This window comes from Mycobacterium simiae (genome assembly GCF_008370645.1).
Classification (GTDB): Bacteria; Actinomycetota; Actinomycetes; order Mycobacteriales; family Mycobacteriaceae; genus Mycobacterium; species Mycobacterium simiae_A.
Window position 1 is genome coordinate 1 of the sequence record NZ_VTZN01000027.1, and the last position, 42,129, is coordinate 42,129.

The following is a 42,129-nucleotide window of genomic DNA, read 5'->3' on the forward strand; positions in this document are numbered from 1 at the left end:
ATGCCGCTCGAACATTTGACGCGGAAGGGGTTATTGATCACACGTGTGCGCGTTGATCCGTAACAGTTCGCCCGCGACCACTCAGGCGACCACCCCAAAATCCGGGCGGGCCCGCCGCTTGGCGGACAGGCTGATCCGGTGGCGCACCCTGTTTGTTGCCCTGGGAACTATTGTGGGTCTCATCGGCGTCGTGCTCGGCGCCTCGTTCGCCTACCCGCATCTGCACCCCATCAGATTCGTGAACCAGGGCCTTGCTCTGGATCGTCCCTTGGCCATTCCGCCGCTGTTGGAGCCGACGGTAGCCAACGGTGAGCGGGTGTTCTCGCTGACCGCGCACGGTGGCCGCACCGAGTTGGTGCGCGGCGCGCTAGCCGACACGGCCGGATTCAACGGAACCTACCTCGGCCCGACAATTCGTGCCCGCACCGGAGAACGGGTGCGCATCGAAGTCCGCAATGGGCTCGACGAATCCACCACGGTTCACTGGCATGGCATGAATGTGCCCGCCGTGATGGACGGCGGACCACATCAGCCGATCCCGCCGGGTAAGACATGGTCGCCATACTGGATTGTCACCAATCCGGCCGCGACGCTGTGGTATCACCCGCACACGTTGGGTAAGACCGCCGAGCAGGTTTATTCGGGTTTGGCCGGATTGTTTCTGATTGATGACGAGAACAGCGACGGGCTCGGGCTGCCGAAAACCTATGGCGTCGACGATATTCCGCTGATTGTTCAGGACCGCAGTTTCAGCAACGACGGGAAATTGACCTATGTTCGGGATCGGTCGCAGAAGAACTTTGGCGCGATGGGCGACACCATACTTGTCAACGGCACCCGCGGGCCGTATGTCGAGGTGCCTGCACAGCTGATCCGGTTGCGAATCCTCAACGCCTCCAATGCCAGACGCTACAACTTCGGGCTCTCAGATAGCCGCTCGTTCTGGCAGATCGCGACCGACGGCGGCCTGCTCAAGGCACCGGTCGAGCGCAGCCGGATGCTCCTTGGCCCGGGCGAGCGGGCCGAGATCGTCGTCGACCTGCGTTCAACGAATCAGCCGGTGACGCTGATGAGTTACGCGTTCCAGGGCGCGGCGCCGATGTACCACCTCATGAGGACGGTGACGGCTGGAACGAATGACGAGTATCAAAGCTTCAAGATCCTCCAACTGCGGCCTCGTGGCGGCTCGTCACCGCAGGCTGAGCTACCCGCGCGGCTCAACGCCAGCGCACCACCGCGTCCGCAGGATGCCGTGCGCACTCGCGTCTTTCGCATGACTGATCGGATGAGCATCAACGGAAAGCCCATGGACCACAACCGGATCGACGAGGTGGTGAAAAAGGGCGACCTCGAGATTTGGGAGATCGACAACCGCGAGGCGCTCTTCTATCACCCGTTCCACATTCACACCGCGCAATTTCAGATTCTCGACCGCAACGGTAAGCCACCCGCCGGCGAAGAGCAGGGCTGGAAGGACACTGTGCTCGTCAATCCACTCGAAAAGGTGCGCGTGATTGTCCGATTCGCCGACTACGCCGACCCCCATTGGCCCTACATGTACCACTGCCACATCCTCGACCACGAAGACATGGGCATGATGGGCCAATTCGTGGTCGTCGAGAACGCCTCCGAGGAGGTGCGCGTCATCTCGCCGCTCACTGGCGCCGACGCAACAGGTCACGACCACGACCCGTAGTACCGCCAAGGATCCGGTCGCCCGCGCCACCGGACCCGCGAGCAGACGGACTAATCCGGGGGGATGTCGACGCGGCGCACTCCGCAGTCGAAGGCGTCGGCGGCCTCAATCTCGCCGCGCGTGACCCCCAGCAGGAACAGGACCGTGTCGAGATACGGATGGCTCAACGAGGCGTCGGCCACCTCACGCAGCGCCGGCTTGGCGTTGAACGCGATTCCTAACCCGGCCGCGCCGAGCATGTCGATATCATTGGCGCCGTCGCCGACGGCAACGGTTTGCTCCATCGGCACCCCATATTGGTCCGCGAAGTCCCGCAGCGCTTTCGCCTTGCCCGGCCGATCGACGATGCGGCCAACCACCCGGCCGGTCAGTATGCCGTCGACGATCTCCAGCTCGTTGGCGGCCATGAAGTCCAAATTCAGCTCTTTCGCCAGTGGCTCGATGATGCGGCGGAAACCACCTGACACCACTCCGCAGCGAAAACCCAACCGCTGCAACGTGCGAAGCGTAGTCCGCGCGCCCGGCATCAGCTGCAGCTGCGCGGCGACGTCGTCGATTACCGAGGCCGGCAATCCGGCCAAGGTAGCCACCCGCTGGTGCAGCGATTGCGCGAAATCCAGTTCACCACGCATGGCGGCCTCGGTAATCGCCGCGACCGCACCTTCGGCACCGGCCCGGGCCGCCAGCATCTCGATGACCTCGCCCTGGACCAGCGTCGAATCGACGTCGAAGACGATGAGTCGCTTGGTGCGCCACGCCAAGCCGTAGTCCTCGACAGCCACATCAACACCCTCGTCGGCGGCCACCTTCGTCAAGGCGCTTTGCAACCGCGCATAGGCGCCATGCGGCACCGAGACCAGCAACTCCAGCCCGGTGACCGGATAGTCGGAGATGCCGCGGATGAAGTCGATGTTTACGCCCAGCGCGGCCACTTCCCGGGCCACCGCGCTGAAAGCCCCGGCGGTGACCGGGCGGCCGAGCACGAAAATCACGTGGGTCGACGGTTCCCGAATGATCGGCACGTCTTCGCTGCGCTCGACCGTCACGTCGAGGCCGACCTCGTGAATGGCTGCTTCGACATCGCCGCGCAGCGCGGGACCGTCGGCGACGTTCGGCAGGCAGGACACCAGCACACCCAGGGTGAGCCGGCCACGGATCACCACCTGTTCGACGTTGAGCAGTTCAACGCCATGCTTGGCAAGCACCTCGAAAAGCGCTGATGTGACACCTGGCTGGTCGATGCCGGTGACTGTGATCAGCACCGACACCTTGGGTGGAGTCGTCACCCGCGGCCGCCGCCGGATCTAAGCCATCAAGAGCGGACGCTGATATCGTCTGCTCTGGTGATGTCGCCGTCTGCTGGCCCATGGGCGCGACCGACATGGGCTTCGGCCCGCAGCCGTTCCACCATGTGCGGGTAGTGCAGCTCGAAGGCCGGACGCTCGGAGCGGATGCGAGGCAGCTCGGTGAAATTGTGCCGCGGCGGCGGGCAGCTGGTCGCCCACTCCAGTGAATTGCCGTAGCCCCACGGGTCATCCACCGTGACAACCTCGCCGTAACGCCAGCTCTTGAAGACGTTCCACACGAACGGGATCATCGCAACGCCCAGAATGAACGCTCCGATGGTCGAAACAATGTTCAGGCTGGTGAAGCCGTCGCTGGACAGGTAGTCGGCATAGCGCCGCGGCATCCCCTCGTCTCCCAGCCAGTGCTGCACCAAGAAGGTGGTGTGGAAACCGATGAAGGTCAACCAGAAGTGCAGCTTGCCCAGCCGCTCGTCGAGCAGCCGCCCGGTCATCTTGGGGAACCAGAAGTAGATGCCGGCGAACGTGGAGAAGACAATGGTGCCAAACAGGACATAGTGAAAGTGTGCGACCACGAAATAGCTGTCGGTCACATGGAAGTCCAGCGGCGGGCTGGCCAGCAGGATGCCGCTCAGTCCGCCGAGCAGGAACGTGACCGCAAAGCCGACCGAAAACAGCATCGGCGTCTCAAAGGTCAACTGGCCCTTCCACATGGTGCCAATCCAGTTGAAGAACTTGATCCCGGTGGGCACCGCGATCAGGAAGGTCATAAACGAGAAGAACGGAAGCAGCACTGCGCCGGTGGCGAACATGTGGTGTGCCCAGACCGCCACCGACAGCGCGGCGATGGACAACGTCGCGTAGACCAGCGTCGTGTAGCCGAAGATCGGTTTGCGCGAGAACACCGGGAAGATCTCGGAGACCACCCCGAAGAACGGCAGCGCAAGGATGTAGACCTCGGGGTGGCCAAAGAACCAGAACAAGTGCTGCCACAACAGGACTCCGCCGTTGGCCGGGTCGTAGATGTGGGCCCCCAGGTGGCGGTCGGCGGCCAGCCCGAACAGCGCCGCGGTCAATAGCGGGAAGGCGATCAGCACCAGGATGGACGTCACCAGGATATTCCAGGTGAAGATCGGCATCCGGAACATCGTCATCCCGGGCGCGCGCATACACACCACCGTGGTGATCATGTTGACCGCGCCCAGGATGGTTCCCAGACCGCCGACCGCGATAGCCAGGATCCAGAGGTCACCGCCGGGGCCGGGTGAGTGGATGGCGTCGGTCAGCGGCGTGTACGCAGTCCAGCCGAAGTCCGCGGCGCCGCCGGGTGTGATGAAGCCGGCCATGCCTATCGTGGCGCCGAACAGAAACAGCCAGAAAGATAGTGCGTTCAGCCGCGGGAAAGCCACGTCGGGTGCGCCGATCTGCAGCGGCAGCACCAAATTGGCGAAGCCGAAGACGATCGGAGTGGCATAGAACAGCAGCATGACCGTGCCATGCATGGTGAACAGCTGATTGAACTGTTCGTTGGACAAGAACTGCAGACCGGGTACCGCCAGCTCTGTGCGCATGAGCAGTGCCAACAGGCCGCCAACCAAAAAGAAGATGAAGCAGGCGACGCAATACATGATGCCGATCATCTTGTGATCGGTGGTCGTGAGCAGCCGGTAGACCAGGTTCCCTTTGGGACCCGTGCGGGCCGGATACGGACGGATGGCCTCGAGTTCTCCCAACGGGGGCGCTTCGGCTGTCAACAGCTCCTCCAAACATCCGGCCTGGATAGGGTCTTAATACCCTACTTTGACAGCATCTTAGCCGCCGATCGAGCAGCCGGCAGTGCCGGTCCTACATACTGTCGTAATTGCGCCGCGGGCGCGCGCAGGCCGCTTCGGCGGACCGCCGCCGATCGGTCGGATGTTACCGTCGAACGCGTGCAATTCGCCGGGATGCAACGGATTCTGGCCGCCGCATCTCTGGCAGCCGCGGTCGCGATGTGTACCGGTTGCGGCGCCGATCAACCAGCCACCACGCCGTCGCGGTCAGTGGTCACTCCTACCACCCAGATCGCGGGGGCCGGGGTACTGGGAAACGAACGCAAGCCGGACGAGTCGTGTGCGCGCGACGCGGCGGCGCCCGATCCGGGGCCGGCTACCCGGTCGGCGCGCAACGCTGCAGGCGTCAACCCGGATGTGGTGCAGGTTCCAGCCGAACCGCAGCGCATCGTGGTGCTGTCCGGGGATCAGCTCGACGCGCTATGCGCGCTGGGCCTGCAATCCCGGGTGGTCGGCGCAGCCTTGCCGGACGGCTCCACCAGCCAACCGTCCTACCTGGGCAAGACAGTGCATAATCTGCCTGAGATCGGCAGCCGCAACTCCCCCAACCTGGGCGCGATCGCGGCGGTCCATCCCGACCTGATCCTGGGCTCGGTGGCGTTCACGCCCAGGTTGTACCCACAGCTGGCGGCGATCGCCCCGACGGTGTACACCGCAGCGCCGGGCGCGGCCTGGGAGGACAACCTGCGCGGTGTCGGAGCCGCCACCGCGCGTAGCGCCGCAGTGGAGGCGCTGCTCAGTGGGTTCGCCCAGCGGGCCAGTCAGGTGGGGACTAAGCACGACGCGACCCACTTCCAGGCGTCGATCGTCCAATTGACCGCCAATACCCTGCGGATATACGGAACCAACAACTTCCCGGCCAGCGTGCTGCGGGCAGTCGGGGTGGACCGGCCGGCGTCGCAACGTTTCACCGATAGGGCCTACCTCGAGCTCGGTACCACCGACGCCGACCTGGACAAGGGCCCGGACTTCTCCGCCGCTGACGCCGACATCGTCTACGTCTCGTGCGCCTCGTCGAAGGCGGCCGACCGCGCGCCCGAGATCTTCGATAGCGACTCCTGGCGCCGGCTATCGGCCAATCGTGACAACCGGGTCTTCGTTGTCAATGACGAGATTTGGCAGACGGGCCAGGGCTTGGTCGCCGCTCGCGGCATCGTCGACGATCTGCGCTGGATCAGCGCGCCCATCAACTAAGCCCTCGGCTGCTCCCACCTGGCTCAAGAACATTAACTTAGCTAAGCTTTTCCACGGCGCAACCAACCTCAAGAGGATTCGTATGAGCACTGTTTCCGCATACGCGGCTTTTTCCGCGGCCGAACCGCTGACCAAGACCACGATCACCCGTCGTGACCCTGGCCCGCACGACGTGGCGATCGACATCAAATTCGCCGGTATCTGCCACTCCGATATCCACACCGTCAAAGCCGAGTGGGGCACACCGAAATACCCGGTGGTTCCAGGCCACGAGATCGCCGGTGTGGTAACCGACGTGGGCTCCGAGGTCACGAAATACCAAGTGGGCGACCATGTCGGCGTGGGCTGCATGGTGGACGCCTGCCGCGGCTGCGCCAGCTGCCTGGCCGGGCTCGAGCAGTACTGCAAACGCGGCGCGACCTTCACCTACAACTCGATCGGCAAAGATGGCCAGTCGACTCAGGGCGGCTACAGCGAGGCAATCGTTGTCGACGAGAACTTCATGGTGCGCATCCCGGACGCACTGCCGCTGGATGCTGCGGCGCCACTGCTGTGCGCCGGCATCACCCTCTATTCGCCACTACGGCATTGGCATGCCGAGCCCAACACCCGGCTGGCAATCATCGGTCTGGGCGGGCTGGGTCATATGGGCGTCAAGCTGGGCGCCGCCATGGGCGCGGAGGTGACGGTGTTATCGCAGTCGCTGAAGAAGATGGAAGACGGATTGCGGCTGGGCGCCAGCCATTATTACGCCACCTCTGACCCCGATACCTTCCGCAAGCTGCGCGGCAGCTTCGACCTGATTCTGAACACCGTCTCGGCGAACCTCGATCTGGGTCAGTACATGAATCTGCTGGACGTCGACGGCACCATGGTCGAGCTGGGCATTCCCGAACACCCTATGGAGGTTCCGGCGTTCGCGCTGGCATCGATGCGGCGCAGCCTGTCCGGTTCGAATATCGGCGGGATCGCCGAGACCCAGGAGATGCTGAACTTCTGCGCCGAACGCGATGTCACGCCCGAAATCGAAATCATCGAGCCGAGTTACGTCAACGACGCCTACGAGCGGGTGTTGGCCAGCGACGTGCGCTACCGCTTCGTCATCGACATCTCACGGCTGTGAGGCAACCTCGTCGGCTGCCGACGCGTCGTCATCGCCGGGAATGACCTCGCTGACGTCGATGCCGGCCAGCGGCCAGCCGGCGGCAGCGAGTATGCCGGCCACCCGTTGGATGTTCTCCGGCCCGGCGTCGTGGTGAGTGACGTTGGAGATGAATTCGGCTATCTCGTCCCGGTTGATCACACCATCGGCTATGGCCGGCGACCCCTCCGCGGTGAGGTTGCGCACCACTTCCTTGATCTGCTCCTCGGTCAACGGCGTGCTGCGCAGCAGCGCCAGCAGCGCTACCCGATCGGGCCCCGGTACACCGTTGGGGTAACCGACCTGCAGCCACCGAATGACCGACCGCAGAAAGTGGGGGTGAGCAGAAGAGGCTTTCGTCACCCCAACAGTGTCACGGTAGGTACCGCACCCGCGCCAGCGAGAGGTCTCAGCCGGCGGACAATTCACGCGCCGTTCACGGCCCGCACATGTGGGGCTAGAACTCCCAGTCCTCGTCTTCGGTGACCACGGCCTTGCCGATCACGTACGACGAACCCGACCCGGAGAAGAAGTCGTGGTTCTCGTCGGCGTTGGGGGACAACGCTGACAGGATCGCCGGGTTCACGTCGGTCTCGTCCCGCGGGAACAGCGCCTCGTAACCGAGGTTCATCAGCGCCTTGTTTGCGTTGTAGCGCAAGAACTTTTTGACGTCTTCGGTCAGTCCGACCTCGTCGTAAAGATCTTGGGTGTACTCCACCTCGTTGTCGTAGAGCTCGAATAGCAGCTCGTAAGTGTAGTCCTTGAGCTCGGCCCGCTTAGCGTCGTCGACCAACGTCAGGCCGCGCTGGAATTTGTAGCCGATGTAGTAGCCGTGGACGGCTTCATCGCGGATGATTAGCCGAATCATGTCCGCGGTGTTGGTCAGCTTCGCCCGGCTCGACCAGTACATCGGCAGGTAGAAGCCCGAGTAGAACAAGAAGCTTTCCAGCAGCGTGGAGGCCACCTTGCGCTTCAGCGGTTCGTCGCCGCGGTAGTACTGCAGCACGATCTCAGCTTTGCGCTGCAGGTTGGGGTTTTCCTCCGACCAGCGGAAGGCGTCGTCGATCTCCGCCGTGGAGCACAACGTGGAGAAGATCTGGCTATAGCTCTTGGCGTGTACCGACTCCATGAACGCGATGTTGGTCAGCACCGCCTCCTCGTGCGGAGTCAGGGCGTCAGGAATCAGGCTGACCGCACCCACGGTGCCCTGGATGGTGTCCAGCATGGTCAGACCGGTAAAGACCCGCATGGTGAGCTGCTTCTCGTGGGCGGTCAGGGTGCCCCACGACGGAATGTCGTTGGATACCGGCACCTTCTCGGGCAGCCAGAAGTTTCCGGTCAGCCGATCCCAGACCTCGGCGTCCTTTTCGTCTTGGAGCCGATTCCAGTTGATCGCTGAGACTCGGTCGATAACCTTCATTGTCGCCTCCCAGAAACGCCGTACCCAGGCCTCAAACACTACCCCTGGGGTCCGACAAGCCCGCGCAACACCATAAGTTGTGTTTGCGTGTCGCACCCAGGCGCCATTATGTCGCCGGCAGGATCAGCTCGACAGTACGCTGCGGCTGATCGGCGGACTCTCGCTGAATCCCGGCAAGTCCACCGCGATCACGTCGCGGTGCGCGACCAGCCTAGGCATGATGGATTGCCAATCATGCCGATCGGATCCGAGCCCAGGCGCCAACAACAACGGCTTGTCGGTCCCCCGCCGCACGAAATTCGTGGGTTGGTTGATCCAGCCTGCGTCGCGATTGTCGAAGTGCCGGTACGCATCTGAACTCGTGACGGCCGGGTACCCAGCGGCGTGGAATTCAACCCCCATCGATGACTTGTACGACACCATCGGAGACTCCGGCGACGAAAACGCGGCCGGTGTTCGAGTCGACACCCACGGTGTAGGGATTCTGTACGGTCGGAAACCGTTGCACTGGTCGAGGTTTGGCAGCGCTCATGTCGTAGCCGACTATCTCGTTGGTGCCCGACGACGCTACCCACAATCGGTCCCGCCTATCGTCGTAGGCAATTCCATAGGGACCGCCCGGCTGGATAACGCTGGCCACCTCGCGCGGCGTGGGCAGCGGGGTGAACACCCGAACAGCATTGCCGCGAGTGTCGGCGGCGATCATGCGCCCGTGCCGGTCGGCGACCAAATGGGTGGGACCGGCACCGGCCGGCGTGGAGCCGATAATGGTCAGCCGTTCGGCGTCGTACACGGTCAGGTCGTTCTTACGGACGTCCAGCAGGCCCACTGAGGTTCCGACCGCCGCCATCCCGGCCGGTTGCACGCTGTCGGTGAAGACTTTGACGATCTGCTCGCCGCGGATTACCGCCACGGTTCCGCCGAGCTCGTTGGCGACGAAGACGGTGCCGTTGGATGCCGCGGCGGCATCGTGCGGCTCAGTGCCGGTACGGATGGGCGACTGCGCCGGTCCCTGCGGCAAGTCAACACGCACCAGGGAATCGGCCGACTCGACCGGAACCAGCACCGGACCACCCGGAGCCGCCAGCTGAAGATGACGAACCCTGCCCGGCAGCGGGATTCGTCCGGTGATGTCACCGGAGTCGGCGTTGATCAGCACCAACTCGTTCGGGTCACGGGTGGCGGCCACGACAGTACGCGTCAGCGCGTCGACGACGATGCCTTCGGGGGCGTTGCCGACCGGGATCACCCGTCCGATGGGGTTACCACCAGGCCGCGGCGCCCGCTGGGGTTCAGCTGCTGACGGCAGTCCACGGGCCGGCGGGCGGCTGCCCTCGGTGGGCACCCCCGACGGCAGCATGCCGGTAGTCGTCGCACTGCCCGGCACACCGGCGTCATGGCTGCAGGCAGCCACGACGAAAGCGATAACACCGGCCGCGAACCGGGCACACAACTTTGCGATCACGAACGGGTGGTACCCGTTGTTACCGCCGCCGATTGCTGCCAACTCCCAGGAACTCGTACTCCTCGGGTTTGACCGAGCGAGTAGCCATCCAGTACTGCCAGGTGTAGCCGCCCCACAGCACCGTGTTCTTGCCGTGCTCGTCCAGATACCAGCTGCGGCAGCCGCCGCTGTTCCACACCGAGCCGGCCAGCTTGTGTTGTAGCTCGTCGTTGAACCGATCCTGCGCGGCGCGGGTGGGGGCCAGCGCTTGCGCGCCCCGCTGGTCGCACTTGGCGATCGCGTCGGCGACGTAGTGGATCTGGGACTCGATCATGAAGACCACCGAATTGTGTCCCAGCCCGGTATTGGGACCCAGCAGGAAGAATAGGTTCGGCATCTGCGCCACGGTGATGCCGCGGTGTGCCGCGATGCCCTCGCGGTTCCACCGGTCAACCAGGTCCTCGCCGTGTTGTCCCTTGATCTGGACGTAGGTGTAGGAGTCGGTGACGTGGAAGCCGGTGGCGTACACGATCACGTCGGCGTGGCGCTCGGTGCCGTCGGCGGTGACGATCCCGTCGCGTGTGATTCGGGTGATGCGGTCGGTGATCAGCTTGGTCTTGGGATTCGCGACGGCCGGGTAGTACGTGGTGGAGTTCAGGATCCGCTTGCAGCCGATGCGGTAGTGCGGGGTCAGCTTGCGGCGCAGCTCGCGATCCTTCACCGAGCGGCGAATGTTGTACTTGGCGTAGGCCTCAATAACCCTCAGCGCGTTCGGCCGCTTGGTCATCCCGTACCCCAGCGCCTCCTGGGCCCAGTAGATACCCAGACGCACCAACGCACGTAACCCGGGAACGTTTTCCAGCGCCCGACGCAGCGCCGACGGGATCTCGGGGTTGGAACGCGGCACTACCCACGGCGGGGTGCGTTGGTAGAGCTGAAGTTCGGCAACCTGCTCGACGATCTCCGGGACGATTTGGATCGCACTGGCGCCGGTGCCGATGATGGCCACCTGCTTACCGGTCAGATCGACGCTGTGGTCCCACTGCGCGGAATGGAAAGCCGGACCGGCAAATTGGTCGCGCCCATCGATGTCGGGGAAGGACGGGATATGTAATGCGCCAGCCCCGGAGATGAGGAACTGGGCGACATATTCGCGCCCGTCGGTCGTGAACACGTGCCACCGGTACTCGTCGTCGTCCCAATAACCGCGATCGACCAAAGAATTGAACTCGATGTAGCGCTTGAGCCCGTATTTCTCGGTGACGCCCTTGAGGTAATCCAGGATTTCGTCCCAGTAGGAGAACGGATTCTTCCAGTCTGGCTTGGGCTCGAACGAGAACGAGTACAGGTGCGACGGGATGTCACAGGCGCAGCCTGGGTAGCTGTTGTCGCGCCACGTCCCACCGACTTCGTCGGCCTTCTCCAAAATGACGAAGTCTTGGCCGGAGAAGCCTTGCTTCTGCAGCGCGATGGCCATGCCCAGGCCGGAAAATCCGGTCCCAATGATGACTGCGCGGGCGTGCACCGGCGGTTGGGGTGACTGGGGTTGCTCGGCTTTTTCGGTAGTCTCGGTAGTCGGAGTCACGACATCAGTCATGGCATGTAGGTCTTTCTTGTTGTATGAGCGGCGCAGCTGTGCCGACAGGCGCCTGACTTGGAACGCGAGTACCGCGAATACCCAGTACTCTGGGTATCGGATACTACGAGTCTTGTCGATCGCTGCAGCGATGTCAACGGCAGCAGCCTTCAGCTGACGTCGCGGTGGCGTGGTACCGCGTCGTGGATGGGCTTTTCGGGGTCCATCGCGATGCCGAGCGCTTCGGCGGTGCCGACGATGACGCCCATCAAAATCGTTGTCAGGTGCGCGACGAACTGCTCACGCGGCATCCGCCGCGGACTGTCTGGCTCCGGGCCCAACCACCATTCGGTTGCCGAGGCCGCCGAACCGAAGGCGGCGAATGCCGCCAGCTCGAGCGCCGCCCGGTTCAGCTCTATCTCCCGCAGCTCGTTGTTGAACATCTCGGCGAAGGTCAAGGTGATTTCTCGGCCCTCGTTGAGCGTTCGCACGGTCGCCTCGGACTGCGTTGCCGAGCGACCCTGAATAAAGACCCGCAGCACGTTGGGATGCTGGTCGACCAGGGTGACGTACTCGTCGACGCTGCGGTGAATGACCTCGCGAGCCGTGTCGGTGGCCAAATTGATCGACGGAAAGATCGCCGCCCACAACATGTCGCGCAGCCGTTCGCCGATCGCCACGAATAGATCGGACTTATCGGCGAAATGGCGGTAGATCTTGGGCTTGGCGGTGCCGGCTTCTTCGGCGATCTCACGCACGCTCAGCTCGGGCCCCAAGCGGTCGATGGCACGGAAGGCCGCTTCGACAATCTCGTTGCGCACCTTCTTGCGATGTTCTCGCCAACGTTCGCTGCGCGCGTCGACTTTCACCACCGGCTTCGCGCTGGGATGGGGTCGAGCGATTCTCGCCACGTCAAGCACCTTACCGCGTTTGTCGCTGCTGACCTGGGCAGACCCACGGATTCTGCGGCCACGCGAGTGTGAACCGCATGACCCGACACGCTTGAGCGTCGGAAAGTCGACAGTCAGCGCAAAGGACTTTCACTCCCGTTGCGATTTGCGAAGAACCGGGCCGACCGCGTCGCGGCCGCGGCCCGCTCATCTTGCAACGCGCAAGTTCTTTTAGAGATTCGCTTGCGCCTGCTCACAACATGCAGGACACGCAGCCCTCGACCTCGGTGCCTTCCAGCGCCATCTGCCGCAACCGGATGTAGTACAGGGTCTTGATCCCCTTGCGCCAGGCGTAGATCTGGGCCTTGTTCACGTCGCGAGTGGTGGCGGTGTCCATGAAGAACAATGTCAGCGAAAGCCCTTGATCCACATGCTGCGTGGCCGCGGCATAGGTGTCGATGATCTTCTCGTAACCGATCTCATAGGCATCCTGGTAGTACTCCAGGTTGTCGTTGGTCATATACGGCGCCGGGTAGTAGACCCGCCCTATTTTTCCTTCCTTGCGGATCTCGACCTTCGACACAATCGGGTGGATCGACGACGTCGAATGGTTGATGTAAGAGATCGACCCGGTCGGCGGCACCGCCTGCAGATTCTGGTTGTAGATGCCGTGCGCCTGCACCGACTCCTTGAGCCGCTTCCAGTCATCCTGGTTCGGGATGCGGATGCCGGCTTGAGAGAACAGTTGCCGAACAGCTTCCGTTTCCGGCTCCCACACCTGCTCGGTGTACTTGTCGAAGAACTCCCCCGAGGCGTACTTGGACCGTTCGAAGCCTTTGAAGCGCGCGCCTCGTTCGATCGCGATGCGGTTGGACGCCCACAGCGCGTGATACAGCACCGTATAGAAGTAGATGTTGGTGAAATCGACACCTTCTTCGGAACCGTAGAAGATGCGCTCGCGGGCCAGGTAGCCGTGCAGGTTCATCTGCCCCAACCCGATCGCATGGGAGTCGTTGTTGCCCTGCTCAATTGAGGGCACCGAGGTGATGTGGGTGTGGTCGCTGACCGCGGTCAGCGCACGGATCGCCACCTCGATGGTTTGGGCGAAGTCCGGCGAGTCCATTGTCTTGGCGATGTTCAGCGACCCCAGGTTACACGAAATGTCTTTGCCCACTCTGGCATACGATAAGTCATCGTTGAACAGCGACGGTGTGGACACCTGCAGGATCTCCGAGCACAGGTTCGAGTGCGTGATCTTGCCCTCGATGGGGTTGGCTCGGTTGACCGTGTCTTCGAACATGATGTAGGGATAGCCGGACTCGAACTGCAACTCGGCCAGCGTCTGGAAGAACTCCCGCGCCTTGATCTTGGTCTTGCGGATGCGCGCGTCGTCGACCATCTCGTAGTACTTCTCGGTCACCGAGACGTCGGCAAACGCCACGCCATAGACGCGTTCGACGTCGTAGGGCGAGAACAGGTACATATCGTCGTTGCGCCTGGCTAACTCGAAGGTGATATCGGGAATCACGACGCCCAGGCTTAGCGTCTTGATCCGGATCTTCTCGTCGGCGTTCTCCCGCTTGGTATCGAGGAAGCGGTAGATGTCGGGGTGATGCGCGTGCAGATACACCGCGCCGGCACCTTGGCGCGCCCCAAGTTGGTTGGCGTAGGAGAACGAGTCCTCGAGCAGCTTCATGATCGGGATGACACCCGAGGACTGGTTCTCGATGTTTTTAATCGGCGCCCCGTGCTCGCGAATGTTGGTCAACAGCAACGCAACTCCCCCGCCCCGCTTGGACAGCTGCAGCGCGGAGTTGATCGATCGCCCGATCGACTCCATGTTGTCCTCGATGCGAAGCAGAAAACAGTTGTGCACGACAGTGCCACGAATCGTGTAAGTATGCGTGTTTTCGACGTGGAGGTTGTAGACCTTGGTGGGAACGTCCTGCGTGCTGCTCAATTCTCGGATTCCATACACGTGCCGCCCGTGCACGACCTGATAAGTGGTGCGCGACGACCCTTTCTGGCCGACATAGTTGTGCAGGTTCTTGCCAACGTCGAAGATGAACTCTTCGTTGGCGCCGGGCAGTCCAGGCACGAATACCTGTCCAGTCACATTGCCTGCTCGGTTGATGTACTGGCGGACCCTCGACACGATTCCGATTCGGCGCAGAAGAAGCTGCACCTGATCAATGAGCACCGGATTCACCAGGTCGAGCACCATGCCGCCGGCGGTACTGCACCCGTCCCCCCGGTACAACCCTGCCAGCAATCCACGCTGAAACTCTTCATCGGCAGTTAAGACATCGTGGGACAACCGCTTCGAGTCGTATCCGGTGCCGACCAGCGACAGCAACAGTGACAACACGACTTTGCTGTTGCAAATCATGCGCACCGACTGGTCAGAAGTACTTTGGTGTACGCAGAGGTCCGTGGCAAACACTCGCTTGAATGCCGCCGCCAATTCCCGCTGGTACTCGAGTTCGTGAGTGCCAATGGTGAAGTGAATCGCGTTGGGGTTTCGGCCCGCAGGTCCAGATCGCTTGGAGATGCGCCCCTCGGCGACGTACCAGCCGAGGATAAGGCCAAGCTCGTACGACTCTTCAATATAGCGATTCACTGAGCTAGAGCGCGCGTGGTGGCGCTGCTTGTTGCGGTGCTTGCGATTGGTGTTGACCTTGCGTATGAGCCCGTCAACTTCTTCGTACTCAACCGCGCCGGCGTACTCCAACAAGTCATAGACCCGGCGCGGCCGTACCTCCTGTGGCGCTGCTGTCACGATGAAGTCTGTGGGCTGAATGTCCCTGGCCGCCAACCATACAAATCCATTGAAGGGGTCAGCACCGTCACCGTCGATCAATGTCGGCACGTCGCGCGTGGTCCACACCAAGATGGGATGCTCGGGAGTGCACAGGATTGGTTGCCTATGACCAAAGTGTGAAATGGAGATGAGGGCTTGGTTGTTAGGGTTCTCGATGACCCGCTCGACGACGGAGTATGACCCGTCGTGCGAGAGCACCCGATCACCTGTCCGCAGAGTCTCGATCGCCTGCGGCCCATCGGGGGTATCCACGGGTGTTCCTGCGGGAAAACAGCTCACTGGCTCGCCGCGCTGCTTCTTGCCCGAATTCAAAAACGTCGGGGTGGCGGGCTGGAACCGCCCGTCGATGATCTCGTCGACCAGCTTCTCGGCCAACGCGGTGTCGCCGGCGGCCAGGGTCAGCGCCACCATGACCACCCGATCCTCAAAGCGCTCCAAGTACCGCTTCCCGTCAAACGTCTTCAGCGTGTAGGACGTGTAGTACTTGAATGCGCCCAAAAACGTTGGAAATCGGAACTTCTTGGCGTAGGCGCGGTCCAGCAGGGTCTTGACGAAGTTGCGCGAGTACTGGTCGAGGACCTCTCGCTCGTAGTAGTTCTCGCGAATCAGGTAGTCAAGCTTCTCGTCCTGATTGTGGAAGAACACCGTGTTCTGGTTGACGTGCTCGAGGAAGTACTGGCGCGCGGCCAGCACGTCCTTGTCGAACTGAATCTTGCCGTCTGCGTCGTACAAGTTCAGCATCGCGTTGAGCGCGTGGTAATCCGCTTCGCCAGGGCCCCCGGAGAAATGCGCGTGCGCGCCGGTGGTTACAGGCTCTGCAGTGACGGTTGGTGACACGTCTGTTCCTTCCAGAATTCGGCAAGCCCCGCACGGACGGCGGCGACGTCGTCCTCGGTACCCATGAGTTCAAAGCGGTAGAGGTAGGGAACGCCGCACTTGCGGGCCACGACGTCGCCGGCATAGCCGAACTCCGCGCCGAAGTTGGTGTTGCCGGCGGCGATGACCCCGCGCAGCAGCGCTCGATTGTGCTCGTTGTTCAAAAAGGTGATGACCTGTTTAGGGACGTAGCCGGCTTGATGATCCAAGAGGCTCGGCGTGGCCCGGCCGCCCCCGTAGGTCGGGAGAATCAGCACATACGGCGCGTCGACCTCAATGCGGCCGTGCAGCGGTATCCGCGTAGCGGGTAGGCCCAGCTTCTGCACGAAGCGATGGGTGTTCTCCGACACGCTGGAGAAATAGACCAAGTTGCGCCGCATGATCTCCATGGCACCGCAATCTCCTTACCCCTCGTCGACGGCCCGCGCTAGGCGCTCAGTGCCGTACCGGCGAGCGCCTTGATGCGATCGGGCCGGAAGCCGGACCAGTGATTGTCTCCGGCCACCACCACCGGCGCCTGCAGATAGCCCAATGCCATCACGTAGTCCCGCGCGTCGGAGTCCAGGCTGATATCGACCTTCTGGTAGGCGATCCCGTTCTTGTCCAGCGCCTTGTAGGTGGCGACGCACTGCACACATGCGGGCTTGGTGTAGACGGTGATGGTCACGGTGATACCGCTCCTTTGCGGAAGTCGGGGAACAGGAACTGGCAACGATTCAGCTGGTGCAACTTCGCTCTGCCCAGCGGCCCGGCAAGCCTCCAGATTCCCGTCCTACGGCCACCAGGTTGATCGGACCTGGCGATGCCGAAACTCGGAAAGCTCAGCCGCGCCCCGTGAACCTGCTGGGACCCGGTGAACTGGGATCTACCGGTGCTCAAAACACTACACCTAGGGGGTGACAACGAGAAGAGATACAAGATGTTCGAAACGACATTCTTGAAATTCGCAGGTCGTAAGCGTGACACGCGTGTGTCTTCGGCGTGTCGCAGATCACACAACGCCGCTGTGATAGTCATGCCGCGAGGTATACCACCGACTACCGACACGCTTAGCGCCAATGCGGCGACCGGCACCGACCAGCAAAGCCCGAGCGTTTTGGCGCAGGCTCAGCGCACCTCAGCCGCCAGCTTGCCGAGCACGTCGCGGACGTGCGACGAGAGTTCGGCGTTGGCTGCGGGAGGCTTGCCGTCCAACGTTTGGAACGGCACTGACAGCTTGATCGCGTCAAGCACGCGAGCGCCCGCAATTCGGAAGGACTTGCGGGTCTCATCGTGAGCCCATACGCCGCCGTATCGCCCCATCGATCCCCCGATAACGGCCAGCGGCTTGTCTTTCAAAGCTCCGTCGCCGAACGGACGGGACAGCCAGTCGATCGCATTCTTGATGACGGCCGGGATGCTGCCGTTGTATTCCGGCGTGACCACCAGGGCCGCATCCGCGTTGTCGGCAGCCTCGCGCAATGCCATGACCGACCCCGGTACGGCGGCGGGCGTATCGATGTCGTCGTTGTAGAACGGCAAATCCCCCAACCCGTGGTATACGAAGACGCTGATTCCATCGGATGCCACCGCGGCCGCAAGTTCGGCGATCTGGCGATTGATCGACGCCGCGCGCAGGCTTCCCACCAACCCCAGAACTTTGACTTCAGACTTCGTCTCGGGCATGTCTCGTTCCCTTCACGTTGCAATACATCGTTGCACGATCGAATCGGACTACGGTCCGATTTATTCCCGCCGGGTTACAGTGCAGCGATGAGCGGTATCCACCGGTCGGAGGATCTGCATGCTATTGCCCAGCCGGAACGTGGCGACGCGGCCCGCAATCGCGCGCTGTTGCTCGACGCAGCGCGCCGCCTAGTCGCCAAGCGCGGTGCCGATGGGTTCACCATGGACGACGTCGCCACCGCGGCTGGCGTCGGAAAAGGCACGCTATTTCGCCGGTTCGGCAGTCGGGCCGGCCTGATGATGGTGCTACTCGACGAGGACGAACGCGCCTGTCAGCAGGCATTTCTTTGCGGCCCGCCACCGCTGGGCCCGGATGCAGCACCGCTGGATCGGCTCATCGCGTTCGGTCGGGAGCGGATCTGCTTTGTCCACGCTCATCGCGAGTTGTTGACACAAGCCAACCGCGACCCACGGACCCGCTATGGCGGGGCGGCTTCGGCGCATCGCGCACACGTACGGATGCTGCTTCAGGCAGCGCACACGACGGGCGATCTGGATGTGCAAACCGACGCGCTCTTGGCTCTGCTTGACGTCGACTACGTCGAGCGTCAGCTCAACGATTGCGGCCATACTCGGCAAACCTTGGGCGACGCGTGGGAAAGCCTGGCTCGCAAGCTGTGCGGGGAATGAGACCAGGGCGGGCCGTCACCTTCCTACCTGTCTTTCGTCAACGTACTAGCCCTCAAAACTCCGCGATCAGGCCAGGCGGCGTCGACGGACGGCTGGGGTGCGCCGCGCCCACGCCGGTCACGCCGCGGCAACATGCGCTCCGACCTGCACATTTCACAGTTAGTGAACGCTTGCTGAATCGCCGCCCGCCACAGTGAGACAGCAACGGACTGCTCACCGGAACAGACCATGCCACCAACCGGCGATCACCAAGGAGTGTCCGTCGTGGGACGGAGGCGCCGGCCGCAGCAGCGGGCCGGCAAGAACCGGCCGGCAGACACAGCTGCTGAGTGAAGACAGCCGGGAGAGGACGAGTGCGATGAATTTTTCGCTAGCACCGCCGGGGATCATTTCGGCGCGAGTATTCGCCGGGGCCGGTACCGGCCCGATGCTACGGGCCGCGACAGCCTGGGATGGTCTGGCAGCCGAACTACGCTCGGCCGCGGCGTCGTTCGGGTCCATGGCGTCGGGCCTGGCGTCGAGCGCATGGCGGGGCCCGTCGGCGGCGGCCATGATGGCCGCGGCGCCGCCTTATGTGGGCTGGTTACAGTCGGCGGCCACCCAAGCCGAACAAGCCGCGGGCCAAGCCACCGTGGCGGCGGGCCTCTACGAGGCCGTTCGCGCCGCCACGGTACCTCCTGCTTTTGTGGCAGCGAACCGTTCGCACCTGGTGGGCCTGGTGTTGACGAACCTCTTCGGTCAAAATGCTCCGGCAATCGCTGCCGCCGAGGCCCAATACGAGCAGATGTGGGCGCAGGACGTCTCCGCTATGTTCGGCTACCATTCCACGGCTTCGGCGGTCGCCTCCGCGCTGACGCCATTCACCCGTCCGTTGCAGGGCCGAGCCGCCCAGGTGAGCCAGGTGGGCAGCGCCATAGTTAACGTCGCCAGTCCCGTCGGCGCACCGGCAAGCGGCAGCGCCGCGATCGCCGCCGCCACCGCCCCCCCCGGGAATTCTTCCACCGGGCCTGTCCAGCATTTTCAACGTGGGCTTCGCCAACCTGGGTGGGCTGAACTTTGGCAGCGCCAACTTGGGCGACTTCAACTTTGGCAGCGGGAACGTCGGGAACCTCAACTTCGGCAATGGGAACCTCGGCAGCTTCAACTTCGGGGAGGGAAACCTGGGAAAAAGCAATTTTGGCTTCGGCAATCTCGGCGCCAGCAACTTTGGCTTCGGCAACAGCGGCAGGTTCAACATCGGCTTCGGTAACACCGGCGACCACAACATCGGCATCGGCAACGGCGGGCTCGGGGGCAACGGCAATATCGGGATCGGGCTCAACGGTAGCAACCAATGGGGCTTCGGCGGCCTGAACTCGGGAGCCGCAAATACCGGGCTGTTCAACTCCGGCACTGGAAACAGCGGCTTCTTCAACTCCGGTACCGGCAACTTCGGCATCGGCAATACAGGCACCTACAACACCGGTATTGGCAATACCGCCAGCACCAACACCGGCATAGGAAACACCGGCGGTTTCAACACCGGCCTATTCAATGCCGGCAACCTCAATACCGGCTCGTTCAACGCCGGATCGCTCAACACGGGTGATTTCAATTCTGGCAGCCTAAATACTGGATCCTACAACATTGGCAGCAGCAACACCGGATGGTATAAGAGCGGCAATCTCAACACTGGCGCGTTCAACACCGGCAACGGTAACAACGGCTCCTTTTGGCGCGCCAACGACCGGGGTCAATTTGGCTTCAACTATGGTCTCACCATTTCAGGAATACCGTTGGATCTGGCAGCGAGCGTCGATCTGAAAATACCAGTTACAGGGACGGTCTCAGGCCTCCGAGTAGACAATTTCGATATAAAGGTCCCGCTCGATCTGGTGCTTAGAATTCCAATTGATGACCTTGATACGGTCATCAGAGTCCCCATCGGCGGCGGTGACATCACGGTGAAGATTCCAGAGATTTTTATTGCCGCCTTCGACTCGAAATTCGATGTTGGCCCCAACTCTTTGCATGTTCCGATCCGCAACACGGTCGGACCCATTTCTATTCCGGTCATCAACATTCCGGCAGCGCCGGGCTTCGGCAATTCCACTACAAACCCATCGTCGGGATTCTTCAACAGCGGTACCGGCGGTGGCTCGGGCTTCTTCAACTCTGGCAGTTTGGTTTCCGGATTTGCAAACGAGGCCAGGAAATTTGTCTCGGGATTCGAAAATATCGGCCAGCTGACATCGGGTTTGGGAAACGTCGGCAGTATTGTCACGGGCTTGTACAACACCAGCACGGCTGGTCTAGCTGCCGCGTTCGTCTCCGGCATCGGCAATGTCGGCAGCAAACTCGCCGGGTTGTTCCTCAGCGGCACCGGGCAGTAATCAGGTCACCGGGGCATCGAGCTGGGCCGAAGCGCCCGCGTGAAGAGCACGTTGACCCGGCTCATCGCCTGGCTGTAGGGCCACCATGCGAATCGCTTGAACGCGTACAGTGCCCAGATATCCGGCGACGTGTAGATCAAGTACCGGTTCTTGGCCACCCCGGCCAAAATTTTTTCGGCCGCCTTCTCCGGCGCCACGGCGTGCCTGGCAAAGCGATCCACCCAACCACTGACATGGGGATGATCGCGGTCAACGCCGGCAATCTGAATGGTCTCGACCAAAGGCGTTTTCACCGCGCCCGGCACCACCACCGACACGCCGATGCGGTGCCGCGCCAAGTCGAAACGGAGCACCTCAGAAAGCCCACGCAAGCCGTACTTGCTTGCGCTGTAGGCCGCATGCCACGGCAACGCAACCAGCCCGGCCGCCGACGACACGTTGACCAGATGCCCGCCCCGACCGGCCGCCATCATCGGCGGAATGAATGTCTCGATGACGTGGATCGGACCCATCAAGTTGACTGCGACAACATTGCTCCAGTGCTCGTGGGTGAGCTGATCGACGGTGCCCCAGGCCGAGATACCCGCGATGTTCATTACCACGTCCATGCTGGGCTGCTGAGTGTGGATATCAGCCGCAAACACGGCCACGTCGTGGTGGTCGGCGACATCGAGCGCGCGATGCGCGGGCACTCGGGCACCTAACGCTCTGGCATCAGCCACGGTGAGTTCCAGACCGTCCGCGTTGCGGTCAGTCAGATACAACTCGGCACCCTGTGCGGCCAGCCGCAACGCGGTGGCGCGGCCAATGCCGCTGGCTGCGCCGGTGAGGAAGCACCGCTTTCCCGCGAAGTACCGTCCGGATGCCAAGTCTGTCATGGCCGTGACGATACCGACGGAGCTAGATCGCTCGCTGCCACCAGGGGCTCAGGCGTTCAGTGAGCAGCCGCCCCATAGCGCACTGAGCCACATCCGCTCCAGCACACTTATCCGACGCTCCAGGTCGCCGTCATTGCCGACGAGCAACGGGTCCCCGGTCAGTGCCAGCGCGGTGGCGCCCGCCAAGGTGCGGATCAACGTCGGAATGTCCTCGCTGATCGGGTGCGCGGTCCCGGCTCGCACTTCCGCCTCGACCACCCCCACGATCTGCCGCAGTACCCCTTCGAATTGCTGGTCAAGAATATTGCGGATCTCGATATCGGTGTGGCGTGCCGCATTACAGGCCGTCATCACCGGATCGTTGTGGGAGTAGACAGCGGCGGCGCTGCCGACCATCCGCTTGGCGAACTCCTGCGGCGACTCGCCCTGTTGACGCGGGGCGAAGTATTGAGTGAGTTCCTCGAGTTCCTCGGCTGCCTCCGCCAGCATGTGGGCCAGCACTGCGTATTTGGAATCGAAGTAGAAATAAAAGCCGGAGCGGGCTACCCCGGCTCGATTGCTGATCGCGCTAACCGACAGCTCCGCGAACGGTCTCTCCAGCAGCAGTTCGCGCACCGCCTGCAGGATCGCTTGTCGGTGCTTGTCACCACGCCGCCGCAATGCCGGCGCACCTTGCTCCTGGTGGGGGGCGTGGCTGTTCACCTCTTGACCTTGCATCAACCCGCGCAAAAAGGAAACTTGACAGCCGTCAAATACGGGCTGAGGATGGTTTCTAGTGACGGCCGCCACAACCCGTTAAGGAGCGTTATGTCCACGAGCAGGGCGACCATTAGCACCCCGACCTACCTACTCGACCAAGCCCAACGCCGGTTGACCCCGTCGTTCAACAACTTCCCTGGCATGGGACTGGTCGAGCGTTGGCTACTAAACGCGCAATTTCCGCAGAAGACGCTCGCCGAACCACCACCGGGTAGTGGACTCAAGCCGGTCGTTGGTGACGCGGGGCTGCCGATCGTGGGCCACATGATCGAGATGCTGCGCGGCGGCCCGGACTACCTGATGTTCCTCTATCACACCAAGGGTCCGATTATCTTCGGGGACTCGCCATTCCTGCCGTTCGTCGTCGCGCTGGGCCCGGACGCCGCACAATCCCTCTACTCCAACCGCAACAAGGACTACTCGCAGCAGGGCTGGGTCCCGGTCATCGGGCCGTTCTTCCGCCGCGGACTCATGCTGCTGGACTTTGAGGAGCACATGTTTCACCGGCGGATCATGCAGGAGGCGTTCGTCCGGTCCCGGTTGGCCGGCTACGTCGAGCACATGGACCAGGTGGTGTCCCAAGTAATTGCCGACGATTGGGTAACCAACGACGCGCGGTTCCTGCTCTACCCAGCGATGAAGGAACTCACTCTCAACATCGCCTCGATGGTGTTCATGGGCCACGAGCCCGGCACCGACCATGAGCTGGTCACCAAGGTCAACAGAGCGTTCGCGACCACCACCCGCGCCGGCAACGCGATCATCCGCACCAGCGTGCCGCCGTTCACCTGGTGGCGCGGGCTCAAGGCGCGCGAGCTACTGGAGCAATATTTCGCGGAGCGGGTCGAGGAACAGCGCGGCAAGGACGGCAACGACCTGTTGACGGTGTTGTGCCAGACCGAAGACGAGGACGGTAACCGGTTCTCCGACCAGGACATCGTCAACCACATGATCTTCTTGATGATGGCCGCCCATGACACGTCGACGTCGACGGCCACGACGATGGCCTACCATCTGGCTGCCCACCCGGAGTGGCAGCAGCGCTGTCGCGACGAATCCGACCGCCTCGGTGACGGACCGCTGGACATCGAATCGTTGGAGAAACTGGAGTCGCTCGAGCTGGTGATGAACGAGTCGATCCGGTTGGTGACACCCGTGCAGTGGGCGATGCGGCAGACGGTGCGCGACACCGAACTGTTGGGCTACTACCTGCCCAAGGGCACCAACGTCACCGCATTTCCCGGGCTGAATCACCGGCTGCCCGAAATCTGGACCGACCCAAAGACCTTCGACCCGGAGCGGTTCACCGAGCCGCGCAACGAACACAAGCGGCACCGCTACGGGTTCACGCCCTTCGGCGGTGGCGCCCACAAGTGCCTCGGGATGGTGTTCGGTCAATTGGAGATTAAGACGATCCTGCACCGGCTGCTGCGCCGGTACCGCCTGGAACTGCCGCGGCCGGATTACCATGCGCGCTGGGATTACGGTGGCATGCCGGTGCCCAAGGACGGCATGCCGATCATGCTGCGCCCCCTCTGATTCGCCCCGTGACCCGAGCAGTCCGCGGGGCAGCCGGTCGCTGAACAGCAGCACACCCGGCGCTGTCGACGGTACCCTCCGGTCACCGCGCAGACGTGCCGCACGCGTAGGTGCGCGGGATTGCCTGCGGTGCACCGTCGCCATGTCTTCTCAGAGTCGATGCCGGTTGTTTGGAGTTGCCCGCAGCGCGGGTGCCACGACGGCGCCACCGAATAACCCGCCGTCTCGCCCGATGCCTCACGCAATCTCACCATCCAGGGTTGCGGCGGGGTCGCCGCATTTCGTTCGATTCTCGGAATAACAGGACCGCCTACCCAGAGCGGGCGATACGATACGGTCCTGCCGATTGTCGGGCGGTAAACATGCGATCCCAGGGTTGGCATGAAGTTGCGGCAATGGCAGTGGGAGGTGGCAAATGTCGTACACGATCGCCACGCCGAACTTAATGGCGCTGGGGGCAACAGATCTGGCGAGCATCGGTTCGTCACTCAGCGCGGCTAACGCGGCTGCTGCGGTCGACACGACGGGCCTGGTTGCGGCCGGCGCCGATGAGGTGTCTGCGGCTATCGCGACGTTGTTTAGTCGGCATGCCCAGGCATATCAGGCGCTCAGCGCCCAGGCGGCGGTGTTCCAAAGCCAGTTTGTTCAGGCCTTGACCGCGGGAGCGGACGCGTACGCCAGTGCTGAGGCGGCCAACGCCTCACCGCTACAGGGGTTGCTCAACGCCGTAAATGCGCCCGCCCAGGCCTTGTTGGGGCGCCCGCTGATTGGCAACGGCGTTAACGGCGCACCCGGGTCCGGGGCAGACGGGGGCGCCGGCGGGATCTTGATCGGCAACGGCGGGGCCGGCGGTTCCGGCGCACCGGGCTTGCCGGGCGGCAAAGGCGGGACGGCCGGGCTGTTCGGCACGGGAGGGGCGGGCGGCGCAGGCGGGGATGCACCGGCCGGGAAGGTCGGCGGTGCCGGAGGGGCCGGCGGCAACGGCATGCTGTTCGGCGCCGGCGGCGCCGGTGGCTCCGGCGGGTTCGCCTCCACCGGCGGCGGGGCGGGAGGGAGCGGCGGTATGGGCGGGCTGTTCGGGGCCGGCGGCAACGGCGGCAATGGCGGATTCAGCCAGGTCGCGGGCGGGGCCGGCGGCGACGGCGGCAACGGCGGAATGGTATTCGGCGCCGGCGGAGCTGGCGGAGTGGGCGGGTCCAGTGGGTCGTTCGGCACCGCGGGCGCCGGCGGGGCCGGCGGCAGCGGTGGACTGTTCGGGTCCGGCGGCGCCGGCGGCGCGGGTGGACTCAGCAGCATCAGCGGAACCGGGGGTGCCGGCGGAGCCGGCGGCAACGCCGGACTGATTGGCAATGGCGGGGATGGCGGCACCGCCGGATCCGCCGACACTATCGGCGGAGACGGCGGGAAAGGCGGGGCCGGCGGCCTCTTGTTCGGCTCTGGCGGCACCGGCGGCGCTGGTGGAAACAGCGCCACCAACGGCGGAGCCGGTGGAGCCGGCGGCGACGCCGGGATATTTGCTGGCAACGGTGGAGCCGGCGGATCCGGCGGGGCCGGCGGCAACCCCGGCCTCCTCTTCGGCACGGGCGGGGTCGGCGGGGCCGGCGGCCGCGCCGGCCTGCTCTTCGGCGGCGGTGGGGCCGGCGGCACCGGCGGGCTCGGCGACCGCACCAGTGGCGGGTCCGGCGGAGCGGGCGGCGACGCCGGCTTGCTCTACGGGGACGGCGGGGCCGGCGGTGCCGGCGGCGGCGCCGGGCTGTTCGGCACAGACGGCGATGGCGGGTCCGGCGGGGAGGGCGGTAAGGCCGGGCTGATCGGTAGCGGCGGTAACGGCGGGGCCGGAGGGGTATCCACCGCAACAGGGCCTACTGGTACCGGTGGCAACGGCGGTAAGGGCGGCGATGCCCGGCTGATCGGCAACGGCGGTAACGGCGGCAACGCCGGTACCGGCGTGCTGCTGGGCAGCGTCGGCGCGGGAGGCGCCGGAGGGCTGTTGCTGGGCCAGAACGGGATGTCTGGACTAACGTAGCCGGCGGGGCCCAAGGACTGGCAATCGCAACAAGGCCGTCATTGGCTGGCTCCTGCACTACGGCCACGCCAACGTCGCCCGCGACCATCGCCGAGCGGCACGGCTAACGCCAGCGCATCCAACGCATGACCTGGCAGGCGACATCGTCCGGTTGGTCAACCCCGCCTCAGTGGCCGGGTGACCGGCTCAGCCCTGCCGCACCTACGCGCATCATCCGCTGCCAGGCCAGCGGCACCGGAGAGGTGTAAGCGAAATTGCGGAAATTTGCATCCAGTGAGCGATCTATTTGGACTAGGGACGCAGGCGGATGTTACACAGATTTCGTGCATCGTCTGGGTCGGCATCCAATGCGCGCCGAGCGCGAGTTTGGCGATGGCGGATGCACCGGCTCCGAGACGCAGATCGGTCACCCCGACCCGCTGAGCGCCGACTCCGTCACCGGTGTGGGGGCGCCCTGGTGACGCACGGAATGGTGCTCGGGAGGTTCGTGCCACCCCATGCCGGACACATCTACCTCTGCGAGTTCGCGCGCCGATGGGTGGATGATCTGACGATCATCATCTCGGTACAGGCCAAAGACCCGATTTCGGGCACCCAACGCTTGGCCTGGATGCGGGAGCTGTTCCCCTTCGATCGCGTGATCCGGCTCGAAATCGAGAACCCCCACTACCCCTCGAAGCAGCCGCCATCCTGGCAAACATGGAAGGCGAGGCTGCAAGAAGTCCTTCCGAGGCGTCCGGATTTCGTCTTCGCCTCTGAGTCGTACGGCGCGAACTTCGCCGAAATCCTCGGAGCGCGTTTCATCTCGGTCGATCAGGGTCGCGCGGTCGTTCCGGTCAGCGCAACGCGCATCCGCGCGGACCCTTTTGCGCACTGGCAACACATCCCGCGCTGCGTGCGGCCCGCCTTCGTGAAACGGGTCAGCATCCTCGGACCTGAGTTCACCGAGAAGAGCGCTCTCGCCAGGACGCTTGCGGGAAAACTCGGAACGAAGTGGGTTCCGCAGTGGTCAACGGCACCAGAAGCGGTAGCTGGCGGCGGGCCCGCGGGCCTGGATTGGGCCGAAATCGTTCGCGGGCAGATCGCTTCGGAGGAAGCCTTGGCTCGCGACGCCGACCGCGTGCTGATCTGTGATACCGATCCGCTGGCCACTGCCGTGCGGGCCGAGGCGCTGCTGGGGAGCTGCCCGCCGGAACTCCGCCAATCAGCCCGGCGCCGCTACCATCTCACGCTGCTCACCACGCCTGATGCGTCCTCGGACCCGGCTGGGGCGCGTTATCCACTCAGCCGCGGCGATGACTTTTTTGGCCGCTGCGAGCGCGCGCTGCGCAGCCTGGGACGACGATTCGTTGTGCTCAGCGGCGGTTGGGAAGAAAGAATTGCGGCGGCTCTGAACGCCGTGGAAAAGCTGGCGCCTTTTCATCCCCCGAGTGGCTTACCGTGATAGGGCGCCCGGGGGCGCGACGACCCGCTGTGCCCTCATATCCCGCGGACCAAATCCACCGCAGCCATCCGGCCAAGCTCGACGCCAGGCTGTGGTGGATCGCCGCAGTGTGCGTCGCGGGCTCATTCATGAATCTCTTGGACACCACCGTTGTCACCGTTGCGTTACGCACGTTCGTCGCCACCTTCGACTCGACCCAGGCCGTCGTCGCCTGGACGATCACCGGCTACACGCTCGCGTTGGCCGCCGTGATCCCGCTGTCGGGTTGGGCAGCCGACCGATTCGGCACCCGACGAGTCTTCATTGGCTCCGTCGTCACCTTCACACTGGGCTCGCTGTTGTGCGCGATAGCCCCTGATATCACCATGCTGATCGCCGCGCGGGTGGTGCAAGGCATCGGCGGTGGCATGCTCACCACGCTGACCCTCACCATCGTGAACCGCGAGGCAGGTCCTAGGCGGGTCGGTCGCGTGATGGCCGTGCTGGGCATCCCGGTTGTGCTCGCCCCGGCTTTCGGCCCGGTGCTGGGCGGATGGCTCATCGACAGCTACAGCTGGCAGTGGATCTTCTGGATCAACCTGCCGGTCGGAGTGGCCGCAATTGCCCTGGCCGCGATCGTGTTGCCGCACGACGACTCGGCACCCTCGGAACCCTTCGACGCCATCGGGATGCTGCTGCTGTCTCCGGGCCTGCCGATACTGCTGTACGGGATGTCCGAAATCCCCAGCCGCGGCAGCGTGACTGATAGCCACGTAGGGATACCGGTGGCAATTGGTATGGCGTTGATCGTCGGGTTCGTATTTCATGCCCTTTACCGGTCCGGCAAGCCTCTCATCGATCTGCGCTTATTGACCAACCGTGCGTTTACCCTCACCAACGCGGCCATGTTCCTTTACATCGTCTCAACTTTCGGCGCCGGGGTGCTGTTTCCCAGCTACTTTCAACAGCTGCTTAACCAGACTCCGTTACAAGCCGGGATGAGCGTGGTCCCCCGCGGAATCGGCGCCGCGATAACGGTGCCGTTGGCGGGCACCGTGATGGATCGACGTGGCGCGCGCGGGGTTCTTGTCCTGGGCGTCACGCTGATCGTCGCGGGCATGGGCGTCTTCGCCTACGGTGTTGCCAGCCAGCGCGAGTCGCTGCCGATGCTGTTGACCGGTTTGACCATGGTGGGGCTGGGCATGGGCAGTACCAGGATGCCGCTAGTCGCAGTGGCAATGCAGACCCTTGCCCCGCATCAAATGGCAAGAGGTTCGACGCTGATCAAAGTCAATCAGCAGGTGGCGGCCGCGGTGGGAACCGCGCTCATGTCGGTGATCCTGACTAGCCGGCTTGACCGACCGGACCAGCACCTTTCCCAGAACGATCTTTCCTACGCCTACAGCGCGGCCTTTCTGGTGGCGGTCGCATTGGTCAGCTTGACCTTCCTACCGCTGGCTTTCCTATACAAAAAGCCTAGCGGCACAGGTGAATACGGAACAACGTAGCGTCAGCGCATCCGTCATCTCGTCGATGTCCATCTCGGCATCGCCGAGTACGAGGGGTGTCGGAAAAAAATAGACCGCGCCAGAATGGCTCAAAAACGGCTCCCCGCACTAACCGACGGCGATAGCATCTGGTGGCGGCGGCAATCCCAGACAACGGATCGTCTAGCAAACGAAAGGCGCGGTCGATGAGTGCGAACAAAACCAGCAAAGGAATGCAAGCAGTCCGGACGGTGGTCGTGGTGCTGGCCGCGGCATTAGCGGTGGCGTCGGCGGGCTGCGCTACGTCACATACCCCGTCTGTCCCGTCGGTCGTACCCGAGAGCGTCGGCTAGGCCGCCAATCGGGGTAAGCAACCGGCCGTCGATCATTACGTGTCCGGCGCTGTCCAATAGCCACCAGATCGTTCGAACGACCGCGTCAGCCTCTGCGGCCGGCCTGAGCCCTATCTGAAAACCGGTCTAGCAGAACCGGATTGGTGGTCATCGTCGGTTCTGTGGACGAGCACCACACCCGGCGGTATGCATTTTCCACGAATGCAGCAAAAGCGCACCTTGTCCGCGGTGACCCAGATAACATCAGCAGACAATGTTCGTTGCAAGCCTAGGACGCGTCTGCGCGAGCAAGGAAAGGTAAACCCATGAGGGCAAAGAGGAAGACATTCCGGTTGTTGGCGGCCGCACTGTTCGCTGCATTCGCAGTGTTCGCGGTCGGATGTTCGTCCACACTGACCCCGGTGCCCAGCCCAGAGCAGGAGCTGCGCCGGTAACTCGGCCCCTGACCAGCCGATCGGCCACGAAGCGAGCCACGAAGTTCAGATACTCCTGCTGGGAGTGGTACGGCGGCGCGGACGGACGAAGCTGCGTGCTCGGTCTCCGGGCTTGCGGTCAACGCCGCGCTGCTGGGCCGGGCTCTGGCTTGGAGACACGGATACCCGGATGCCCGCCAAAGGCGTTCGTTAGTCGTGGATGTGCTACCACCACCGGGAGGCGGCGGCATCGAGATGACGGCGGATGCGATAACAGGCCAGGCTGTCGTCGCCAGCGTGGATGGCTTCGAGAATCCGCCGGTGAGCGCGTTGGACGGAGACGAGGTCGCTCCGGGCTGGCGGCTTCTGCCTGCTGCTGGACCCATGGCGGCGAAACAGCTCGATGATTATCCGGAGAAACAGGTCCAGCAGCCTATTGCCTCCCAAGTGAGCCAGCCCGACATGGAACCGATATTCCTCGACTGCGGCCGTACGCACGTCGATTGTTGCTTGGTCAACGGCGCAGTCACTCAATGGGCCCAGCGTAGTCAGCATGGCGGCCACCTGGGGGCGGCGGCGTAGCTCCACGACTTTGTTTACGTTGGCAATTTCGATGACATCCCGCACACACCGTAGGTCTTCGCGACTGGGTCTGCGGTACTGCAGGTACAGCGCAATGGTCTCGATGCTGGCCTGCGCGTGCGGTTGGGTGACGACCAGCCCACCGCCGGGCCCTCGGCGCATGTGTGCGATCGCGTGATATTCCAGCAGCCGCACCGCTTCTCGGAGCACTGCTCGGCTCACCCGGTAACGTTCTAGTAGCGCCGTCTCGGTCCCGAAAACCGAACCGACCGGCCACCCGCTGGTGCCGATGTCGTCGCCGATCGTGGCGGCCAATGCCTCGGCAAGCTTGGCGCGAGGCGCCTCGGGGTCCACTCGCGGTGTGTTGCGCGTAGGCCGTGACCTGTCAGCGCGCTGGTGTTGCTGCAGCCAGGAGGTCACAGCTTGCACGTGTTGTTCACTCAGCGCCTTGGCCCGCGCTGAATCACCGGCGGTGACTGCGGAGACGATCTCGCAATGGTCGCTGTGCATCTGGTCGACCGCCTCCTTCGCCTCGATCGCCGAGTCGGTCCGCGAGGCCAGCGCGTATCGCCGGGTCAACCTCATCGATACTTCAATAAACAGTTGAAGGACAGGGTTTTTCGACTGCTGCGCGAGCGTGACGTGGAATTCGTCGCGCGCGTCGGTTAAACCGGGCTTTCTCTGCTCTTCGGCGCTCAACACCGCTCGCAGCCGGTCGATTCCGGCCTCGTCGATGTGCTCGGCGGCCAGCGCGGCCGCTAGCGGCTCGAGCACCAGCCGCGCGTGGAGTAGGTCATCGAGGGTGGTGCCCACGTACTCCAAGTAGATGACGACCGCGCGAGTCGCAGGCCCGGCATCGGGTGCGCAGATGAACAGCCCGCCGTTGGGTCCGCGGCGCATCCGGGCAACCTGATGGTGCTCGACCAGCCGGACAGCTTCCCGCAGCACCGACCGACTGACTCCATATTGTTGTTGCAGAGCGCTTTCGGACCCGAGCGAGTGTCCGACGGGCCAGCCGCGACGGACTATGTCGGCCTCGATGCACCGGGCAATTTTTGCGGCTCGCTTATCGGTACCGACCGCGTCCGGCTGAACGCTCAACTGAGCGACCTCAACCCCCACCCCGACCTCCGGCCGCTGGGATAGCTGTCGCTCCCCCTGCCTCACCGCGCAACTGCAGACACCCTTCCTGCAGCGCCCAGTAGCCGTGCCTGCGCCCGGCCGAAAGTTGGCCCCTGCAGGTGTTCAACGGCAGCTTGCCGTCACGAGCGATCCGCGCACCGCCCTCCGCGAACGGACCGGCTTGACCGTCGGCGCAACTGCCCGGGGCCGCTAACCAGGCGATGGTCAGAAACGCAAACCCGTGGTACAACTGCGCGACGTCGAGATTGGCTGGGCTCAGCTGCGGGCGGTACCACATCTGGGTCGCGGCGTCCGATAGCGCAATCTTGTGGTTATCGTCGCGATGGAACCAGCCGCCGGCGCCCGCGGAGCCCCCGATCGCCACGGCGCGGTGCAGACAGTCGCGGGCATACGCCGCACCGGAGACCAGCACCGCGATCGAACCGTCTATCGGGACATCACAATCCAGCAACCCGAACAGCGTCGACACCGGCCGCGCACCCAGATAGTCGGCCATTGTCATCGGGTCACGATAAACAGCCCCGGAATTCAGCGCCGCATCGCGCCGGGCGCTGAGGGCTACCCAGCCGAGCTGTTCCTTGGTGGCTCCGTACAGCTCCATATGGCGACGACAGTTCAGTGCTAGCCAATTCGCCGCCGAATAGGCATGAGCAGCAACCAAATCGGTGATGCCATCCAGGATCGCCCCTCTTTCGAAGTACTCCATATGCACCGTCCGCCAGGCCAAGGTCGCCACGAATTAATAGAGTGTACTGTATTGATGGTGTTCGTCGAGCCGACATCGCCGCTGCCCATCGAGCACGACCGGTGCGCCCGCGGGGTGCATCCAGCGACCGGCGCATGTCACAACTGCGGCAGACAGCTGATAGCCCGGCGGTGTCCGGGCAGGGTACGGTGTTCACTTACACGGTCACCACCCACACCACCCCCAACGCTCTGTGTGATTGCCCGAGTGGAGCTGAGCGAACAGCCCGGGCTTCGGCTAGCCGCCAACATCGTTGACTGCGAACCGGATTCGGTGACATCCGGAATACCCGTCGCCATCCGGACGGAAAAAGGCAGCGGCGGCGCCGCGTTGTTCGCTCCGGCCGTGCGGTGGTCACCGCTTGCGGGCGGTGACCAATAGGTACTGCCACTCCATTGCCGACGCCGTGGCCAAGTGGCGGTCGCCGAGGCCGGCCAGCGACGCATCCAGTTCCGCGACCCGGTCCGGTTTGTCCGCTATTCCCCGGTACGCCGCAACCGTCGGTCCATAATGCGCCTTGAAGTAGTCGCGGAAGGCTGCCCCGTCGGCGAACTGGTCCACCCGCAGCGTGTGGCGCTGGGCGCTGAAGTCGCTGACACGATCCCCCAGCAAATGCCGGACGTGTTCTTCGTTGCCCCATAGCGGCGCCGGTTGGGCGCCGGGCAGCGGCGCGGCCAGGTATGGCTTCATGGCCGCAAACATCTGGCCGATGAAACCCTCCGGAGTCCAGGCGATCAACCCGATAACCCCGCTGGGTCGACAGACTCGAACCAGCTCGTCGGCGCAGCGCTGATGGTAGGGCGCGAACATTACGCCCAGGCAAGACAGCACGGCGTCGAACTCGTCACTGTCAAACGGCAGGGCCTCGGCATTGGCCTCCACCCATCGCAGGCTGGCACCACGGGTTTGGGCGAGTTCCCGGCCGCGATCCAGCAGCTGCGGGCACAGATCGCTGGCAATGACGTCGGCGCCGGCCAACGCGGCCGGTATCGCCGCGTTGCCGGTTCCGGCAGCGACATCGAGAACGCGATCACCTGCGCCGACACCAGTGGCGGACAGCAGGATTGGGCCCAGCGATGCGACGAGTTCAGCCGCAACTGTCGGATAGTCGCCCAGCGCCCACATCGCGCGGTGCTTGCTTTCGTATCCTCGGTCGGCAGGGGCGGGCTCCCGAGGCACAGCGTTCATGGTTGAGTTGCCTTTCTGCTCGCGCCACCTCGCCCCACTAGTTGATCAGCGGGTCGCGCGGCATGCCGAGAATACGCTCGGCAATTTGGTTTCGGGTGACCTCCGAGGTACCGCCGGCGATCGCCATGCCGCGAGCACCCATCACCATCCGGCCGACCACCGAGCCAGGCCCATCCACCAGCGCGATCTCGGGTCCCAATAGCGCCGCCGAGATGGCAGCGCCTTCGATCATGTGCTCGGCCAGCTTGAGCTTGGTGACATTGCCTTCCGGTCCCGGGCCGGCACCTTCGACGCTGCGCGCCGCGCGACGCAGATTCAGCAGCCGCAGCGCGTGATCCTCGGCCAGGAAAGTCCCAACCCGGATCTCGGCTCCTGCCAACCGATTTACCTCGCGCTGTGCCAGTTGCACCAGTTTGGCAGCCAGCCCCTCATAGAACGACCCACTGCCGCCGATACTGACTCGCTCGTTGCCCAGCGTTGCCCGCGCGACCGTCCACCCGGAGTTCGGCGCGCCGACAACGTCCTCATCCGGGACGAACACGTCGTTGAAGAACACTTCGTTGAATTCCGAGCCGCCGGTGATCTGCCGCAGCGGCCGCACCTCAACTCCGGGCCCCTTCATGTCGATGATCACCGTGGTGATACCGGCGTGTTTGGGGGCTTCGGGATCGGTGCGCACGGTGGCCAGCCCGCGTGCGCAGTACTGCGCCCCACTGGTCCACACCTTCTGCCCGTTGATCTTCCAACCGCCCGCTACGCGGGTGGCGCGCGTCTTGACCGAGGCGGCATCCGACCCGGCCTCCGGCTCGGAGAACAGCTGGCACCAGATCTCCTCCTGACGCAGCGCCTTCTCCACGAACCTTTCAATTTGCCAAGGGGTTCCGTGCTGGATCAAAGTCAGGATGACCCACCCGGTGATCGAATAGTCCGGGCGCCTGATGCCCGCCTTGCGGAACTCCTCGTCGATCACCAACTGCTCCACCGCATCCGCGGCCCGCCCCCATGGTGTGGGCCAGTGCGGCATCACGTAGCCGGTGGCGATCAGCTTGTCCAGTTGCGCCTTTCTGTCCAGCCCAGCGAATTCGGCAGCATCGGCGCGGATTTGGGTGCGTAGTTCTTCGGCCTCGGGCGGCAGGTCCAGGCTGTTGGCGCGGGCAGCACCGGCCGCGGTGCCCTCGAAGATATCGCGGGCCGGTGCGTCGCCGCCAAGCAATGCGGCGCTCACCAGCGCCCGCCGCAGATGCAGGTGCGCATCATGCTCCCAGGTGAACCCGATGCCACCGTGCACCTGAATGTTGAGTTCGGCATTGCGTGCGTAGGCCGGGAACGCCAGCGCCGCCGCCACCGCCGCGGCAAGGCGAAACTGGTCCTCATCCTCCGACGCCGCGCGGGCGGCATCCCACACCGCGGCGATGCCCGACTCTGCTGCCACCAACATGTTCGCGCAATGGTGTTTTACCGCTTGGAAAGTCGCGATGGTGCGGCCGAACTGCTGACGTACCTTGGCGTAGCCGACGGCGGCGTCCACGCAGTCAGCCGCGCCGCCGACCGCCTCGGCAGCCAACAACGTCCGGGCCCGGGCCAACAGCGATTCGCGCGCGCCAGCAAGAATGTCATCGGCGGTCACTCTTACCTGGGTCAGGCGAACGCGCCCGGAACGCCGGGTCGGATCAAAGTTTTCCGGCACCTGCGCCGATACACCGTCGCGGCTGCAGTCGAGCATCAGCACGTCGTCACCCGCGGTGACCAATAGCAGCTCGGCTAGTCCGGCGCCCAGCACGATCCCGGCCTCGCCGTCAGCGACGCCTTCGTTGACCTGTACTCGGCTATCGACACCTACACCCGCGGTGACGGTTCCGTCGATCAACCCCGGCAGCAGCCGCGCTTGCTGTTCGGCAGTACCGTCTTTGGCGATCACCGCCGAAGCGATCACGGTCGGCACGAAAGGTCCCGGCGCTACAGCGCGGCCGAGTTCTTCGATCACCACCACCAGTTCGGGTAAGCCGTAACCAGATCCACCGTGCTTTTCGTCGATGTGCAGACCCAGCCAGCCGAGCTCGACCAACTGCGGCCAAAACGGTGGTCGCTGTTCCTCGGCCGCATCAAGCAGTGACCGCGCCGCCCAGCGCGCCTTCTGCGCGGTTAGGAACCCGCGGGCTACCTCGGCGAGCTCGCGATGGTCGTCGGTGAGTGCGATACCCATTCAGGCCCTCCTCGCGGGTCCTGCTGATTTTCTAAAGAGTGTACTCAATGCGGGCTACTTGGGCGCGAACCGCTGCCCGGCGTCCAGCCGGATGCATTGTCCGTTGAGCATCGGGTTGTCCACGATGGCCGCCGCTAGTTTCGCGTACTCGATGGGCCGGCCCATCCGCTTGGGGAAAGCCGCGTCTTTAACCAGCTTCGCCGCCATCTCGTCGGGAACCATGGCGGTCAGCCCAGTCAGGAACAGGCTCGGGGCAATGGCCAGCACCCGGATTCCCATCGACCCGAGGTCACGCGCCATGGTCAGGCACATGCCGGCGATCGCGGCCTTGGCGGCGGTGTAGGCGACCTGGCCAATCTGGCCCTCGAAGGCGGCGATAGAGGACGTGTTGATGATGACGCCGCGCTCTTCATCTTCGGGCTCGTTCTTGGCCATGTGCGCGGCGGCCAGTCGGCTGATGTTGAAGGTGGCGATGACGTTGAGATCGAGCACGGATTGGAAGGATTCGAGGTCGTGTGGGCCGGACTTGGTCAGGGTCCGCTTGGCGATGCCACCGCCGGCGGTGGTCACTGCGACGTGCAGGCCGCCGAGATGGTCGACCGCGGCCTGCAGTGTCTGTTCGGTGCCGGTGAAATCGGTGACGTCGACCGGGTAGAACGCACCGCCGAGGCCCCCGGCAACTGCCTTGCCATCGGAATTTTCGCGGTCGAGCACGGCGACCTGGGCGCCGCGTGCGGACAGCAACTCGGCGGTGGCTCGACCCATTCCCGACGCGCCGCCGATGACGACGACCTTCTTGCCGCTGATCTCCATCCGGACCTCCTTGTTTCTTTGGTTAGGCACGCTAGCGCGCCCACGGGAGGCTTGTCAGCGAGCCATGCCAAGCTGAACCGTGCTCCTTCGCGACGTAGCCGCCACCTCGCTCGACGTAGGGGGCACATCGTCGCGACTCAGCAAGGTCGGGCGCATTGCCGAGCTGCTGCGCCGAGCGGCGCCCGAGCCGCAGCTGGTCGCGATCATCGTGGCGTGGCTCTCCGGTGATCTGCGCCAGCGCCAAATTGGGGTCGGCTGGGCCTCTTTGCGATCGCTACCACCGCCCGCGCCGCACGCATCGTTGACCGTGGCCGGAGTGGACGCCGCCTTCACGAAAATCGGCGCCGTATCGGGCAGCGGCTCCCAGGCTAGGCGCGCGCAGCTAATCGCCGAACTATTCAGCGCCGCAACCGAATCCGAGCAGACCTTCTTGGTCAGGCTGTTGGGCGGTGAACTGCGCCAAGGAGCCCTCGCCGGGGTCATGGCCGACGCTGTCGCCAAGGCCGCCGGCATCCCCACCGCCGCGGTGCAGCGCGCCGCGATGCTGGCTGGGGACCTTCCGGCGGTGGCCGCCGCCGCTCTATCCGGCGGAGCGGCGGCACTGGACGCGTTTAGCCTGCACGTGGGCAGACCAGTCGGGCCCATGTTGGCGCAAACCGCGACCAGCGTGCCAGACGCGCTGCAACGGCACGCCGGCACAACCATTTTCGAAGCGAAGCTGGATGGCGCCCGGGTACAGGTTCATCGCGCCGGCGACCACGTCAGCGTCTACACCCGCAGTCTCGACGACGTCACCGCCCGGCTGCCCGAGGTAGTACAGGCCACGCTGGCACTGCCGGTAACCCAGCTCATCGCCGACGGCGAGGCAATCGCGTTGCGACCCGACAACCGTCCGCATCGCTTCCAGGTCACCGCGTCACGGTTTGGCCGATCGGTCGACGTGGCGGGGGCCCACGCCGCACGGCCGCTCTCGGTGTTTTTCTTCGACATCTTGCATCGCGACGGCGCAGACCTGCTGGACGCGCCCACCACCGAGCGGCTGGCCATCCTTGATGCCCTGGTGCCCGCCCGGCATCGCGTCCACCGGCTGATGACCTCCGATGCGGCTGCCGCGGCCGCCTTCCTGGACGCAACGCTGGCCGCCGGCCACGAGGGCGTGATGGCCAAAGCGCCGGGCGCGCCGTACCAGGCGGGCCGCCGGGGCGCTGGATGGCTCAAGGTGAAGCCGGTGCACACGCTGGATCTGGTGGTGCTGGCGGTCGAGTGGGGTTCGGGGCGGCGTCGCGGGAAGCTGTCCAATATCCACCTGGGCGCCCGCGATCCGGCCAGTGGTGAATACGTCATGGTGGGCAAGACGTTCAAGGGCATGACCGACGCCATGCTGGACTGGCAGACCGTCCGGTTCACCGAGCTCGCCATCGGCGGCACGGATGGGTACGTGGTCCAGCTGCGTCCCGAGCAGGTCGTTGAGGTGGCGATCGACGGGGTACAGGCGTCGTCGCGATATCCCGGCGGCGTGGCGCTGCGATTTGCCCGCGTGCTGCGTTACCGCGACGACAAGGGCCCGGCCGAAGCCGACACCATCGACGCCGTGCGTGCGCTGTACTGACGCACCCGCGACTGTGAATTCTGCGACGCGACACGCCCGTTGCGCGGCGTCGCCAGATTCACTCTCAGGCAGTTAGAGCCTGGCGATTCCCCTTGGGAAGACCGGTTTTGCGCCGGCTCGCCTTCGGTGCGCGCGACGGCCGTGCCGCTCCCTAGAGCGACCTTGGCAACCACTGCAGGCGGGCCGGCGCGAGCCGCCGCCATCACCTCGGCGACGGTGAACACCGGCTCCGGCGACCCGGGTGTCCGATGTTGGTCCCACACCTGAATCGCTTGGTCCAGGTCAGCGTTGTAGTCGCGCCATCGCCATAACGGCATCAGATAACGGTAGGCCCTTAGTTGGGCTGCGCACATCACTGTCGTGGTGCAAGATCACCAAGGACAAACGCCATTGAGGGAGGAGCCGTTGGCCCAGCCGACCCGGCCAGACCGGATCGAGGAATGCTCCGGTGACGTCTGCTATATCCGCACCGATGCGCACCTGCCGCCTGTCGCCATCATCGACCGCTCCCCGATCACCCTGAAACACAAGATCTTTTTCGCTGTCATCGCCATTCTTGGAGCGTTAGCCTGGGCGATTGTCGCGTTCGCACGCGGCGAAACGGTCAACGCTGTCTGGCTGGTGGTCGCAGCGAGCTGCACCTACATCGTCGCCTTCCGCTTCTACGCACGGTTGATCGAAGCGAGGATCGTCGCGCCGCGCGATGATCATGCCACCCCGGCCGAGTACCTCGACGACGGTATGGACTATGTGCCGACCGATCGGCGGGTGGTGTTCGGCCACCATTTCGCCGCCATCGCCGGGGCGGGGCCGCTAGTGGGTCCGGTGTTGGCCACCCAAATGGGCTACTTGCCCAGCACGCTGTGGATCGTGGTCGGCGCGGTGTTTGGCGGCTGTGTGCACGACTACCTGGTGCTGTGGATTTCGACGCGGCGCCGTGGCCGGTCGCTGGGCCAGATGGTTCGCGACGAGCTGGGCGCCACCGCCGGCGTAGCCGCCTTGGTCGGGGTTCCGGTCATCATCGCCATGGTCATCGCGGTGCTGGCGTTGGTGGTGGTGCGCGCCCTGGCGCAAAGCCCGTGGGGCGTGTTTTCGATCGCCATGACCATCCCCATCGCGTTGTTCATGGGCTGCTACTTGCGGTTCCTGCGGCCAGGCCGCGTCGCGGAAGTGTCGGTGATCGGGGTCGGATTGCTGCTGCTCGCCGTCGTGTCCGGCGGTTGGGTAGCCGAAACATCTTGGGGTGCAAGCTGGTTCAGCTTGTCGCCGGTCACCCTGTCGTGGCTGCTCATCCTCTATGGTTTTGCCGCGTCGGTGCTGCCGGTGTGGTTGCTGCTGGCGCCGCGCGACTACCTGTCAACGTTTATGAAGGTGGGCACCATCGCGTTGCTGGCCATCGGCGTTTTCGCGGTTCGACCGGCTATGGCAGCCCCGGCGATCTCGCGGTTCGCCGGGGCCGGCGACGGGCCGGTGTTCGCCGGTTCGCTGTTCCCCTTCCTCTTCGTCACCATTGCCTGCGGTGCGTTGTCCGGATTTCACGGTCTGATCTCGTCGGGAACGACACCGAAAATGCTGGAGAAGGAGGGCCAGATGCGCCTGATCGGCTACGGCGGCATGATGACCGAATCTTTCGTGGCCGTCATCGCGCTGATCACGGCGTCGATATTGGACCAGCATCTGTACTTTGTGCTCAACGCCCCGGCCGCTCAGACGGGTGGCACCGCGGCCAGCGCCGCGCAGTACGTCAACGGGCTCGGTTTGTCGGGCTCCCCGGTGACCGCGGATCAGATCAGCCAGGCCGCCGCCGGCGTGGGCGAGCACTCGATCGTGTCGCGCACCGGCGGCGCCCCGACGCTGGCCTTCGGTATGTCCGAAATTCTGCACCGCGCGTCGGCGGGCGTGGACCTCAAAGCGTTCTGGTACCACTTCGCCATCATGTTCGAGGCGCTGTTCATCCTGACCACTCTTGACGCCGGTACCCGCGCCGCGCGTTTTCTGGTCTCCGACGCGCTGAGCAATCTGGGTGGGCCGCTGCGCAAGCTGCAGAATCCGAGCTGGCGCCCGGGCGTGTGGCTGTGCAGCCTGGTGGTGGTCGCCGCGTGGGGTAGCACTTTGCTGCTCGGCGTCACCGATCCGCTGGGCGGTATCAACACGCTGTTTCCGCTCTACGGTATTGCCAACCAGCTGTTGGCGGGGATCTCCCTGACGGTGATCACCGTCGTGGTGATCAAGAAGGGCCACCTGAGGTGGGCTTGGATACCGGGTGCGCCGCTGCTGTGGGATCTGGCAGTCACGTTGACCGCGTCGTGGCAGAAGATCTTCTCGTCCGATCCCGCCGTTGGCTATTGGACCCAACACACGCTCTACCAAGCGGCCAGGCAAGCGGGCAAGACGGCATTCGGTTCGGCTGCCAATGCCGATCAGCTCGACGACGTCATCAGAAACACGTTCATTCAGGGCACCCTCTCCATCGTCTTCGCCGCGGTCGTCGTTATTGTGTTCGTCGCTGGAATACTTATGTCGTACAAAGCTATTCGTGGTAGCGGCAGGCCGCTGACCGAGGACTCGCCCATGCCATCGAAGTTGTTTGCACCCTCGGGCATGATCGCCACCACAGCCGAACGGCAGGTGCAGCGACAATGGTCTGCGCTGTCGCAGCCACACAAGCGGTTGGCGAAGCGAACCACCGACCGCTGACCAGTGACACCGAAGCTGACGGCGTGTCGGGCATAACAAACGCCTGCGCAGGTGGCGCGCCAGTAGGTGGGCCGTCCGAAGCCGCCGCAGCGTGGCGCAATGATCTCGGTGCAGTCGAAGCCAGCCGAGGTGGAGTCGCGGGATTGAATCGCCGAGACTAACCGAGCCGTGGTGACTGTGTCTGATGAACCGGGCGACCAAGCCGTCGCGAGCGCCGCGGTTCCGGCTTTCAGTTCGTCGGCGACGATGGCGCTGCATCATCAATTCCAGTTGAACGTGAATTCCCGCTATTTTTACTGGCTTTCGCTGCCCCCGACCAAGCGCCAACGGGCCAGGATCGGATCCGAGCGCTTACACAGCGCGGATGGGCACGTTGGCACGAATTGTGAGGTTTTCGGCGCCGCAGCCGATTTCCGGAAACTCGATGGGCGACGGCGAGCAGCTGGGCGAGCAGGTCGTGCGCTCCGACTAGTGCATTCTCGACGTGGTTGGCCTGGCTACCGGGGGCAGCACCAAGAAGAACTTGCCACAGAGCTTTTCATATCGCCTCGTACCGTAGGAACCATCTCGGCGGCCGCGCCGCCTGGCGCGGCCGTGCCTCTCTCACATTCAGCCTGCCGGTGAAGCTGCACGTCATCCGGCTGCGAATTAGCCTGCAGTAACTCGAAACTAGCGCAATCACCAACAACTCGGCAGGGCAGCAGGCTTGCCGACAATGGGCTCCACGCACGTCACCGCATGACTAGCGACTTCGTATTGCTGACCTAGGCGTCGTCGAAACCCCCCACGCCAGGTCGGTTCGCGTTACTGTTGGCCCAAGCCCTAGCCCGGCAGGCGTCAAGGCGGCGATCAACTGGTCCGGTATCGGCGATCGAGGTGCCTACGATGTCGTACTTGTCCCTAGTGCCGGAAATGGTGAGCGCGGCTGCCAGCGATTTGACCAGCATTGGGTCGGCCATCAGCGCCGCCAATGTTGCGGCGGCCTCGATGACGGAGCTGGCCCCGGCGGCCGCCGACGAGGTGTCAGCCGCCATCGCGGCGGTGTTCGGCGTCCATGCCCAGGCTTATCAATCGGTGAGTGCGCAGGCCTCGATGTTTCATGACCAGTTTGTCCGGGCCTTGACCGCAGGTGCTGGCTTATACGGCAGCGCCGAGGCTGCCAACGCCTCGCCGCTGCAGAATGCCCTGAACCTGGTGAATGCGCCCGCCCAGGCGTTGCTGGGGCGCCCGCTGATCGGCAATGGTGCCAACGGGGCTCCGGGGACCGGGCAAGCCGGCGGCCCCGGCGGGCTGTTATTCGGCAATGGCGGCAATGGTGGATCCGGTGGGGTAGGCCTGGCCGGCGGGAAT

The 42,129-nt window shown here is 64.1% G+C and carries 32 protein-coding genes and 3 pseudogenes; 16 read left to right on the forward strand and 19 right to left on the reverse strand.

Going from position 1 to position 42,129, the window contains the following annotated elements; genetic code table 11:
- The first annotated feature begins 43 nt into the window (after window positions 1-43).
- The gene (locus F0Q45_RS06820) at window positions 44-1,696 is read left to right on the forward strand and encodes a multicopper oxidase family protein (protein ID WP_149653226.1); all 1,653 of its coding nucleotides are present in this window, start codon (window positions 44-46) and stop codon (window positions 1,694-1,696) included.
- Window positions 1,697-1,746: 50 nt separating this feature from the next.
- Here F0Q45_RS06820 and serB read toward each other — a convergent pair whose 3' ends face one another.
- Both serB and ctaD read right to left on the reverse strand, forming a co-directional pair.
- Window positions 1,747-2,982, reverse strand: coding sequence for a phosphoserine phosphatase SerB (gene serB, locus F0Q45_RS06825; protein ID WP_149653227.1), 1,236 nt, complete (start codon window positions 2,980-2,982; stop codon window positions 1,747-1,749).
- Between the two features lie 26 nt (window positions 2,983-3,008).
- Window positions 3,009-4,754 (reverse strand): aa3-type cytochrome oxidase subunit I, encoded by a 1,746-nt coding sequence (ctaD, locus tag F0Q45_RS06830; protein ID WP_149653228.1) that lies wholly within the window; start codon window positions 4,752-4,754, stop codon window positions 3,009-3,011.
- Between the two features lie 192 nt (window positions 4,755-4,946).
- On the opposite strand from ctaD, the gene F0Q45_RS06840 reads away from it, so the two are divergent.
- A complete protein-coding gene (locus F0Q45_RS06840; RefSeq protein WP_149653251.1) occupies window positions 4,947-6,026 on the forward strand; it encodes an iron-siderophore ABC transporter substrate-binding protein in 1,080 nt (359 codons plus the stop codon).
- Between the two features lie 82 nt (window positions 6,027-6,108).
- Entirely contained in the window at window positions 6,109-7,149 is a 1,041-nt protein-coding gene (locus F0Q45_RS06845) for an NAD(P)-dependent alcohol dehydrogenase (protein WP_149653229.1), read from the forward strand.
- Here the strand turns inward: F0Q45_RS06845 and F0Q45_RS06850 are convergent.
- From F0Q45_RS06850 to F0Q45_RS06900, 10 genes are all read right to left on the reverse strand, one after another.
- Window positions 7,138-7,530 (reverse strand): DUF3349 domain-containing protein, encoded by a 393-nt coding sequence (locus tag F0Q45_RS06850; RefSeq protein WP_149653230.1) that lies wholly within the window; start codon window positions 7,528-7,530, stop codon window positions 7,138-7,140. The two genes, F0Q45_RS06845 and F0Q45_RS06850, sit on opposite strands and share 12 nt — an antisense overlap.
- Window positions 7,531-7,624: 94 nt before the next feature.
- Window positions 7,625-8,587, reverse strand: coding sequence for a class 1b ribonucleoside-diphosphate reductase subunit beta (gene nrdF, locus F0Q45_RS06855; protein ID WP_149653231.1), 963 nt, complete (start codon window positions 8,585-8,587; stop codon window positions 7,625-7,627).
- Between the two features lie 123 nt (window positions 8,588-8,710).
- On the reverse strand, window positions 8,711-8,989 hold the full coding sequence (locus F0Q45_RS06860; protein WP_149653232.1) for an alpha/beta fold hydrolase: 279 nt from the start codon (window positions 8,987-8,989) through the stop codon (window positions 8,711-8,713).
- Window positions 8,979-10,094 carry a YncE family protein gene (locus tag F0Q45_RS06865; RefSeq protein ID WP_262490897.1) on the reverse strand — a complete coding sequence of 372 codons (1,116 nt, stop codon included), beginning with the start codon at window positions 10,092-10,094 and terminating at the stop codon, window positions 8,979-8,981. Before F0Q45_RS06865 ends, F0Q45_RS06860 begins: the two co-directional genes overlap by 11 nt.
- On the reverse strand, window positions 10,072-11,628 hold the full coding sequence (locus F0Q45_RS06870) for a flavin-containing monooxygenase (protein WP_149653233.1): 1,557 nt from the start codon (window positions 11,626-11,628) through the stop codon (window positions 10,072-10,074). Before F0Q45_RS06870 ends, F0Q45_RS06865 begins: the two co-directional genes overlap by 23 nt.
- A 149-nt stretch (window positions 11,629-11,777) precedes the next feature.
- The gene (locus tag F0Q45_RS06875; RefSeq protein WP_149653234.1) at window positions 11,778-12,518 is read right to left on the reverse strand and encodes a TetR/AcrR family transcriptional regulator; all 741 of its coding nucleotides are present in this window, start codon (window positions 12,516-12,518) and stop codon (window positions 11,778-11,780) included.
- Between the two features lie 232 nt (window positions 12,519-12,750).
- Window positions 12,751-16,155, reverse strand: coding sequence for a class 1b ribonucleoside-diphosphate reductase subunit alpha (nrdE, locus tag F0Q45_RS06880; RefSeq protein WP_223163881.1), 3,405 nt, complete (start codon window positions 16,153-16,155; stop codon window positions 12,751-12,753).
- Window positions 16,125-16,583, reverse strand: a complete 459-nt coding sequence (gene nrdI / locus F0Q45_RS06885; RefSeq protein ID WP_149653235.1) for a class Ib ribonucleoside-diphosphate reductase assembly flavoprotein NrdI — start codon at window positions 16,581-16,583, stop codon at window positions 16,125-16,127. Before nrdI ends, nrdE begins: the two co-directional genes overlap by 31 nt.
- Window positions 16,584-16,621: 38 nt before the next feature.
- Window positions 16,622-16,861, reverse strand: coding sequence for a redoxin NrdH (locus F0Q45_RS06890; protein WP_149653236.1), 240 nt, complete (start codon window positions 16,859-16,861; stop codon window positions 16,622-16,624).
- Window positions 16,862-17,301: 440 nt separating this feature from the next.
- On the reverse strand, window positions 17,302-17,859 hold the full coding sequence (locus tag F0Q45_RS06900) for an NAD(P)H-dependent oxidoreductase (RefSeq protein WP_149653237.1): 558 nt from the start codon (window positions 17,857-17,859) through the stop codon (window positions 17,302-17,304).
- Between the two features lie 87 nt (window positions 17,860-17,946).
- Here F0Q45_RS06900 and F0Q45_RS06905 point away from each other — a divergent pair, with 87 nt between their 5' ends.
- On the forward strand, window positions 17,947-18,549 hold the full coding sequence (locus F0Q45_RS06905; RefSeq protein WP_149653238.1) for a TetR/AcrR family transcriptional regulator: 603 nt from the start codon (window positions 17,947-17,949) through the stop codon (window positions 18,547-18,549).
- Window positions 18,550-18,907: 358 nt separating this feature from the next.
- Window positions 18,908-20,261, forward strand: a pseudogene (locus F0Q45_RS30455) (PPE family protein); the annotation flags it as partial.
- Between the two features lie 665 nt (window positions 20,262-20,926).
- Here F0Q45_RS30455 and F0Q45_RS06920 read toward each other — a convergent pair.
- The gene (locus F0Q45_RS06920) at window positions 20,927-21,799 is read right to left on the reverse strand and encodes an SDR family oxidoreductase (protein ID WP_149653241.1); all 873 of its coding nucleotides are present in this window, start codon (window positions 21,797-21,799) and stop codon (window positions 20,927-20,929) included.
- Window positions 21,800-21,847: 48 nt separating this feature from the next.
- Entirely contained in the window at window positions 21,848-22,516 is a 669-nt protein-coding gene (locus F0Q45_RS06925) for a TetR/AcrR family transcriptional regulator (protein WP_149653253.1), read from the reverse strand.
- 90 nt (window positions 22,517-22,606) lie between these two features.
- Between F0Q45_RS06925 and F0Q45_RS06930 the strand changes: the two genes are divergently transcribed.
- The 7 genes from F0Q45_RS06930 to F0Q45_RS29075 all read left to right on the forward strand — a co-directional run bounded on the left by F0Q45_RS06930 (window position 22,607) and on the right by F0Q45_RS29075 (window position 29,820).
- Entirely contained in the window at window positions 22,607-24,097 is a 1,491-nt protein-coding gene (locus tag F0Q45_RS06930; protein ID WP_149653242.1) for a cytochrome P450, read from the forward strand.
- 415 nt (window positions 24,098-24,512) lie between these two features.
- Complete coding sequence (locus F0Q45_RS06935) at window positions 24,513-26,123, forward strand: PE family protein (RefSeq protein ID WP_149653243.1); 1,611 nt, start codon at window positions 24,513-24,515, stop codon at window positions 26,121-26,123.
- Window positions 26,124-26,446: 323 nt separating this feature from the next.
- Window positions 26,447-26,584, forward strand: a complete 138-nt coding sequence (locus tag F0Q45_RS27540) for a hypothetical protein (protein WP_188112821.1) — start codon at window positions 26,447-26,449, stop codon at window positions 26,582-26,584.
- Window positions 26,581-27,567: an AAA family ATPase gene (locus F0Q45_RS06940; protein ID WP_149653244.1), complete on the forward strand. Its 987-nt coding sequence runs from the start codon at window positions 26,581-26,583 to the stop codon at window positions 27,565-27,567. The genes F0Q45_RS27540 and F0Q45_RS06940 overlap by 4 nt, the downstream gene beginning before the upstream one ends.
- 29 nt (window positions 27,568-27,596) lie before the next feature.
- Window positions 27,597-29,054: a DHA2 family efflux MFS transporter permease subunit gene (locus F0Q45_RS06945; protein ID WP_262490898.1), complete on the forward strand. Its 1,458-nt coding sequence runs from the start codon at window positions 27,597-27,599 to the stop codon at window positions 29,052-29,054.
- Between the two features lie 185 nt (window positions 29,055-29,239).
- Complete coding sequence (locus F0Q45_RS27545) at window positions 29,240-29,386, forward strand: hypothetical protein (RefSeq protein WP_188112823.1); 147 nt, start codon at window positions 29,240-29,242, stop codon at window positions 29,384-29,386.
- A 305-nt stretch (window positions 29,387-29,691) separates the two neighbouring features.
- On the forward strand, window positions 29,692-29,820 hold the full coding sequence (locus tag F0Q45_RS29075; protein WP_262490899.1) for a hypothetical protein: 129 nt from the start codon (window positions 29,692-29,694) through the stop codon (window positions 29,818-29,820).
- Between the two features lie 204 nt (window positions 29,821-30,024).
- Here F0Q45_RS29075 and F0Q45_RS06950 read toward each other — a convergent pair whose 3' ends face one another.
- Window positions 30,025-31,482 (reverse strand): FadR/GntR family transcriptional regulator, encoded by a 1,458-nt coding sequence (locus F0Q45_RS06950; protein ID WP_149653255.1) that lies wholly within the window; start codon window positions 31,480-31,482, stop codon window positions 30,025-30,027.
- Between the two features lie 18 nt (window positions 31,483-31,500).
- Window positions 31,501-32,203, reverse strand: a pseudogene (locus F0Q45_RS06955) (thiolase family protein); the annotation flags it as partial.
- An 81-nt stretch (window positions 32,204-32,284) separates the two neighbouring features.
- Between F0Q45_RS06955 and F0Q45_RS29080 the strand changes: the two are divergent.
- A pseudogene (locus F0Q45_RS29080) lies at window positions 32,285-32,650 on the forward strand (OB-fold domain-containing protein).
- Here the strand turns inward: F0Q45_RS29080 and F0Q45_RS06965 are convergent.
- Genes F0Q45_RS06965 through F0Q45_RS06975 form a run of 3 tightly spaced genes read right to left on the reverse strand, consistent with a single transcriptional unit; the run spans window position 32,624 to window position 36,473 of the window.
- A complete protein-coding gene (locus F0Q45_RS06965) occupies window positions 32,624-33,457 on the reverse strand; it encodes a class I SAM-dependent methyltransferase (RefSeq protein ID WP_149653245.1) in 834 nt (277 codons plus the stop codon). The pseudogene F0Q45_RS29080 and the gene F0Q45_RS06965 overlap by 27 nt on opposite strands.
- Window positions 33,458-33,494: 37 nt before the next feature.
- The gene (locus F0Q45_RS06970) at window positions 33,495-35,660 is read right to left on the reverse strand and encodes an acyl-CoA dehydrogenase (protein ID WP_149653246.1); all 2,166 of its coding nucleotides are present in this window, start codon (window positions 35,658-35,660) and stop codon (window positions 33,495-33,497) included.
- A 54-nt stretch (window positions 35,661-35,714) separates the two neighbouring features.
- Window positions 35,715-36,473, reverse strand: coding sequence for an SDR family NAD(P)-dependent oxidoreductase (locus F0Q45_RS06975; protein WP_149653247.1), 759 nt, complete (start codon window positions 36,471-36,473; stop codon window positions 35,715-35,717).
- A gap of 79 nt (window positions 36,474-36,552) precedes the next feature.
- On the opposite strand from F0Q45_RS06975, the gene F0Q45_RS06980 reads away from it, so the two are divergent.
- The 3 genes from F0Q45_RS06980 to F0Q45_RS06995 all read left to right on the forward strand — a co-directional run.
- A complete protein-coding gene (locus F0Q45_RS06980) occupies window positions 36,553-38,082 on the forward strand; it encodes an ATP-dependent DNA ligase (RefSeq protein ID WP_149653248.1) in 1,530 nt (509 codons plus the stop codon).
- 405 nt (window positions 38,083-38,487) lie between these two features.
- A complete protein-coding gene (locus F0Q45_RS06990; protein ID WP_149653249.1) occupies window positions 38,488-40,779 on the forward strand; it encodes a carbon starvation CstA family protein in 2,292 nt (763 codons plus the stop codon).
- 885 nt (window positions 40,780-41,664) lie between these two features.
- Window positions 41,665-42,129 (forward strand): PE family protein (locus F0Q45_RS06995; protein ID WP_149653250.1); only part of this gene is annotated, 465 nt, incomplete at its 3' end.

Excerpts from the sequence above, each read along its gene's own strand:
- F0Q45_RS06840 (WP_149653251.1), top strand. The coding sequence starts at position 4,947 with ATGCAACGGATTCTGGCCGCCGCATCTCTGGCAGCCGCGGTCGCGATG.
- F0Q45_RS06845 (WP_149653229.1), top strand. The coding sequence starts at position 6,109 with ATGAGCACTGTTTCCGCATACGCGGCTTTTTCCGCGGCCGAACCGCTG.
- nrdF (WP_149653231.1), bottom strand. The coding sequence starts at position 8,587 with ATGAAGGTTATCGACCGAGTCTCAGCGATCAACTGGAATCGGCTCCAA.
- F0Q45_RS06860 (WP_149653232.1), bottom strand. The coding sequence starts at position 8,989 with ATGGGGGTTGAATTCCACGCCGCTGGGTACCCGGCCGTCACGAGTTCA.
- F0Q45_RS06870 (WP_149653233.1), bottom strand. The coding sequence starts at position 11,628 with ATGACTGATGTCGTGACTCCGACTACCGAGACTACCGAAAAAGCCGAG.
- nrdI (WP_149653235.1), bottom strand. The coding sequence starts at position 16,583 with ATGGAGATCATGCGGCGCAACTTGGTCTATTTCTCCAGCGTGTCGGAG.
- F0Q45_RS06900 (WP_149653237.1), bottom strand. The coding sequence starts at position 17,859 with ATGCCCGAGACGAAGTCTGAAGTCAAAGTTCTGGGGTTGGTGGGAAGC.
- F0Q45_RS06905 (WP_149653238.1), top strand. The coding sequence starts at position 17,947 with ATGAGCGGTATCCACCGGTCGGAGGATCTGCATGCTATTGCCCAGCCG.
- F0Q45_RS06920 (WP_149653241.1), bottom strand. The coding sequence starts at position 21,799 with ATGACAGACTTGGCATCCGGACGGTACTTCGCGGGAAAGCGGTGCTTC.
- F0Q45_RS06925 (WP_149653253.1), bottom strand. The coding sequence starts at position 22,516 with ATGCAAGGTCAAGAGGTGAACAGCCACGCCCCCCACCAGGAGCAAGGT.
- F0Q45_RS06930 (WP_149653242.1), top strand. The coding sequence starts at position 22,607 with ATGTCCACGAGCAGGGCGACCATTAGCACCCCGACCTACCTACTCGAC.
- F0Q45_RS06935 (WP_149653243.1), top strand. The coding sequence starts at position 24,513 with ATGTCGTACACGATCGCCACGCCGAACTTAATGGCGCTGGGGGCAACA.
- F0Q45_RS27545 (WP_188112823.1), top strand. The coding sequence starts at position 29,240 with ATGAGTGCGAACAAAACCAGCAAAGGAATGCAAGCAGTCCGGACGGTG.
- F0Q45_RS29075 (WP_262490899.1), top strand. The coding sequence starts at position 29,692 with ATGAGGGCAAAGAGGAAGACATTCCGGTTGTTGGCGGCCGCACTGTTC.
- F0Q45_RS06965 (WP_149653245.1), bottom strand. The coding sequence starts at position 33,457 with ATGAACGCTGTGCCTCGGGAGCCCGCCCCTGCCGACCGAGGATACGAA.
- F0Q45_RS06970 (WP_149653246.1), bottom strand. The coding sequence starts at position 35,660 with ATGGGTATCGCACTCACCGACGACCATCGCGAGCTCGCCGAGGTAGCC.
- F0Q45_RS06975 (WP_149653247.1), bottom strand. The coding sequence starts at position 36,473 with ATGGAGATCAGCGGCAAGAAGGTCGTCGTCATCGGCGGCGCGTCGGGA.